Annotated in this window: 61 protein-coding genes (1 of these 61 running past the window's edge); 35 read left to right on the forward strand and 26 right to left on the reverse strand. The window is 61.9% G+C overall.

The features are described from left to right. Positions 1 to 10: 10 nt before the first annotated feature. Together QMA15_RS22885 and QMA15_RS22890 are read right to left on the reverse strand one after the other, a co-directional pair. Complete coding sequence (locus tag QMA15_RS22885) at positions 11 to 415, reverse strand: DUF4259 domain-containing protein (protein WP_029256654.1); 405 nt, start codon at positions 413 to 415, stop codon at positions 11 to 13. 109 nt (positions 416 to 524) lie between these two features. Then, entirely contained in the window at positions 525 to 1610 is a 1086-nt protein-coding gene (locus QMA15_RS22890) for a PQQ-dependent sugar dehydrogenase (RefSeq protein WP_290286658.1), read from the reverse strand. A gap of 178 nt (positions 1611 to 1788) precedes the next feature. On the opposite strand from QMA15_RS22890, the gene QMA15_RS22895 reads away from it, so the two are divergent. Continuing rightward, positions 1789 to 2997 (forward strand): MFS transporter, encoded by a 1209-nt coding sequence (locus QMA15_RS22895; protein WP_290286660.1) that lies wholly within the window; start codon positions 1789 to 1791, stop codon positions 2995 to 2997. Between the two features lie 27 nt (positions 2998 to 3024). Here the strand turns inward: QMA15_RS22895 and QMA15_RS22900 are convergent, their stop codons facing one another. After that, positions 3025 to 3921, reverse strand: a complete 897-nt coding sequence (locus QMA15_RS22900; RefSeq protein WP_019745983.1) for a helix-turn-helix transcriptional regulator — start codon at positions 3919 to 3921, stop codon at positions 3025 to 3027. A gap of 134 nt (positions 3922 to 4055) precedes the next feature. On the opposite strand from QMA15_RS22900, the gene QMA15_RS22905 reads away from it, so the two are divergent. The 4 genes from QMA15_RS22905 to QMA15_RS22920 all read left to right on the forward strand — a co-directional run bounded on the left by QMA15_RS22905 (position 4056) and on the right by QMA15_RS22920 (position 7810). Then, positions 4056 to 5078, forward strand: a complete 1023-nt coding sequence (locus tag QMA15_RS22905; protein WP_042953355.1) for a zinc-dependent alcohol dehydrogenase family protein — start codon at positions 4056 to 4058, stop codon at positions 5076 to 5078. 397 nt (positions 5079 to 5475) lie between these two features. Beyond that, positions 5476 to 7311, forward strand: coding sequence for an acyl-CoA dehydrogenase (locus QMA15_RS22910; protein ID WP_021333262.1), 1836 nt, complete (start codon positions 5476 to 5478; stop codon positions 7309 to 7311). A gap of 20 nt (positions 7312 to 7331) precedes the next feature. Next, the gene (locus tag QMA15_RS22915; protein WP_290286666.1) at positions 7332 to 7583 is read left to right on the forward strand and encodes a hypothetical protein; all 252 of its coding nucleotides are present in this window, start codon (positions 7332 to 7334) and stop codon (positions 7581 to 7583) included. 47 nt (positions 7584 to 7630) lie between these two features. Continuing rightward, positions 7631 to 7810 carry a hypothetical protein gene (locus QMA15_RS22920; RefSeq protein ID WP_290286668.1) on the forward strand — a complete coding sequence of 60 codons (180 nt, stop codon included), beginning with the start codon at positions 7631 to 7633 and terminating at the stop codon, positions 7808 to 7810. An 18-nt stretch (positions 7811 to 7828) separates the two neighbouring features. On the opposite strand, the gene QMA15_RS22925 is transcribed toward QMA15_RS22920, so the two are convergent. The 3 genes from QMA15_RS22925 to QMA15_RS22935 are packed head-to-tail and all read right to left on the reverse strand — an operon-like array spanning position 7829 to position 10806. Next, positions 7829 to 8533, reverse strand: a complete 705-nt coding sequence (locus tag QMA15_RS22925; protein ID WP_290286670.1) for a hypothetical protein — start codon at positions 8531 to 8533, stop codon at positions 7829 to 7831. Further along, positions 8530 to 9558: a nitronate monooxygenase gene (locus QMA15_RS22930; protein ID WP_290286672.1), complete on the reverse strand. Its 1029-nt coding sequence runs from the start codon at positions 9556 to 9558 to the stop codon at positions 8530 to 8532. The genes QMA15_RS22925 and QMA15_RS22930 overlap by 4 nt, the downstream gene beginning before the upstream one ends. Positions 9559 to 9603: 45 nt before the next feature. Then, entirely contained in the window at positions 9604 to 10806 is a 1203-nt protein-coding gene (locus tag QMA15_RS22935; RefSeq protein ID WP_290286674.1) for a YbfB/YjiJ family MFS transporter, read from the reverse strand. Between the two features lie 95 nt (positions 10807 to 10901). Here QMA15_RS22935 and QMA15_RS22940 point away from each other — a divergent pair, with 95 nt between their 5' ends. From QMA15_RS22940 to QMA15_RS22950, 3 genes are all read left to right on the forward strand, one after another. Beyond that, complete coding sequence (locus QMA15_RS22940) at positions 10902 to 11822, forward strand: LysR family transcriptional regulator (protein WP_029256662.1); 921 nt, start codon at positions 10902 to 10904, stop codon at positions 11820 to 11822. Further along, positions 11819 to 12508, forward strand: a complete 690-nt coding sequence (locus QMA15_RS22945) for a hypothetical protein (RefSeq protein ID WP_290286677.1) — start codon at positions 11819 to 11821, stop codon at positions 12506 to 12508. Before QMA15_RS22940 ends, QMA15_RS22945 begins: the two co-directional genes overlap by 4 nt. A 96-nt stretch (positions 12509 to 12604) precedes the next feature. Next, positions 12605 to 13042 carry an SRPBCC family protein gene (locus QMA15_RS22950; RefSeq protein WP_290286679.1) on the forward strand — a complete coding sequence of 146 codons (438 nt, stop codon included), beginning with the start codon at positions 12605 to 12607 and terminating at the stop codon, positions 13040 to 13042. 19 nt (positions 13043 to 13061) lie between these two features. Here QMA15_RS22950 and QMA15_RS22955 read toward each other — a convergent pair whose 3' ends face one another. Both QMA15_RS22955 and QMA15_RS22960 read right to left on the reverse strand, forming a co-directional pair. Further along, positions 13062 to 13529: a hypothetical protein gene (locus QMA15_RS22955; RefSeq protein WP_020971317.1), complete on the reverse strand. Its 468-nt coding sequence runs from the start codon at positions 13527 to 13529 to the stop codon at positions 13062 to 13064. A 115-nt stretch (positions 13530 to 13644) separates the two neighbouring features. Continuing rightward, entirely contained in the window at positions 13645 to 14271 is a 627-nt protein-coding gene (locus tag QMA15_RS22960) for a class I SAM-dependent methyltransferase (protein WP_021333254.1), read from the reverse strand. Between the two features lie 108 nt (positions 14272 to 14379). Here QMA15_RS22960 and QMA15_RS22965 point away from each other — a divergent pair, with 108 nt between their 5' ends. After that, positions 14380 to 14625 carry a DUF3253 domain-containing protein gene (locus QMA15_RS22965; RefSeq protein WP_019745995.1) on the forward strand — a complete coding sequence of 82 codons (246 nt, stop codon included), beginning with the start codon at positions 14380 to 14382 and terminating at the stop codon, positions 14623 to 14625. A 42-nt stretch (positions 14626 to 14667) separates the two neighbouring features. Here QMA15_RS22965 and QMA15_RS22970 read toward each other — a convergent pair whose 3' ends face one another. From QMA15_RS22970 to QMA15_RS22995, 6 genes are all read right to left on the reverse strand, one after another. Further along, positions 14668 to 15312: an NmrA family NAD(P)-binding protein gene (locus QMA15_RS22970; protein WP_290286683.1), complete on the reverse strand. Its 645-nt coding sequence runs from the start codon at positions 15310 to 15312 to the stop codon at positions 14668 to 14670. Next, positions 15270 to 15578: an NmrA family NAD(P)-binding protein gene (locus QMA15_RS22975; RefSeq protein WP_356702028.1), complete on the reverse strand. Its 309-nt coding sequence runs from the start codon at positions 15576 to 15578 to the stop codon at positions 15270 to 15272. The genes QMA15_RS22970 and QMA15_RS22975 overlap by 43 nt, the downstream gene beginning before the upstream one ends. 10 nt (positions 15579 to 15588) lie before the next feature. Then, positions 15589 to 16089 (reverse strand): hypothetical protein, encoded by a 501-nt coding sequence (locus tag QMA15_RS22980; protein WP_064689064.1) that lies wholly within the window; start codon positions 16087 to 16089, stop codon positions 15589 to 15591. A 121-nt stretch (positions 16090 to 16210) separates the two neighbouring features. Beyond that, entirely contained in the window at positions 16211 to 16729 is a 519-nt protein-coding gene (locus tag QMA15_RS22985) for a MarR family transcriptional regulator (protein ID WP_003943230.1), read from the reverse strand. A 54-nt stretch (positions 16730 to 16783) separates the two neighbouring features. Beyond that, the gene (locus QMA15_RS22990) at positions 16784 to 18244 is read right to left on the reverse strand and encodes an amidase (RefSeq protein ID WP_290286688.1); all 1461 of its coding nucleotides are present in this window, start codon (positions 18242 to 18244) and stop codon (positions 16784 to 16786) included. Positions 18245 to 18283: 39 nt separating this feature from the next. Beyond that, a complete protein-coding gene (locus QMA15_RS22995; RefSeq protein ID WP_290286689.1) occupies positions 18284 to 19510 on the reverse strand; it encodes an MFS transporter in 1227 nt (408 codons plus the stop codon). A 119-nt stretch (positions 19511 to 19629) separates the two neighbouring features. Between QMA15_RS22995 and QMA15_RS23000 the strand changes: the two genes are divergently transcribed. Then, complete coding sequence (locus QMA15_RS23000; protein ID WP_290286691.1) at positions 19630 to 20529, forward strand: LysR family transcriptional regulator; 900 nt, start codon at positions 19630 to 19632, stop codon at positions 20527 to 20529. A 68-nt stretch (positions 20530 to 20597) separates the two neighbouring features. Then, positions 20598 to 21086: a hypothetical protein gene (locus QMA15_RS23005; RefSeq protein ID WP_290286694.1), complete on the forward strand. Its 489-nt coding sequence runs from the start codon at positions 20598 to 20600 to the stop codon at positions 21084 to 21086. A 63-nt stretch (positions 21087 to 21149) separates the two neighbouring features. On the opposite strand, the gene QMA15_RS23010 is transcribed toward QMA15_RS23005, so the two are convergent. The 3 genes from QMA15_RS23010 to QMA15_RS23020 form a co-directional block, all read right to left on the reverse strand. Further along, positions 21150 to 22010, reverse strand: a complete 861-nt coding sequence (locus QMA15_RS23010; protein WP_290286696.1) for an acetylxylan esterase — start codon at positions 22008 to 22010, stop codon at positions 21150 to 21152. Positions 22011 to 22194: 184 nt separating this feature from the next. Further along, positions 22195 to 23121, reverse strand: a complete 927-nt coding sequence (locus QMA15_RS23015) for a LysR family transcriptional regulator (protein WP_290286698.1) — start codon at positions 23119 to 23121, stop codon at positions 22195 to 22197. Further along, positions 23118 to 24008 (reverse strand): LysR family transcriptional regulator, encoded by an 891-nt coding sequence (locus tag QMA15_RS23020; RefSeq protein WP_264613630.1) that lies wholly within the window; start codon positions 24006 to 24008, stop codon positions 23118 to 23120. The genes QMA15_RS23015 and QMA15_RS23020 overlap by 4 nt, the downstream gene beginning before the upstream one ends. 233 nt (positions 24009 to 24241) lie before the next feature. Here QMA15_RS23020 and QMA15_RS23025 point away from each other — a divergent pair, with 233 nt between their 5' ends. The 8 genes from QMA15_RS23025 to QMA15_RS23060 all read left to right on the forward strand — a co-directional run bounded on the left by QMA15_RS23025 (position 24242) and on the right by QMA15_RS23060 (position 34081). Further along, positions 24242 to 25114 (forward strand): ABC transporter permease, encoded by an 873-nt coding sequence (locus tag QMA15_RS23025; RefSeq protein WP_020909703.1) that lies wholly within the window; start codon positions 24242 to 24244, stop codon positions 25112 to 25114. 11 nt (positions 25115 to 25125) lie between these two features. After that, positions 25126 to 25899, forward strand: a complete 774-nt coding sequence (locus QMA15_RS23030; RefSeq protein WP_290286703.1) for an ABC transporter ATP-binding protein — start codon at positions 25126 to 25128, stop codon at positions 25897 to 25899. Between the two features lie 92 nt (positions 25900 to 25991). Beyond that, positions 25992 to 26948, forward strand: a complete 957-nt coding sequence (locus tag QMA15_RS23035; protein ID WP_029256684.1) for an ABC transporter substrate-binding protein — start codon at positions 25992 to 25994, stop codon at positions 26946 to 26948. 51 nt (positions 26949 to 26999) lie between these two features. Next, positions 27000 to 28097, forward strand: a complete 1098-nt coding sequence (locus QMA15_RS23040; protein ID WP_290286706.1) for a hypothetical protein — start codon at positions 27000 to 27002, stop codon at positions 28095 to 28097. After that, complete coding sequence (locus QMA15_RS23045) at positions 28094 to 29230, forward strand: CoA transferase (protein ID WP_290286708.1); 1137 nt, start codon at positions 28094 to 28096, stop codon at positions 29228 to 29230. Before QMA15_RS23040 ends, QMA15_RS23045 begins: the two co-directional genes overlap by 4 nt. A gap of 80 nt (positions 29231 to 29310) precedes the next feature. Continuing rightward, the gene (locus QMA15_RS23050; protein WP_290286710.1) at positions 29311 to 30294 is read left to right on the forward strand and encodes a nitronate monooxygenase family protein; all 984 of its coding nucleotides are present in this window, start codon (positions 29311 to 29313) and stop codon (positions 30292 to 30294) included. A gap of 598 nt (positions 30295 to 30892) precedes the next feature. After that, positions 30893 to 31909, forward strand: a complete 1017-nt coding sequence (locus tag QMA15_RS23055; RefSeq protein WP_290286712.1) for a hypothetical protein — start codon at positions 30893 to 30895, stop codon at positions 31907 to 31909. Positions 31910 to 32911: 1002 nt separating this feature from the next. Continuing rightward, positions 32912 to 34081, forward strand: a complete 1170-nt coding sequence (locus QMA15_RS23060; protein ID WP_134999346.1) for an iron-containing alcohol dehydrogenase — start codon at positions 32912 to 32914, stop codon at positions 34079 to 34081. A gap of 73 nt (positions 34082 to 34154) precedes the next feature. Here QMA15_RS23060 and QMA15_RS23065 read toward each other — a convergent pair whose 3' ends face one another. Further along, the gene (locus QMA15_RS23065; protein ID WP_037133561.1) at positions 34155 to 34841 is read right to left on the reverse strand and encodes a TetR/AcrR family transcriptional regulator; all 687 of its coding nucleotides are present in this window, start codon (positions 34839 to 34841) and stop codon (positions 34155 to 34157) included. Beyond that, entirely contained in the window at positions 34828 to 36435 is a 1608-nt protein-coding gene (locus QMA15_RS23070; RefSeq protein ID WP_029537252.1) for a class I adenylate-forming enzyme family protein, read from the reverse strand. Before QMA15_RS23070 ends, QMA15_RS23065 begins: the two co-directional genes overlap by 14 nt. A 192-nt stretch (positions 36436 to 36627) precedes the next feature. On the opposite strand from QMA15_RS23070, the gene QMA15_RS23075 reads away from it, so the two are divergent. The 10 genes from QMA15_RS23075 (at position 36628) to QMA15_RS23120 (ending at position 44834) form a co-directional block, all read left to right on the forward strand. Then, a complete protein-coding gene (locus QMA15_RS23075) occupies positions 36628 to 38577 on the forward strand; it encodes an NAD(P)/FAD-dependent oxidoreductase (RefSeq protein WP_019746024.1) in 1950 nt (649 codons plus the stop codon). A 2-nt stretch (positions 38578 to 38579) separates the two neighbouring features. After that, positions 38580 to 39770 (forward strand): CaiB/BaiF CoA-transferase family protein, encoded by a 1191-nt coding sequence (locus QMA15_RS23080; RefSeq protein ID WP_134999382.1) that lies wholly within the window; start codon positions 38580 to 38582, stop codon positions 39768 to 39770. 40 nt (positions 39771 to 39810) lie between these two features. Beyond that, on the forward strand, positions 39811 to 40464 hold the full coding sequence (locus tag QMA15_RS23085; protein ID WP_019746026.1) for a TetR/AcrR family transcriptional regulator: 654 nt from the start codon (positions 39811 to 39813) through the stop codon (positions 40462 to 40464). A gap of 78 nt (positions 40465 to 40542) precedes the next feature. Next, complete coding sequence (locus tag QMA15_RS23090) at positions 40543 to 41448, forward strand: metal-dependent hydrolase (RefSeq protein WP_020723622.1); 906 nt, start codon at positions 40543 to 40545, stop codon at positions 41446 to 41448. Then, the gene (locus QMA15_RS23095; RefSeq protein ID WP_290286719.1) at positions 41445 to 42581 is read left to right on the forward strand and encodes a PDR/VanB family oxidoreductase; all 1137 of its coding nucleotides are present in this window, start codon (positions 41445 to 41447) and stop codon (positions 42579 to 42581) included. The genes QMA15_RS23090 and QMA15_RS23095 overlap by 4 nt, the downstream gene beginning before the upstream one ends. Positions 42582 to 42625: 44 nt before the next feature. Then, positions 42626 to 43018 (forward strand): limonene-1,2-epoxide hydrolase family protein, encoded by a 393-nt coding sequence (locus tag QMA15_RS23100; protein WP_223257862.1) that lies wholly within the window; start codon positions 42626 to 42628, stop codon positions 43016 to 43018. Between the two features lie 191 nt (positions 43019 to 43209). Then, positions 43210 to 43389 carry a hypothetical protein gene (locus tag QMA15_RS23105; RefSeq protein WP_021333226.1) on the forward strand — a complete coding sequence of 60 codons (180 nt, stop codon included), beginning with the start codon at positions 43210 to 43212 and terminating at the stop codon, positions 43387 to 43389. A 54-nt stretch (positions 43390 to 43443) separates the two neighbouring features. Then, positions 43444 to 43872, forward strand: a complete 429-nt coding sequence (locus QMA15_RS23110) for a hypothetical protein (RefSeq protein ID WP_134771733.1) — start codon at positions 43444 to 43446, stop codon at positions 43870 to 43872. Positions 43873 to 43927: 55 nt separating this feature from the next. Next, the gene (locus QMA15_RS23115) at positions 43928 to 44440 is read left to right on the forward strand and encodes a helix-turn-helix transcriptional regulator (protein ID WP_021333224.1); all 513 of its coding nucleotides are present in this window, start codon (positions 43928 to 43930) and stop codon (positions 44438 to 44440) included. A 121-nt stretch (positions 44441 to 44561) separates the two neighbouring features. Beyond that, the gene (locus QMA15_RS23120; RefSeq protein ID WP_021333223.1) at positions 44562 to 44834 is read left to right on the forward strand and encodes a hypothetical protein; all 273 of its coding nucleotides are present in this window, start codon (positions 44562 to 44564) and stop codon (positions 44832 to 44834) included. Here the strand turns inward: QMA15_RS23120 and QMA15_RS23125 are convergent. Next, positions 44822 to 45109, reverse strand: coding sequence for a hypothetical protein (locus QMA15_RS23125; RefSeq protein ID WP_252858563.1), 288 nt, complete (start codon positions 45107 to 45109; stop codon positions 44822 to 44824). The genes QMA15_RS23120 and QMA15_RS23125 overlap by 13 nt on opposite strands. A 435-nt stretch (positions 45110 to 45544) precedes the next feature. Here QMA15_RS23125 and QMA15_RS23130 point away from each other — a divergent pair, with 435 nt between their 5' ends. The 3 genes from QMA15_RS23130 (at position 45545) to QMA15_RS23140 (ending at position 48132) form a co-directional block, all read left to right on the forward strand. Then, positions 45545 to 46510, forward strand: a complete 966-nt coding sequence (locus tag QMA15_RS23130; RefSeq protein ID WP_290286725.1) for a ferritin-like domain-containing protein — start codon at positions 45545 to 45547, stop codon at positions 46508 to 46510. A 629-nt stretch (positions 46511 to 47139) separates the two neighbouring features. Next, positions 47140 to 47601, forward strand: coding sequence for an Hsp20/alpha crystallin family protein (locus QMA15_RS23135; RefSeq protein WP_029256700.1), 462 nt, complete (start codon positions 47140 to 47142; stop codon positions 47599 to 47601). A gap of 180 nt (positions 47602 to 47781) precedes the next feature. After that, positions 47782 to 48132: a hypothetical protein gene (locus QMA15_RS23140; protein WP_290286728.1), complete on the forward strand. Its 351-nt coding sequence runs from the start codon at positions 47782 to 47784 to the stop codon at positions 48130 to 48132. Between the two features lie 98 nt (positions 48133 to 48230). Here QMA15_RS23140 and dnaB read toward each other — a convergent pair whose 3' ends face one another. From dnaB to rpsF, 5 genes are all read right to left on the reverse strand, one after another. Then, complete coding sequence (gene dnaB, locus QMA15_RS23145) at positions 48231 to 49637, reverse strand: replicative DNA helicase (protein WP_019746049.1); 1407 nt, start codon at positions 49635 to 49637, stop codon at positions 48231 to 48233. 508 nt (positions 49638 to 50145) lie between these two features. Further along, a complete protein-coding gene (gene rplI / locus QMA15_RS23150) occupies positions 50146 to 50601 on the reverse strand; it encodes a 50S ribosomal protein L9 (RefSeq protein WP_003941243.1) in 456 nt (151 codons plus the stop codon). An 18-nt stretch (positions 50602 to 50619) separates the two neighbouring features. Further along, the gene (rpsR, locus tag QMA15_RS23155) at positions 50620 to 50862 is read right to left on the reverse strand and encodes a 30S ribosomal protein S18 (protein ID WP_003941245.1); all 243 of its coding nucleotides are present in this window, start codon (positions 50860 to 50862) and stop codon (positions 50620 to 50622) included. A 39-nt stretch (positions 50863 to 50901) separates the two neighbouring features. After that, a complete protein-coding gene (locus tag QMA15_RS23160; RefSeq protein WP_003941248.1) occupies positions 50902 to 51426 on the reverse strand; it encodes a single-stranded DNA-binding protein in 525 nt (174 codons plus the stop codon). 64 nt (positions 51427 to 51490) lie between these two features. Next, positions 51491 to 51778: a 30S ribosomal protein S6 gene (gene rpsF / locus QMA15_RS23165; protein WP_003941237.1), complete on the reverse strand. Its 288-nt coding sequence runs from the start codon at positions 51776 to 51778 to the stop codon at positions 51491 to 51493. Between the two features lie 210 nt (positions 51779 to 51988). Between rpsF and QMA15_RS23170 the strand changes: the two genes are divergently transcribed. From QMA15_RS23170 to QMA15_RS23180, 3 genes are read left to right on the forward strand one after another with little or no spacing between them, the layout of a single operon-like run. Beyond that, positions 51989 to 53344, forward strand: coding sequence for a membrane protein (locus QMA15_RS23170; protein WP_029256727.1), 1356 nt, complete (start codon positions 51989 to 51991; stop codon positions 53342 to 53344). Next, a complete protein-coding gene (locus QMA15_RS23175; protein ID WP_029256728.1) occupies positions 53344 to 53928 on the forward strand; it encodes a GNAT family protein in 585 nt (194 codons plus the stop codon). Before QMA15_RS23170 ends, QMA15_RS23175 begins: the two co-directional genes overlap by 1 nt. A gap of 45 nt (positions 53929 to 53973) precedes the next feature. Continuing rightward, positions 53974 to 54753: a DUF4190 domain-containing protein gene (locus tag QMA15_RS23180; RefSeq protein WP_029256729.1), complete on the forward strand. Its 780-nt coding sequence runs from the start codon at positions 53974 to 53976 to the stop codon at positions 54751 to 54753. 6 nt (positions 54754 to 54759) lie between these two features. Here the strand turns inward: QMA15_RS23180 and QMA15_RS23185 are convergent, their stop codons facing one another. Beyond that, positions 54760 to 56235, reverse strand: the final stretch of a protein-coding gene (locus QMA15_RS23185) for a helix-turn-helix domain-containing protein (protein ID WP_290286735.1). 2367 nt of this gene lie beyond the right edge of the window; 1476 of the gene's 3843 nt are visible here — the last part of the coding sequence; the start codon falls outside the window, past its right edge; it ends in the stop codon at positions 54760 to 54762.

Raw genomic sequence — 56235 nt, forward strand, 5'->3', positions numbered from 1 at the left:
CGAGTGACACTCATCCCACCGTTTTGAGACTCGCCAATCTGCCCAGGATCGGTGCCCGCCAAGCCGCGAGGTCTTCCGGACCGTTTTCTTCCCACAACTCGTACAACTCCGACGTGTCGCTGTCTGCGACGGCACGCTCGAGTGCGGTGAGAACCCATGCCTTCTGCTCCGGACTCAAGCTTCCGGCGTACCCGGCGGCATCAATCTCGGCCAGCTGCACAGGCGCCGGCGCAACCCCGTGCGCAACCGCAAGGATCTCGGCGACGGCAATAGCTGTTTGAGCATCATCGGCATCGAGGTAGCCGTCGTCGGGGTGGCGTGCGTAATCGTCGATATCGTAGTCACCCGCCTGTACCGCGCTGAGCAGGTCGCCCGCTACGTCGTTGTCGAAAGGTCCTGAACCCCAAGTCCCCATGCTGTCTCTCCGATCCGTACCCGCGTCATCTGTCGTAACGATATTAGTGAATCACCGGCTTCGGCGAGGTTCCTCGGGCTGGAAGTACTGCGTTCGCCGGAAATCGACGTCAGCGCAACGGCACCCGAATGATGCGGTCATCACCGGGGTTGGGGTCGCCGCGTCCGTCGGTGTTGTTCGTCAGTATCCACAGCGACCCGTCCGATGCGACTACAACATCACGGAGGCGCCCGTATTCGTCGACGAATTGCTCGTCGGCGGTCGCGGGATCGGTCAAGGGCACCGTGCGGAGTCGCTCACCACGAAGATTGGCGATGTAGATCGTGCCGTCGTGGATGGCGATTCCGCTGGGGCTGGCATCGTCAGGTGACCATTGTTGGAGCGGGTCGATGAATCCGTCTTCACCCGCAATCCCTTCGACCTCGGGCCACCCGTAGTTTCCGCCTGCTTCGATCTTGTTGAGCTCGTCCCAGGTGTCCTGCCCGAACTCGCTGGCGTACATCGTGCCGTCCTCGGTCCAGGCAATGCCCTGGGAGTTGCGGTGGCCGTAGCTGTAGACAAACGAGTTCGGAAATGGATTATCCAGCGGCACATCGCCATCCGGAGTCATTCGAAGGATTTTCCCGGACATCGAGTCGAGGTCCTGAGCCCTGTCTCGACTACCGGCATCACCGACGGTCACGTACAGCATCCCGTCCGGGCCGAACGCGATGCGACCACCGTTGTGGTAGTTGGCCGAAGCGAGCCCGTCGAGAATCGTCTCGGCCGGCCCGAGCGCGAATTCCCCCGGAGCACCGATGATGTCGAAGCGTTCGATCCGGTTCTCCCCGTTCGCGGTGAAGTACGCGTACAGGCGGTTTTCACGTACTGCGATCCCTAGTAAACCGCCCTCACCTCTTGGGCTGACGCCGTCGACGACTCCCACCTCGCGGCTGTTCCCGCCGGCGTCGAGTTCGAGGATTCGCGCGCTGTCGCGCTCACTGACAAGTGGTGTGTCGCCGTGGAATGCGATCGACCAGGGCGCGTCCAAGCCGTCGGCGACGGTCTCGGGTTCACCGAAGGCCGCGGCGGGCGCCGATCGTGTTGTCGTGCTTGCCTGCGGACGGGGCCCTTCAGGATCCTCGCTACCGCAGGCCGTCAGGAAGGCCGAGACGAGCACGGCGGCGCCCAGTCCTCGGATCTGTCGTCGTGTCATGGGCGCGTCTCCCGGGTTCAGGCAGTCTTTGCGCCGACGGTAGCGCGCAATCGGCCACACCGGGAGTCCCTTCGAGTACCCCCAACGACCGGGACTCCCTCGCAGGCGACGGGCGTGATGCCCTGGACGGGTGCGCCACGACATGCGCGTCGTCAACAGAAAGAGAACTGACCACCCCATGATTTCCGCCCCGACCGTCGAAGAAACCGGCCGCCTGCCGCTCGTGATCTACGTGCTGGCCGTCGGAGTTTTCTTGATGGGCACAACCGAATTCGTCGTCGCCGGCATTCTTCCCGAAATCGCGGGTGACCTCGGTACGTCGATCGCGAACGTCGGCCTGATGATCACCGTCTTCGCGATCGGAATGATCGTCGGCACGCCGGCGATGGCGATCTTGACACTCAGGGTTCCCCGACGCGTGACCTTGAGCTCGGCTCTGATTGTTTTCGCGATCGGACACGTCATCGTCGCGCTCTCGTCCAACTTCGGACTCATTCTCGGCGCCCGCTTCCTCACAGCCGTGGCGACGGGCGCCTTCTGGGCAGTCGCCGCAGTGGTCGGAGCAAAAGCGGCCGGCCCGGCGTCTTCCTCGCGGGCGCTCGGCATCGTCTTGGGCGGAGGCATGCTCGCGAACGTCATCGGTGTTCCGCTCGGCGCTCTGGCTGGTCAGAGCATCGGGTGGCGTGGTCCTTTCTGGGCCCTCGCCGCCCTCGCACTCGTCGCCGCGGCCGTCGTCCACCGATTGGTACCCGCCGACACCGACTCCGGTGCGGTGCCGTCCTGGCGGGCGGAGATCGCGAGCCTACGGGACGGACGCATCTGGCTCGTTCTGTCCGGTTGCGCCGTCGTGTGCGGGTCGTCGCTGGCGGCGTACAGCTTCATCTCTCCGCTGTTGACCGAGAACACGGGACTTGCTGCGTCGGCAGTGCCGCTAGTGCTTGTCGGCTACGGACTCGGTGCGTTCGTCGGCTCCAATCTCGGCGGTCGACTCGGTGCGAAGCATCAGTACGGGGTCTTGTTCGTCTCGGCAGCGATGACGTTTCTCGTACTCGGGGCGCTCTGCCTCTTCTCGCACAACGTGATCGTGACGGTGATTCTCGTAGTCATGCTGGGACTATTCGGCATGTCGACCAATCCCATCCTGATCGGGATGGCTGTGCGTTATGCCGATCAGGCGCCGACGATGGCTTCTGCTCTCAGCACCTCGTCGTTCAATCTGGGCACGGCGGTCGGCTCCTGGATCGCCGGGTTCGTGTTGGCCTCGAGTCTCGGTGCCACTGGGCCGGTGTTGGTAGGCACCGGCGTTGCCGCTCTCTACTTTCTGCCGCTGATGATCCTGTTGCGCAAGGAACGCACGAAGCGCACCGCCGTCGAAGTGGTCAACTGACGACCCGATCAACCGTCGCGCAGTTCGTCAGCCGTCCGTCAGCGACCGCTCCGACACGTGAGGCGCAGAGTCCGCATTCTCACTGGCTGCCAACGAGGCGAGTAACTGCATCCGTTCCGCGGAGGGCGATCCCGGCTCTGCGGTGTAGATCGTGAGCGTCAACCCCGGCTCGGCGGCCATCTCCAAACCTTCGAAGGCAAGCGTCAGCTCGCCAACGGCGGAGTGGTGAAAAGTCTTGAATCCGGTGCCGTGATGGCGGACGTCGTGCGCGCCCCACCGACGCCGGAATTCCTCACTCCGAGTGCTGAGTTCACCGATCAGATCGTGCAATTCCTTGTTGTGAGGATCTCGCCCAGCCTCGGTTCGCAGAATCGAGACGGTCACCTCGGCAAACGCGTTCCAGTCCGGATAGAACTCGAAAGCCCTTTCGTCGAGGAACGTGAAGCGCGCGATGTTCGGGGGCTGCCCCGGCATGTCGTAGAGGTCCTTGTAAAACGCACGCGCGAGTGGGTTGACCGCAAGAAGATCCATGCGACCGTTCCGCACGAAAGCGGGTCCTGCGGTGACTGCGTCGAGCGCCCACTGCAGGCTCTGATGGGGCTTCCAGCCCTTCGTATTTCGCCGACGCGGGGGCCTGGCTACCGGGCTTGCCGCGTGCGCGAGATCAAAAAGGTGGGCGCGCTCGGCGTCGTCGAGTCGTAGGGCCTTCGCGATACTGTCGAGCACTCCCGGCGATGCGCCGCTGATCGCTCCGCGCTCTAGCCTCGTGTAGTACTCGACGCTCACGCCAGCGAGGGTTGCCACTTCACTTCGACGCAGACCTTCCACGCGGCGGTTCGATCCGGCCGGCAGTCCAACTTGTTCGGGCGTGACTCGGGCGCGCCGCGAGGTCAGGAATTCGCGTACTTGCGCTCGATCGTCCATGCCATCGAGCGTAAGTCAGTGACCGGTAGCGAGGGAGTCCCTCGCAGTACCACTATCGCGCGGGACTCCCGCACGCCGCCAAATCGTGATCAGGTTGAAGTGACACGAAGAAACCGATGGTGAGGAGCCACGTCATGCGCGCTGTCGTCATGCATGCCCCCGGCGATGTCCGGGTCGAAGAGATCGAAGCGCCGGTGATCGTCGAACCGACCGACGCGATCATTCGCGTTACAGCCACCTGCGTCTGCGGTTCCGACCTCTGGCCTTATCGCGGCATCGAAAAGCTGAATGGCCCGACGCCGATGGGACACGAATACGTGGGCGTCGTCGAACAGGTCGGCCCCGACGTCAACGACATCGAAGTTGGGGACTTCGTCGTGGGCTCGTTCGTTGCGTCGGACAACACCTGCGAAATCTGCGAGGCCGGCTTTCAGTCTCGCTGTATCCACCAGGTCATGATGGGCTCGGTCGGCACCCAATCCGAATACGCTCGCATCCCGCTCGCGGACGGCACCCTCGTCCCTGTCCGCGGAGAGCCGACCGAGCGGCAGGCTCGCAGCCTCCTTGCAGCCTCCGACGTACTCGGCACCGGTTGGTTCGCCGCCGTAGCTGCGGAAGCCGGACCTGGCAAAACAGTCGCCGTCGTCGGCGACGGCGCAGTCGGACTCCTGGCGATCCTCGCTGCCAGACAACTCGGCGCCGAGCGGATCATTGCCATGTCACGTCACGCCGACCGGCAGGCACTCGCCACACAATTCGGCGCCACCGACATCGTCGAAGAGCGGGGCGACGCGGGCATCGCGAAGATCAAGGAACTCACCGGCGGCTACGGCGCCCACTCGACCGTCGAAGCCGTAGGCACCCAAGAATCGATGATGCAGGCTATCGGAGCTACCCGCCCCGGCGGACATGTCGGCTACGTCGGGGTATCCCACGGCGTCGAACTCGACGGCATGAACCTGTTCTTCGCGACGGTGAGCCTGCTCGGCGGTCCCGCGCCGGTCAGGCGATTCCTACCCGAACTGATCGAGCTCATCATGACCGACCAGATCGACCCAGGCATCGTCTTCGACCTCACTCTCCCGTTGGAGGACGCCGCCGCCGGTTACCAGGCGATGGACGAGCGGCGCGCCACCAAAGTGCTACTCACCCTCTGACCGATACCAAAGGCTCACGAGACAGAACTAGGCTCTACACGCCGATCGAGGAACGTCTCGGCTACCAACGAGAGGCGCTCTTGGTTTACCGAGCAGCATGTTCACTGATCACAGCGAATGCGTTTGACGCCGAAGGTGAGGATGGGCACTTCGATTGGTGCGCAGCTGCTTTGATTCAAAAGGATGCTACGCGACTGATATGCACCCCCACCAGCGGAAACCGATTGTACGAGTGAATGTTTCAATGAGATCGACTCGGCGCTACTTTGCAGCAACGACACTCGTCTCTACCTACGGTTGCGTACTGAATTCCTTGTGGGGCAGGCTTTCTTGTGTACTGCTGACGAGCCGTATCTGCTGACGAATCGTATTGCTGACGAACCAAGGTCGGAGAACAATGGGTCACTACAAAAGCAACGTGCGTGATATCGAGTTCAATCTGTTCGAGGTGCTCGGGATCGGCGAACTGTTGGATGCCGGCGCATACGGGGACCTCGACACCGACACTGTGCGCAACATTCTTGCGGAAGTAGCGAGACTGGCAGAAGGCCCGGTCGCCGCGTCCTTCGCCGACGCGGATCGGAACCCTGTCGAATTCGACGCACCCAATCACGCAGTTGTGGTCCCGGAACCTCTACGCAAGACGGTCGAGGCGGTGAACGAGGCCGGTTGGTCGCGACTCGGCCTACCAGAAGGCATGGGTGGTGTTCCTGCTCCGGCGCCGTTGGTCTGGGCGATCGGCGAAATGTTGGTCGCGGCAAACGGATCCGCAAGCTTTTTCAACATGGGTCCACTGATGGCGAGCGTGCTCTACACCATCGGAAACGAACAGCAAAAACACTGGGCCAAAGAAGGATTCGAGCGCGGATGGGCCGGAACGATGGTGCTCACCGAACCAGACGCCGGATCCGATGTAGGCGCAGGCCGAACAAAGGCAATCGCGCAGGACGACGGCACCTGGCACATCGAGGGCGTCAAGCGGTTCATCTCCGGCGGCGACGTCGGAGACACGGCCGAGAACCTCTTCCACTTGGTGCTTGCCCGGCCCGAGGGCGCCGGTCCAGGAACCAAAGGTTTGAGCCTGTTCTACGTTCCGAAGTCCCATTTCAACTCGGACACACTTGAACTGGGAGAGCGCAACGGTGTCTACGTCACCGGCGTCGAGCACAAGATGGGCCTCAAGTCTTCCCCAACTTGCGAGCTCACCTTCGGAGCGACGGACGTTCCTGCCGTCGGCTGGCTCGTGGGTGATGTCCACAACGGTATCGCCCAGATGTTCCAGGTCATCGAGAATGCTCGAATGATGGTGGGCACCAAGGCGACCGGAACACTGTCCACCGGCTATCTCAACGCCCTCGAGTACGCAAAAGAACGAATTCAAGGCGCAGACCTCACCGAGCTGACAAACAAGACCGCGCCCCGTGTGGCCATTACGCACCACCCCGACGTCCGACGCAGCCTGGCGATGCAGAAGGCCTACGCCGAAGGCCTCCGAGCGGTCTACCTCTACACCGCTGCACACCAGAATGCCGATGTCGCCGAGTTGGTTTCGGGTGCGGATGCCGAATTGGCGGCGCGGGTCAACGATCTGCTGCTGCCGATCGTCAAGGGCGTCGGCTCCGAGAAGGCCTACGAACTGCTCACCGAGAGCCTGCAGACCCTGGGCGGCTCCGGTTATCTTCAGGACTACCCCATCGAGCAGTACATCCGCGATGCCAAGATCGACACCCTGTACGAGGGCACCACGGCGATCCAGGCGCAGGACTTCTTCTTTCGAAAGATCGCACGCGACCGCGGCGTTGCACTCGCTCACGTAGCCGGTCGCATACGAGAGTTCATCGACAGTGAGGCCGGGAACGGTCGTCTCAAGGCCGAGCGAGTCCTACTCGAGACCGCCTTGACCGACGTGCAGGAGATGGCCGGGACGCTCACCGGGTATCTGATGGCTTCCCAGGACCAACCCTCCGAGTTGTACAAGATAGGCCTCGGCTCGGTGCGCTTTCTGTACGCGGTAGGCGACCTGCTCATCGGATGGCGCCTGTTGGTGCAAGCGGAAGTCGCGTTGGCAGCCTTGGACCGTGACGCGTCGGCAAAGGACCGGTCGTTCTATCGGGGCAAGGTGGTCATCGCGTCGTACTTCGCCAAGAACATCCTGCCTATCCTGGCGTCGACGAAAGAAATCCTGGGTTCCCTCGACAACGAGATCATGGAACTCGAGGAAGACGCATTCTGACAACGTGCCATAGTGAAAGCATGTATATGCCCGACTTCGACTACGTGGGAGTCTGGAGCTTTCCGATCATGGGGCCGGATGCACCAGACGACGCTCCCGCCAACGTCGTCGAGGCGTGCCAGGCTGTCGGCAAGGATCTGCAATGCCGCTGGCACGGCCCTGATACGTACATGCAGAACTGCGTGTGGACGGTGTCGATGCTCGATGACGGTCAGTGCCACCTCGCGCTGGACCACGGCCAAAGGGCAAGAGTGCAGGAACCAGTCCCCTGATCGGCGTCAGGGTCGTCGGGCCGCACATAGAACAGCCTGTACAGGAGTTGACGGCCCTGATCGCCGGCGAAGTCCAGGACGAGCTGGCCGGCGGATTTCCCTTTGTGCACTGGCCCATCGAGAAGGACCGACTCTTGATGCCGACATTGCGTGGCGGACGCGCGGTATGGGTGGTTCGCAGCGCTGATCGCATTGTCTCCGAGATCGGCGAACTCTGCCCGAGATGAAAATGCTTGCTGCGTGATTCAAACGTGGTCGTGAACCGGCGACGGAACCTTGTTGGAACGATACGAGTCTCCGCTCCGGTTCGGCCGCCAGAGACGCCAGTGTTTCGCGGACAACCGGAACGGGAGATGGTCTTGTAGGTGACGAGCACCGGACGACAACCGTTCGTCTGCAGGCAGGTTGAGCCAAAGGGACAGTGAGGATGTCGCGTTGCCGAGGGTTGCGCGTATGCCTGACTCGCCGAGAATCCGGCCGTATCCATCCACGGCAAAACGGCCAAACGTGTCGGGGGTGATGTCGGGGTACGGCGCGCGGGTGTTGGGGTCGATCAGGCGTACGGGCGCGCTGCAGGTCAGCGCCGCCACAGAACGTCCGTGGGTTGTGACCGCATCGCAACCAACGAGGGCATCGAGCGCTTCGTTGACAGAACCAGGTGGGACGTTCCATTCGGTATGGGTTTGCGCTTTGTAGCGGGGCCCACCGAAGAGCTCGGTAGCGAACGATGACAACTGCGCGGTCGGCTCGGATGGCCCACTCTGGTAGATCTCGAACGTCCACGACGGCAACGACACTGGTTCGGTGCAGGATTCCAGGAACGTCTGCAGCCGCTGAAATGCAACATCGGGACGCTTGACTCGAAGCGAGTGTGCACCACCGGCGGACCCGGGCAACCCGTCGTATGTCACTACCTCGGGCAATCCGGCTTCCGGTGTCCGCGCCGTCACAGGTTAGCCAATCGCGAAAGCACTACCCCGGCTGGTTCCTCCGTCGCGTGGCGATAGCCAGTGCCGGCCCACAGGTGCATTCGCTCGGGATCTGCCTGCGCAACAGCGGCTTTACGCATCGGGTTGGTCAGGTGATGGATGGCCGGATACCCGATGGGCGCCCGTGCGTCGTAGCGATCGATGAACTCGTTCCGAAGTGCCCGTGCAGGACGTCCCGTGAAAGCTCTTGTAACGACCGTGTTCCCGCGTGACGTGCCGGCCAGAGCTGCCTTGTGCGGAGCCGAGGCACCACTCTCCTCGGTGCGCAGCAGTACGGTACCGACCACTGCCGCGTCCGCTCCGGCACGTAAGGCTGCAGCGACGTCGGCGGAGGTCGCCAGTCCACCGGCCGCCAATAGCGGAACAGAGGTGCGATGACGGATTTGTGCGATCAGTTCGGTGATCGGTGTTTCTGCCGGAACCTGCAGGGGAGTGAGCGTTCCGGAGTGGCCGCCGGCAGCCGACGATTGCACGACAAGCAGATCGGCACCGGCGTCGACGGCAAGGAGCGCCTCTGCCTCCGAAGTCACAGTGAGGACGACAAGTGAACCGGCAGCGCGCAGCGCCTTGATGACGCCGGGTGTGGGAAAGCCGAAGGTGAAGCTGACCACCGGAACCGGGCTGGCCAGGAGCAGATCGATCTTGTCCTCGAAGTAGTCGTCGTCTTCGACCGGCTCACCGTCAGCCAGCGTGATGCCGTAGCGATCCGCATCGACCTGGATCACCCTGGTATAGGCACGGTAGGCATCGACGTCGACAGGCACCGGGTTGGGCGCAAACACGTTGACACCGAACAACACTCCCTCGGCGCGCACGGTGTCGATCTGGTCGGACAGAGCCTGAGGCGTCTTGTACCCGGCGGCGAGGAAGCCGAGACCGCCTTCGCGAGAGGCAGCAGCAACAAGTGCCGGTGTGGAAGCGCCGCCGGCCATGGGGGCTGCGATGACAGGGACCTTCAGGTCGAGATCGGTTGTGAGTGCGCTCATTCGAACATCTCCAGTCCTACGTCGGATAGTGCTCCGGCGGTTTCGTCATCTGACATCAGAAACTACCTCCTCAGTCGAGGTGGCTGTCCGAGGGTCCGCATCGAGATCGGAAGGGAATCGGAACCGCAAAACCGCGGCGGCCACTGCTGCGCCCAGAACGACGGCCGCACCCAACAGCAGAGCGTCGCGATACCCGTCTCGCAGCAACGGAGTGACAACGAGTGGGCCGAGAATCTGACCGACGCTGTATCCAGCGGTCAGCAACGCCACGGCGCGTGGGAACTGCAGGTGCGCGCCGATTGCCAACACAATTGACCCGATACCAAGGAAGGTGACACCGAACAGGAAAGCTGAAATCAGTGCGGGGCCGACGCCTCCGATCACAGCAGGAAGCGCTATGCCCACCGCCTGAATCAACAGGGCAACGAGAAGCAGAGTCGGCCTCGACCAACGCAGGCTGAGCCAAGCCCACAGGGCGCACGAGGGAAATGCGGCCAGACCGACCACTATCCAAGCGCCGCTGCCGACCCATTCTGGAGCGGCGAGATCGATTGCGGCAACAAGGAACGTGCCCGCGATGATGTAGCCGATGCCTTCCAGGAAATAACTGATGAACAAGGCAGTGAACCCGCGTTGGGAACTGGGAGTTCCCGGCGCGTCCGGTGTGATGGTCGGACGCGGTTCCGGCGTCAATCCCCAGGCTGCGACCGCACACACCACTGCAAGGGCCGCAGATGCCAGCCAGGCTGTACTCCAGGTACCGATGAAGCGGACGACCAACACGAGGACCCCGGACAGGGCGATACCCAACCCAACTCCGCCGAATCCCCATCCGGCCAGAAATTGGGACTGCCCCCGAAGGTGCGCGTGCAAAGCGCTGACGGCGATCATGAAGACGAGGGCACTGGCAATGCCTGCGACGAGCCGCAGGGCGAACCAGATGGATCCGTCGTGGGTAGTGGGCATGAGCGCCAAAGTCGCGATGAGGACCACCAACGACGTACGCATCACCGCTGCCGAGCGCACCACGCCGGGAATGAGGATTCCCGCGAGCGCGCCGATCAGGTACCCGACGTAGTTGGCCGTCGCCAGGGTGGCGCCGAGCGAGGCGGACAGACCGGCCTGCGTGTGCATCAACGGCAGGATCGGTGTGTAGACGAATCGACCGATTCCCATGCTCGCCGCCAGCGCAGCGGCAGCTTGGACAGCGTGCGCTCGCGAGGAGACGCCGTTGTGGATTGTGGTCATGGTCTTATCGTGTGCCCCGGCCGCGCCGGACCGCCACGACCGCTTTACTCCTGACTGATAGGCACAACCTCCCACCGCACGTAGCATGAACGATCGTGGAGCTGCGTCAGCTGAGATATTTCGAGGTCGTCGCCGAGGAACTGCACTTCGGCCGAGCCGCGGCGCGGCTACTGATAGCCGGGCCGTCACTGTCGCAGCAGATCATGGCACTCGAGCGCGACCTCGGCGTCAAGCTGTTCGTCCGCGACCGCCGTTCCGTCGCTCTGACGCCAGCCGGCGCGGCCTTGCTCCCTGATGTTCGTGCGCTACTCGAGAGTGCCGAGAATCTGCGACGCCGCGCGGAGCGTCTGTCCGGAGCGGAGCCCGTCCGGATCGGCTACGTAAATTGGCTCCCCACGGATCTGATCGCGCGCACTTCAGGGGTCGCGCAACTGCACGTCGACGCCTGGGTGGTGCCTTCGCACGCGCAGGCCGCGCGGGTAGCGGACGGCAGCCTCGACCTGGCGATCGCCTGGGTGCGGAAAACCGATGTCGCCCAACATGCTCTGAGCGCGAAACTGCTCGGTGCGGATCGGCTCTACGCGGTCTCCACCGGAGAGGACACCACACCGGTGCGGGCACGCGACGTCGTCGTACTCGTCGACGACGACACCACCTCCTGGTATTCGTGGAACGTCTACGCCGAAGAATTCGCTCGCGATACCGGCGCACAGATCCTGCGCATCAACGACGGTGGTATCACCGGTCCGGCATTCTTCGATCACGTCCGTGCCGTCGGCCGTCCGGTCGTCAACTCGCCCAAAGGGCAGACCATCACGTTGCCAAGCGATCTCACTGCACGTCCGGTGATCGACCCCGCGGCGATCTGGACCTGGTCACTCCTGTGCCGCGAGAACGAAACGCGCCCTGCAGTTCTCGCGGCCGTCGACGCTCTCACCCGCGGCGTCACTGATCTCGAAATCCACGAAGACGGGATATGGCTACCCATGGACGATCCTTACCGGAGGACTCGATGACACGACGCGCTATTCGAGTTTTCTGGGGACGACGGCCGGAATCGGTGCAGGCCGTGGCCTCCCGGTGGCGTCGGACGTTGGAGCAAGTCGAATTCCTGTTGCCCGAGGTGGTCGGCGGGTCGTGGCAACAGATCCATTCCGCTGGACCTGCTACTGCCGTGACCGTCGACCAGTTGGCGCAGGTCCTCGAGAACGCGCAGGCCGCCGAAGACTGGTCGGATCGTCTGGGAATCGGATTGAGGCTCGCATCCAGTGGAGGGTCCGAATGGGGGCTCGAACTCTCCGGGTTGGCGGGCGGCGAACCTGAAATCGTCCTTCAGTCGATAATTCTTGCCGTCAGCGCGCCGGACACCGCCGAAGTTCCTGAGACAGACCTACTTCGGATGCTCGCCGCGGAGTGGGAACCGGACTTCGGAGACGTCACCGACGACAACATCCTCGACGCTCTCGAAGACGAGTCCGACTATCGCGTCGGTGATCCCGTGATCGGCCGAGTCGGCTACCTCTCGTCCGCTCGCGCTGACGCGATCCCGGATGACCTGGCAGCAGGCGTTGCCGCGTTACCGGGCGGCGGCGTGTTGCTACAGATCGGGGCCGTCTATGGGGTCGTTCGGGCGTACGAGCGCCTGCGCGAGACCGGCGCACTCGATCCGCTTCCGCGTCCACTGGACCGCGCAGTCCTCTGAAGACGGTTACCGTTCGTCGAGTTTGGGTAGCCCGGGCGTCGGAACGAACTCTCACCGCGGCACTACCGCCGAAAAATGAACCGAAAGGCCCACCGCATGGTTGACGTCACCCGCAAATTCACCGCCGAGGTACCGATCGAAAAGGCTGCGGCGTTTCTCCGCGACTTCGCCAATGCGCCGACGTGGGATCCGGGCACCGAGAGCTGCACGCAGATCTCCGACGGCGCTGTCGGCATCGGAACCCAGTGGCACAACGTGTCCAAGCTGTTCGGCGTCACCACGGAACTGACGTACACGCTGGTGACCGACGAGCTGAATCACGTTGTTCTCGAAGGAAAGAACAAGACTGCCACCAGTACCGACGACATCACCTTGACTTCGGTGGGTCCGAACTCGACCGAGATCGAATATCACGCGAACGTCGAGTTCAACGGTGCCGCCAAGATTGCGTCGCCTCTCCTGAAGGCGGGATTCGAAGCCAAAGTGGCACCAGAGACGGTGAAGAAGATGACGGAAGCCCTCGAAGCGCTCTGACAAGTCCGTCAGGTTCTTGTCACTGTGTGTTGCCGCCGCTCGCGCCACCGTTGCGAGCTTCGATGGCATCGATGGACTTCGTGAACGACTTTCCCAGCACTTGGGTGCCGACGAGTCCGAGTACCGACGCCAGGAGCTTTCCCTTGAGGTTCTTGCCGTCCCGGACCACGACGGCGTCGACATCGGTCAGACCCGTCGGCTGCCGGGTCAGCGTGTAGGTATGGCTCGACGCCCCGCCCCACAGGTTGGAGTCGGTGGTTGTCATCACGACGCGGTGCGGGTCGGTCCAGTCGTAGTGCAGACGCTCCCAGATACCACTGGAGCCCTCGGTGACATCAGCATCGTGGGGTCCTTGTTGGTGCACTTTCAGGTAGCTGTCCGCACTGCGGCCGAAGATTTCCTCACGGCCCGGGCCGAAGTCGGTCAGGCCGGCAAGGACCTGTTCGGGCGTCGCAGTGGTCGTCTTGTGAAGATGGATCGTGGTCATGGCGCCTTCTTTCAACTGTGGATGATCCGGTGCTGAAAAAGCCGGGGAGTGACTCATCCAGCACACCACTCACACGAAATGAATGAAAGAGAATTGCTCGCCCTGTCTCGATCCGCTATTCGACGCCGCGCCGGCTGGCAGTGATTGCGCCGTGCGGCCTGTAACCGCTTCCCGTCCGGGTATGGGTCTCGATCACGTCGAAACCCGCTGTGACCAGCACCTCGGCAAGTTCGGTCACCGGCCATCGATAACCAGTCGTCGCGGCATGATCAAAAGGCTCTACCGTTGTGCCTTCGAAGAAGCCCACCAGCAACCCACCACCTGGGCGGATCACGCGCGCGAATTCAGCGAGCGGTGCCTCGATATCTTGCGGGTGATGGTGAATGAGCGAGTACCAGGACAGCACGCCGCCCAGTGAATTCGTTTTCGCGTCCAATGCCTCGAAGCCCCCGACCTCGAAGGAAAGATCCGGGTATCGGGTGCGGGCTCGTTCGACGAACTCGGGCACGAGATCGATCCCGCTCACAGCCAGCCCGCTCTGGGCCAGGAAGTCTGTCCACTGCCCCGGCCCGCACCCGGCGTCGAGCACGGGGCCGGTCAAAGTGGCGGCCCAGCTGGTCACCAGGTCCCGATCAGATACGTGCGTCGAATCCATCGAGCCGAAGAGGTCCGTGTACTCCTGGGATCTGGCCGAATACGACTTTCGGACTACGTCGCGGCGCGTTGCACTCGAATTCTCCACGCCGTCAATAATTATCGATGTGCACCATTCCTTCGCCACAACTCGCCGAACCGAAGGTTCATACTCTGTCGAAGGCCTACGGTCACGTCCGGAAACTGAGGTCATACGGTGGAAGAGAAAGAACTGGCGGCGAAGATCCGCGAACTACTCAGTGCCCGATCGGCCGAGTCGAGCATCTGCCCCTCCGACGTGGCCCGCGCAGCGGCACCCGACAATTGGCGTCCGCTGATGGACCCCGTCCGAGAGGCTGCCCGCCACATGGTGGCCCACGGCGAAGTGCAGATCACCCAGGGCGGCGAAGTCGTCGACCCGGAATCCGTACGAGGTCCGATCAGGATTCGGTGGGCTCGTTGATCAACCGCGTGACTTCTGGCGGCACTGCTCTCGCAGCGTGAATCAGCGGAAACGGTCCAGATGCTCACGCAGGAACGCATCCAGGCTTCGTGGCTCACGCCCCAGGACACGTGCCACCGTGTCGGTGGGTGACTCCGGGCGCGAGACGGCAAGTTGCTGGATCTCCAGAATGTGCTCGGCCAGCCACGGCGGCATGTGGGCATGATCGACGAGGTTTTGCCGCAGTTCGTGCGGTGGCAGGTCGATATATTGGACGGGGCGATCGAGCATGCGGGTCAGAGAATCGGCGATGCCGCCGTAGCCGACTGCCTCGCTACCCGTCAGGACGTAGGTACCGCCGGCGAGGTCGGCGCGTGTGAGCACGGCCGCGGCGACGTCACCGATATCTCGGCAGTCGATCCAGTTGCACGGCGCGTCCCGCATCGCGCCCAGAATCACCCCTTGCGCAGCCACCGCCGGAGCCAGGAGCAACAGATTCTGCATGAACGCATAGGGGCGGAGCAGAGTGTGGCGGATCCCGGATGCGCGCAGGTGTTCGCCGACGGCATGGTGGCCACGGGAGAGAGCGATGGGGGAGTCGGTCGCGGCGGCGGGATCGGAGATCTTGACGATGTGTTCGACGCCGCTCTCGGCGGCGATGTCGATCACACGCGTTTCGAGCTCGACCTGTTCGAGTCCGTTGGCCATGGCAGGAAAAGTTGTTCAGCCCCTTCGAAAGCCGTGCGTAGCGAAGTTGAGTCTGCGGCATCGGCCGACACTACTTCGACCAAACCGTCGGCCAAATCGCCGAGGTGGGCGCGCAGCCTGTCCGGGTCGCGGGACAACGCTCGGCTCGGCACACCCGAGGATGCGAGACTGCGTAGCAACGCGCCGCCTGTGGTTCCGGACGCTCCCATGATGACGATCATCGTGTTCCTTTCGGTCTTCCCCGCGAAGCCGGGGATCTTTGACATGTGTTGTCTGTCAGGGATTCTGACGGCGCCATCGCCAGCTGACGATGACGGCAGCGACAGCGGCAGATATCGGTAGATCGAGTTGCAGGCGAGCAAGCCGAGCGGTGTCGACCACACTCGTGTGAGCTGGTAGCCAACGGGAGGCGAACCACCCGACGAGACCAGCAATTGCAGCGGCTCCGACGGCAAGAATTGCCGCCACCATGATGCGAGGCAGGGCCGTGGTCCACGGCCGTGACCTCCCGCGACGCTGCAGCCAGGAGCCGATCAGCAACGCCACCACTGCCGACGTGCCCGCGATGGACGTAAATGCCGCCATCGTGAGGCCCGATTGGCCGGATGCGACTCCGCCAGCACCCGCCATCAGCGCAGGGGCAAGGTAGGCGACCAGCACCTCTCTCCACAGGGTGAAAGGTCGTGCGGCGCGACGATCGGCAACCGGGACGCGTCGATTGGAATCGGTTATCTCCCTTTTGTTTTCGCGACGGATCGGCGGGGTGAGTCCGGACATGAAGGAGACCTACTTTCCGATTTTAATTAGGTGGCTAACTATTTGGGCATGGAGGGAGAAGCCTTTGTCGAGAATTGACGACGATTCGAATCGCTACACGAATGCCTGGAATCCCAGCCGACTACTCCGCAGTCAGCGCACCGATACCGCGAACGACCCGCGAGAGCAGGTCCAGAAAAACCGCACGCTCGTCGACAGTGAGCTCGTCGACCATTTCCTCGAGACGAGCAAAGTGTTCGGGCGCCATGTCACGTAAACGCTGAGCGCCGCGAGCAGTCAGGACGACCACCGCACCACGCCCGTCCTCGGCCGACGGACGCCGAGCGACCAAACCCTCCTGCTCGAGGCCGTCGACCAGCCCGGTCACCGTGGCTCGCGAGACGCCGAGATCAGCGGCCAGTCGCGAGGGAGATTTCTCCCCGTCGTGGTCTTCCAGATCCGCAAGCAATCGGTAACGGCCGGTCGACAGTCCATACCTCGCGAAGTGAACCTCGGTTGCTCGACCGAGCCGCGCGCCCGCCGAAATCAGCCGCACCGCAACCAGCACCGCCTGCGGATCGGACCCGAGGCCGTAATGCTCCAACTGCCGCCGCGCCTGATCCAACGTGGGTGAGTCGTGATCGGTTCCGTCCACTGCCATGCAACTAATATGGCACCTAACTACATTCTGGTCAACCCTTCACCAGAGCAAGTCTCAAACGCCGAGCGATTCCTGCGGGGTCGCGAAGCAGTCTGGATGCTCATTCGGATACGGCAGGACCTTCTCGAGGGCGAGCCCTATCGCAAAGGCCGTGTGGTCGTCGTACGGCCGCGTGACTATCTGTGTACCGGTGGGGATTCCGTTCCGAGCGAAACCGGTGGGGATTGTCAGCACCGGGCAGCTGCTCAGGATGTTGAAGGTGATGGCCGGGACAGCCTCGAGGTTGAACTCCAATTCTGTTCCAGCCACATTGATTCCGTGCCCGACGTAGTCGTCGCCGGCAAGAAAGGCCTCCGTCACCACTGCCGGAGTGATCAACGCGTCATACGTGTCGAACAGGGATCCGATCGACGAATACAGTTCGGCTTCGATCGCGAGCCCGTCGAGGAAAGTCGCGTCACCACGGGTGCGGCGTGCCCATCGCGCGAATTCCTTCGCGTACTCCGTGACCTTGTCGGGGTGCGCGGACGCTTCGGCGGAGATCGATGCACCGAACACGTGATCGTAGTGAATGGCGGCCGCACGCATGATTGCAGCGCGTGACAGGTCGACTTCGATGATCTCCGCGCGTGCGCCCAGCGCAGTGAGGGTGTCCACCAACTTGGCGGTGTTGGCGGCAACGTCCGGATCAACCGGCCAGTCACCCAACGCCGGGATCACGGCGATACGCATTCCTGTCAACGAATGCGTTGCGAGGCCGGGCAGCGGCGATGCCGGCACATGCGAGGCAATGTCAGTGGAAGTCGGTCCCGCGATGACCGACTGCATTGTGAGGCAATCACTTACGGTGCGAGCCATCGGACCGCAGTGGCAGTAGCGATCGAGATTGAAGGGCGGATCGACGGGGACACGGCCATGCGGTGGCTTGAACCCGACAATTCCGTTGAGAGACGACGGAGTTCGGATCGAACCTGCAACATCGGAACCGGTAGCCAAGTGCGTCATACCGGCGGCAAGTGCGACTGCCGATCCACCGGAAGACCCGCCGGAGGAGTATTTCGTGTTCCACGGATTGCGAGTGACGCCCCACAACTCGGACTGTGTGAACGCGGCCGAGGAGAATTCGGGTGCCGTCGATCGCGCGTGGACGATGGCACCGGCGTCGACGATCCGCTGCACGAAAGTCGAAGTGTGGGTGGCGATCAAGTCCTCATAGACCTTGGACCCTTGAGTCCACGGTTGGCCTTGTACCGGTTCATCCTCTTTCACCACAACGGGAACACCGGCGAGCGGAAGGCTGACATCCGAACCGCGGGCGTAGTGGCGTTCCGCTGACTTCGCTTGCGCCCGTGCCGCATCGAAGAAAGTGTGTCCCACTGCATTCAAGGTCGGGTTGAGCGCCTCGATACGTTCGATGGTGGACTCGAGTACCTCCACCGGAGACAGCGATTTGTCCCGGTAGCGTTCGAGCATCTCGGTCACATCCATGAAGGTTGAAACGGGTGTCTGGCGCATATCTGTTGTCCTGCCTCTATGAAGGTTTTGTGTAGGCGGCTAGGTTGTCAGTTCATGCTTTGCCACGACGGGATTTCGGAATGTGGCGAGCAGCATTGCGAGAGTGGCGATTCCCGCGGCTATCCAGAAGACCGTTTCGGAACCGGAGTGGTCATGAATGCGTCCACCCGCGAACGCGCCGAGGGCGATGCTTGCATTGAAGACTGCAACCCACAGAGCCGCAGCGGCCTCTCGGTGAACGGGAGCGGCTTGTGCGATCCATGTTTGAGTACTCACCGATACACCACCGTAGAAGAGGCCCCAAGCCGCCATGAGCAGAGCAGCTGTGATCAAGGTGGTAGCCGAGATCGGGAACAGGGCAAGGGTGATCGCTACTCCCGCGCTGAGGATGACGACCACAGTCTTCGGAGACTTGGTGGCAGATGGCCCGGCTATGAAGTTGCCGACAACGCCCAGAACCCCGTAGATCAAGAGCATCGTGCCGATCTGCGCAGGGTGCAATCCTGCGAAGAACTCCAGCCCCGGACGCACATAGGTGTACGCCGCGAAATGAGCGGTGACGATGAGCGCGGTAATCGCGATTCCGACCCGGACTCCCGGGTTCCGAAAAGCCACCACGAGACTGCCGAGCGACAAAGCTTGATCAGCTGGCATCACGGGTAGGACAGCGAACATGGCGAGCGCGATCAGCGTCGCGGCGCAGCTGAGAGTCCAGAATGCCACGCTCCACCCGGCCGCTGCTCCGATATACGTCCCCGCAGGGACACCGAGAACTGAGGCAACCGCGATTCCGCTGAAGATGATCGTGGTCGCCAACCCGACGGATCTGGAACCCACCAATTTGGGTGCCAGGCTAGCGGCGAGTGCCCAGACTCCGCCCATGCTCACACCGAGTAGGACGCGAGCAACAGCGAGGACAGCGAAGCTTGGTGCGAGAGCCGTGAGGGCGTTCGCCGCGGCGACTACAAGCATCAGAACGATAAGCGTCGACCGACGATCGAAGCGCCGGGTCACGATGGGCACGAACGGGGCAGTGGCCGCTGCCACCAATCCGGTAATGGCCAGGGAGAGCCCGATGGTCCCTTCGCTTTCCACCAGGTCAGCACCGATCGGGGTGAGTAGCCCGACCGGCATCATCTCTGCCGCGACAACGATGAAGGTGGACGCTGCGATCAGGGCGACCGCAGCCCAGTGGTTCTCGATGGTGTGTGCGTGGGTTGAGGACGTGGGCGCGGGGCTGTTCTGCCCGGGCGCGGAATGTGGCATGTAACCAGAGAAGCTCCCGCACGCCCAAGGATCAACGGCGAATCGCTCATCCAACCATTAGCTCAATTCATCGATGAGCCATGATGGAGTGGTCGAATGAGTCGAGGGTCGGAGTGAAAATGTCGGAGCCTCCGATGCGTGAGATCGAGTGTTTCCTCGTTCTCGCTGAAGAACTGCACTTCGGTCGCACCGGCGAACGACTGTTCATCTCCCAGAGCCGAGTCAGTCAGCTGATCAGCGGGTTGGAGCGCCGTATCGGCACCAGCCTGGTGGCGCGCACCAGTCGCCGCGTACACCTGACTGAATTCGGTGCCGATTTTCTTGCGTCGTTGGCTCCCGCGCATCGTGCGCTTGTCGGAGTAATCGAGGACGCTCAGTCAAGAGCACGGAACATGCCGACGCCGCTTCGGGTGGGTTTCCAAGGAGCAATTTACGATTCGATCGCGGCTGCTGTCTCTCGCTTCGAGATACAACATCCGCAAACTTGCGTGACCATCAAAGAATTACCCCTGGGTGATCCGTTCAGTGATGTACTCGCCGGGCGAATCGATGCGGCAGTGGCACTTCTCCCCGTAGATGAGCCCGAGCTGACAACCGGGCTCGTCTTTTCTCGACAGCCCCAGACCCTGGCCGTCTCAGTCCATCACCCGTTCAGTGAACTGGACGTGATCGACGCCGAGCAGTTGGCGCAGATCTGTCTCGTACCCATCACCGGCCCCGCCCCCGACTATTGGCAGCGTGTGAATTCCCCGAGCACGACGCCGGGCGGAGCCACGATTCCCACGCAGGGCGGGGCGAGCACCGTTCAGGAAGGCCTGTCGCAGGTCGCATTCAGTCAGGTCGGCCTCATCCTGTGCGCGGCAACCGCGGCATACAGCCAGCGCTCGGACATCACATTCGTACCGATCAACGGATTACCCGAATCTGCTTTGGGCCTCGTGTGGCGTACCGATCTCGAAAGCCCACGACTCCGCGCTTTCGCGAAAGCGATCGAGGAAGCACACACCTGTTCCGCCTGACGGCGATCAGTCAAGTCGCGGAAGGACTCCGGGACGTGGGGATGCATCGTGTGTGGGATGATCGCGCCATGTCTGCGATCACCGACTACTTCACCGCGCGCACGGATGAGCACGCCACCTCCGCCCTCGAGGGGCTCGTCGACTTGGAACCAGCGGTGATGGAGGCGAACGATGCCTCTCGCCCGCGGGTTCAGTTGGCTGCGGGTGGGACTCCAGTTCTGCAGGCGAAAGGCGTCGATCCGGTTGTCGCGCTCGGCCGACTGGAGGCAGCCCTCACCGCTCGCCCCTACGACGAGGTCGCAAAAGGTCCACGCTGCGGGAAACTCGTCGCAATGAGCGACGACGGCGACACCCTCGTGCTCACGGTTACCGACGAATTACGCGATGCACTAGCGGAATTGAACGCTGACGGTGTCGCCGCCGCTGCGGCGGCCTGGGCAATCGACGAGACGAGTGAACCGTCGGAGGACTCAGTGCCGTTCCTGACCGCCTTCGCCGAACTAGCGACCAGAGCTGTGGCTCAGGGCGAACGGATGTATGGCTACGTCGTCATTTGAGCTTCTCAATTCCGCCGATCTGAACGGACAGGCCGTTCGTCTTCGACAACTCCCGACTTACCGTCACCCCGGGATCTGCAGGGCCAGATCGTTGCGGTCGAAGTCGGAGAACTGCTGGGTGTCAGTGCAGTATCCGCAGCTCGCTCCGAAGAACTCGGTGCGGGCGTTCGGATCGTCGAGTAGCCAGTACCGCAGCCACGCCGTGCTCGGCCCGCGCATATCGCCGCCGTTGATCGCCGTACCGAAGTGCGTGGCGCCGCGCAGTTCCAGATACTCGGCCGGTACGTGGTCGGCGTCCTCGTACATCGCCCGCACGATCGCCGGCCAAACGATTGCGTCGGCCTGGCCGGCCAGATAGAGAACCGGCTCGTCGATGAGGTCGACATCATTGAGCGGGCCTGGCTGGATCGCGACGGCAGTGTCGACGCGGTCGTCGATCGCAGCATTGATCGCCGCAGACCCGCCCTGCGAGTGCCCCACCACACCAATGTGTTCCAGGTCGACTTTGCCGTAGAAGACGCTCGACGGGCTGGCCGCCTTGTCCGCGATGAGGTCGATTCCCGACCGCATGGTGATGGCGAAGTTACTTGCCGGGGTATTGGCGGCGACCACGATGAATCCGTGGCTGGCGTAGTGGCGCAACAAGGAGGTGTACGCACCGGGGAGCACCCCGGTCCCGTTCCCCCAGATCACAACAGGGTGCTTCTCGCCGCGCGCGCCGAGCTGGCGCGGGTAGTACAGAGTGTGCACCAGCCCGATCGAGACGTTCGGCGTGTACGGCCCTGCACTCGCCCAGTCGTGCCCGACGCTCGGAATACCGGGCGTATCGGCGGCGGCCGGTCCGGCCGGACCAGCGAGTCCGAGTGTCGCGCACAACGCCACCGTCGCTGCAGCATTCGCGAAATACTTCAGAGACTTTCGCATGAAGGTCAACCTTTCGAAGTTGATCCGGAGTGACGCGTATTACATATTTACGGCAGGGTGACCCGTCGGCTTTGTTCGAGGAAACGGACTATCCCAGAAGTGTTGTGTCTGTAGACAAAATAATCGTTCTCGGCGTATGAGCAGCCGCCGCGAATACGCAAAGTCCCAGAGAGATCGACTCCGCCTACAGCTTCCGCGCCGATTGCTCGGCACACAGCCGTAGGAAATGTTCGACGACCTGCGTGTTCTGGCCGTCCCTTGCCACGGCTGCGATCTTCCGTGGCGGCAGTTCGAGTATCTCACCCACAGTGCAGCCCCGTTCGGATGCTCGCTCGGCACTGGAGAGTTCGAGGATGACAGCACCGATCCCTTCGTATGCGAAATCCGCGAAGGCATCGCGATGCTGTGACCTCATCACGAAGGCGTGGTCGATTCGCGGTTCGATCGAACGCAGATGGCGATAGACATCGGAAGTTTCAAACCGCGGTGCGACGACCAAGCCGATGCGCATGAGGTCCTCGCCGATGAATACCCCGCCCACCGGTAGCGGGGTGCCGGGCGGGCAGACAAGGCGCAACTTGTGGTCCGGAAGGCGCACCATTCGAGTCCCGGGAACGCCGGTGGGCGGCGACTCCATTATTGCCACGTCAGCGGAGCCGGCCATGACCGGGTGAATCGCATCGGCCACAGATGACCCCGGCGGAACCGAGATGGTGATTCTCAGATTCGGCACCTCCGAGCGCAGCGCTCCGAGCAGCACCGCGGTGGGATCGTCCGCAAGGCTCGCTGTCGTGGCAACACTGAGGTGGGGGACTGCTGACAGTAAGAACTCGCGCTCGACCACTAATCGGTCGAGCGCGGCCAGCGCTTCGCGTGCTGGATCAATGAGATTCCGTCCGCGCGCAGTCAGCGTCGCGCCGGCCCGGCCCCGATTGAAAAGTCGTCCTCCGACGCGTCTTTCGAGTCGCGCAATTGATTGAGAGACGCTCGATGTTCCTGTGAACTGGTTTGCCGCTGCTGCCGTGATACTGCCGTGTTCGACGACCGCGAGGAAGTCTTGTAGCTGCCGCGGATCGATTCGCGGGGGCGCGGACTCTCCGAAGTTGCTCATCCGGCGTTCCCCATTCCACCTTCGTCACGTAATCGGCTGGTCGTCTCGATAAACGCTTGTGCCGCAGGCGATGGCGTCGAACCGTGGAACATCCAGATATCACGAGTGAGCGGGGGCCGAGTACGACACAGCACCACACCTTCTCCGACTGTATCGGCGACAGATTCGGGAAGGAAGGCGACGCCGACTCCCGCGCGTACAAGTGGGATCATCGAAGCCACAGAGATAGTCTCCGCAACCACCGCCCCGTCCACAGTGCCTTCGCCCAGGCGTTCCGCCAACAGTCGCCGAGTGACATCGTCACGCGGGCTGGTGATCAATCCGATTCGCAACAGATCCGTCAACGCCGCTACCCCCTCGCCTTCACTTCGTGCGGCGGGCACCAGCGCAACGATTTGTTGCCGGCCGAGAAGGATACGTTCAACACCCTCGTCGAACACCTCGTCCACCCCGAGGCCGATATCAGCCTGACCCGAGGCGACCACCGTTCCGATTCCGTCGGTGTCGTTGCTGAGCATCGTCACCGCAACATTGGGAAACTTGCTTTTGAACGCACCGAGGGCCGTGGCCGCCGGATCACGCGCCAATGTTCGCGGACATACGACCGTCAGCCGACCCCGCTGCACGACGTTCAATGGATGCAAAGCGTGATCCAAATCCCGGTATGCCCGAAGCACTTGGGCCGCCGGACCTGTGAGATCGCGTCCAGCGTCGGTCAGGGTGACTCCCCGCGAGCCACGGCGGACGAGCGTCAGGCCGCACTCTTTCTCCATTCTGGCGAGAGCCTCCGAGATTGTCGGCTGGCTGACCCCCAGTCCGCGAGCAGCAGCGGAAATGCTGCCCCGATCAGCAAGGGCGAGAAAGTATTCCAGATGACGCCGGTCCATTGGGATTCCCTTCTCATGGAAGTCCGCGTGCGCGCCCGATTCTGCGCCCGTCAGCCATAGGTAAACCCTATGGCATACCTCTCGAATGTGGCGTAGACGGGAAGAAGAATCCCGTGATCTGCTTCACATATGAACGCAGTGAGCAACAACCCGGGGAGCTTCGACCAGACGCACCCGTCTGCTTTTGTCGAGCTCCTATCGCCGCCTGTGAGCACTACGGAGAAGGCGCCGAAATGACCGAAACCATCACCGCCAGTTCGCCATCCGGCGCTACGTCACCCCGTTCCGCGAGGCGGGCACGCTCTGAGCCGAAGCCCGCTCGACAGCGTCGATCCGGTACACGACGCACCATCGGGGTACGACTGGCCCAGGCCGCACTACTTTTGGTCCTACTCGGAGCGTGGCAGCTCGTCGCATCGCAAGGTTGGATCGAGCCAGTTCTGGCCAAAACGCCAGGCGAAGCCTGGAACTACTTCACCGCAGCAGTGCAGTCGGGGGAGATTTCGACGAACTTGCGTGCCACGATGACTGCCGTCGTGATCGCGTGGATCCTCGCAAGCGCAGTCGGGGTGGCGGTAGGGCTCTCCCTCGGACTGCTTCCGACCCTCGAACGCATCATGAGTCCGTTTCTGGATGCGGCGAATGCCATGCCACGTCTTGCGCTGGCACCTCTGCTTATCGTCATCTTCGGGATCACGATGACGGCGAAGGTCGCTCTCGCGTTCACACTCGTATTCTTCATCGTCTGCTCGAGTGCACGAGCCGGTGTGAAGTCAGTGGACGACGAATGGCTCCGACTTTCCACTGTCCTGAATGCCAGTAAGACACAGGTGTTCTGGCACATTCTCCTCCCCGTCGCGACACCTGGCATTTTTGCCGGTCTTCGGTTGGGGCTGATCTATTCACTGCTTGGCGTCGTGGGTTCGGAACTGATCTCGTCACGGGACGGGCTGGGCCAGCTTGTGTCGATCTACTCGGCCCAGTTCCGGATGGAAGCGGTCTACGCGATCCTCATACTTCTCGCAATCGTCGCAGTCGTCCTCAACCAGGCCATGAACTTCGCCGAGCGCTACCTCCTTCGGTGGCAGCCACCGGCTCGACGATGACAGGAATCATCATGGATACCAACGTGATTAAACCCGCAGTCCAACTCGACGGACTGACGATATCCTTCCCCTCGCCCGACGGGTCGGCGAAAACTGTGGTCGATAATCTCGACCTCACAATCCCTCGCGGACAGTTCGTGAGCCTGGTCGGCAGGAGTGGTTGCGGCAAGACCACCCTGCTCAACGCGCTCGCTGGATTGGTAGACGCAACAGAAGGGAAGACCGAGGTCCTCGGCACAACGCCATTCGACGCTCGTACTCGGATGGGCTTCATGATGGCCCGAGATGCGCTGTTCCCGTGGCGAACAGCGCAGAAGAACGTGGAGTACGGTCTCGAATTGAGGGGAGTACCCAAGGCGGAGAGACGAACTCAATCCGCGCGCTGGCTTGCGGCCGTTCAAATGTCCGAGGCGTCACGGCTGTGGACTTGGCAACTCTCCCAAGGGATGCGCCAGCGTGTCGCGTTGGCCCGAACGTGGGCTCTGGATCCGGACATCTTGTTGATGGACGAACCGTTTGCCGCCCTCGATGCGCAGACCCGAGTCGAAGTACAGCGAGAATTCCTCGAGCTTTGGCAATCCCAGGTAGGCCGGACGGTCATCTTCGTAACCCACGACCTCGGCGAAGCCATCTGTCTCTCCGACCGCGTTCTGCTGCTCGGGGCCGGCCGGGTGATCGACGACGTCAGCATTGACATCGAGCGCCCCCGCGAACTCGAAACCCTCACCGCCGAACCTCGATACATCGAAATCTTCAACCGGCTACGTGGTCAGCTCGACCACTGATGTGCGGCCAGCCAACTCAGATTGATTTCTGATGCGCCCACCCAACTCAGCTTGATTTCTGATGCGCCCAGCCATCAAGGAACAGGAATCCCATGAAACTTCGACCTTTTGTCGGCACAGTCATTGCAGCGGCCCTACTGCTTTCCGCGTGTGGAGGGGGAGGGCGTCCGAACGACGGTAGCGTCGCCATCGGGGTCTACCCTGCGAGTGCTTTGTCCCTGCCTGTCTACGTCGCTGTCCAACAAGGAATGTTCGACAAGGAAGGCCTCCACGTCGAGCTCATCGACGGAAAGAACGGGCCCGAACTCATCAGCGGTCTCATCGGCGGCACAACCGATCTCGCGGTCGGTGCACCCGGAACCGTCGTGCCGGCCATAGAGCAAGGGCAGAGTCTGCGGCCACTGTCCCCGTACGGGTCGATCGATCTTGCCATCGCCGTGACGAAAGACAGCGGCATCACCACCATCGAGGATTTGCCCGGCAAGCGGATCGCCATACCGTCACGTGGCGGCGCGGCCGAGCAATTCGTCAATCAGCTTCTCGCAGAACGAAACATCGACGCATCCACGGTGCAATTCATCGCAGCGGCACCTACCGCGAGTCAGATACCACTCGCACGAAAGGGCGACATAGATGCCGCCGTTCTCACCGCTGCCAGCCAGGCCGTATTCGACGCTCAAGGAATACCGATGACGGCGATTACAGAAGTAGACCCGGTGGGCTCTGACGGCGTGAGTTCATACGGCCTGGGCACTGTGCTCGTCACGACAGCCACATTCGCTGAATCCGATGCTGCCGCCCCCGTGTGTGCGGCGCTCGAGGCCGCAGCAGGGTGGATAGCCGATCCTGCGAACGAGCAAGCAGGAGCTCAACTTCTCACCGAGCGAATGAATGTTCCTGCTGACAAAGCCAACCAGGTGTGGGCTTCGCAGAAGGCCCTCTGGCCGGTCGAGATTTCAGCCGACCGATGGACCCAGAACGTCGCATGGGTGAACAACCAGACCTCGGGCAAGTCCGACGCAGACGTCCCCTTCGACCCCCTCTGCTGACCAACGCCCCCACACACAATCCAGTTCGTCTACTACGAAAGAGAAGAAACGATGACACAACTCGCTGACCAGTCAACACAATCCGAGTCCCAGCACGATCGCCGGCAGCTCACCGAGGCTTGGTCTGCAGTCACCGACAGTCTTGCGACATTCGGTTCGACAGCTGCCGCCACAGGATCGCCGCTGGACAGCGCCGAAGGCGTACGGCACGCACTTCGTCTGTTCGGATACCTCGCCGAGATGAACATCGAGCGCCAAGACGTACTCCGGCCTGAACTCTTCACCCTGATGTCACCGATGCGAAAGTTCTGGGGAGACGGCATCGACGTCGACTACTGGACTGCGATGATCGACCCCAACGAGACATATCGCATTCACGGTAACCGTGGCACAGTGCCCTACGTCGCCGTCCTCGCCAATCGTGTGGGCGCGTCTGGGACCGACAGGGTCGCCGACAACATCGTCATCGACGACAAGGTGTGTGATGCGGACGGCAACTTCGAGATCTTCGTCGCACAAGAACTTGAGGGGCGCAGCGGCATTCGGCTGGATGAGCGCTGCTTCGACGTAGTAGTGCGTGTGTATCACAAGACGCGTAAGGCGGAGATCGATCCCGTTCTCCACATCGAGCGCCTCGGTCCGCCGCCTGGTGCACGCCCCGATCTCGACACGGCGTGGCTGGCCCAGCGCCTCACGAGACTTGCTCGTGGCATGGACGTGAGCCTTCGACGCAGTCTTCAGCTCATCGAAACACTCAGTCAGTCTCCCAACGAGATTCGCGTGACCTCGGAGCAGCGAGGGTGGGGAGACTTCTACGGCACCAGCTCCAACCAATACGTTGCCGGCTGGTGGTCACTGAAAGACGCTACTGCCGTAGACATTACGTTCACCATCCCCGACTGCACCTACTTCGGAGTGATGCTGTACAACCACTGGTTCGAGTCCTTCGAGTACCGCGACCACACCGTCAACCTCAACGACGCACACTTCGAGCGCAATGACGATGGAACCGTGACGATCCGAATCGGGGGAGTAGAAGGCGACAGAAACCGACTGAACCCCTGCAACCACACCGAAGGCATCTTGTTGGCGCGCTGCCTGGAGCCCGCTGAGGATGTCACTTCGCCTCATGTGGAGATCATTCGATGACCGACCAAGTAGACCTGCCGTTGGCAGGTGTCCGAGTAGTGGAGATCGGTCAACTGATCGCAATACCCAGCGCCGGGCAGCAGTTGTCCGATCTCGGCGCCGAGGTCATCAAGCTCGAGCCTCCAGGTGGTGAACCGGCCCGACAAATCGACGCCGACTACGCGCGCGGCATCTTCTACGGGTACAACCGTGGAAAGCGTTCAATCTGCCTCGACCTCAAAGACTCCGCCGATCTGCAGCGAGCTCGGGATCTGATCGCATCGAGCGACATCTTGCTGCACAATCTTCGCCCGGGAACCCTCGATCGATTGGGATTCTCCTCTGCCGAACTCCAACGCCTGCGACCGGAAATCATCGCCGTCTCGGTGAGCGGGTACGGGGCGGAAGGCCCGTCCGCTACCCGCGCCGGGCTCGACATCGCTGCGCAAGCAGAGAGCGGACTGATGTCGGTGACGGGTGAGGCGGATGGCCCGCCACAGCGTGTGGGCGCACCGGTCATAGATCATGCAACGAGCTACGTCGTCGCCCAAGCGGTACTGGCAGCGCTACTGCGGCGCGATCGCACCGGCAAGGGCTCCTCCGTCCGAGTTTCCCTGCTCGACGTCGCAATCCACTTGCAGACCGCCAACTGGATCGAGTGGCAAGTGTCTGGAAAGGCTATGAGCCGCAAAGGGAACGGACAACCTAGCGTCGCACCTGCCGCAGACGTCTTTCGTGCCGTCGATGGCGAGCTGGTGATCAGCGGCTACCAACCGCGAGCCTGGATCGAACTGTGCAAGGCGATCGACTTACCAGAGTTGGCCGACGACCCGCGGTTCTCTACCAACACACTGCGCGTGGAAAACCGTGCAGTCCTCGTCGCCACGATCGAGAAGCAGCTGTGCCACCGCAGCGCCGCTGAGGCGGTAGAGCATCTCACCGCAGCCGGAGTGGTTGCCGCGCTTGTGCGTGACTACGACCAGGTAATCTGCGCCGACGATGTGATTGCGAACCGTACCTTCATCCCCGGCACCAACGAACGTGGCGAGCAATATTTGACGCCTGCCATGCCCTATCGCGCCGAACCGCCGATGGCACGAACTGATCCCTCGCAGGTCCCGGCCTTGAACGAGTGGGCGTCGTCGATGGGCTGAATGCGTCACTCTGGCCGAAAATGGCTTGGCAACAACGTAACTGACAAACCGATATCCATGCATCATCGAGGAGATGTCCAGTGCTGACAACCGCATTTACCGAGACGTTCGGAGTTCGTCACCCCATCGTCCAGGGCGGCATGCAGTGGGTGGGGAGAGCAGAACTCGTAGCGGCAGTTGCAAACGCCGGCGCGCTCGGCATGCTCACTGCTCTGACACAGCCGACGCCTGACGATCTTGCCCGAGAAATTTCCCGCACGCGCGAGCTCACCGACCAACCGTTCGGAGTCAATCTCACAGTCCTCCCCACGATCACGCCCCCGCCCTACGATGAGTATCGCAACGTGATCATCGACTGCGGAGTGAAAGTCGTCGAGACAGCCGGCTCTTCTCCCGCGCCCCATCTGCCGCACTTTCACGCCGCCGGCATCAAGGTTCTCCACAAGTGCACCAGCGTCCGCCACGCGGTCAAAGCCCAGGCCCTCGGCGTCGACGGCATCAGCATCGACGGGTTCGAATGCGCCGGGCATCCAGGGGAAGACGACGTACCTGGTCTCGTTCTCATCGCTGCAGCAGCAGAGCGGATCAGCATTCCCATGATCGCGTCCGGTGGATTTGCCGATGCGCGGGGATTAGTGGCCGCCCTGGCGCTTGGCGCCGACGGCATCAACATGGGCACTCGGTTCATGTGTACCGAGGAGTCCCCGATTCACCGCAACATCAAAGAGGCGATAGTTGCTGCCTCCGAGGTGGACACCGAGCTGATTTTCAGGTCACTGCGCAATACCGCTCGCGTAGCACGCAACAGCATCAGCCATGAAGTGGTCGAAATCCTCTCCAGTGGTGGCAAATTCCAAGACGTTCGACATCTTGTTGCCGGTGCGCGGGGCAGAGCGGTGTTCGACAGCGGCGACCCGGAGGCTGGCATCTGGACGGCGGGGACTGTGCAAGGACTGATTCACGACGTCCCCACTGTGGGTGAATTGGTGGAACGTATTGTCGCAGAGTCCGAAGCACTGATTGCCGGACGGCTTACCGGCCTCCTGGATCCTGTCAGCGCCTGACTACGTCCGAACCCACTGGGCGCTACCGTCGGCCAGTTCTTCGCGAATGCCCCTGCCGTTGCGCTCGTCGACCCGCGTGCCGCCGATACCTCGTCCTCGATGCGTCGTGCGGTGACGGTGAGCTCTTCCAGATCGCCTCGCGGCGTGCCATCGCCGCTCGATCGTTTCGGATGCATCCCGACGATCATTGACGCCAGGACGAGGAAAGGAGGTGTACTCCGAATTGCTTGCGGTCATCAGAGTGACAACCGCAAGGATTTCGATCGGCACCGAACACGATCTACTCGATGTTGTGGCCATGGGGCTACCAAAACATCACCGTCGGCCCACAGCAGCTCCCCCCCATTACGTCCCCCGACATTTCTTGGCTTCGACTGCATACAGCAAGGACGAGAGCCCGGCGCGCCCGTCCCGACTGTGCGATCGTCGAAGTCGTCTCACAACCCTTTCAAGGCACCTAGTCCCTATGGCGCCACGATCCCCGCAACAATCTTGCGCTTGACCGAACACTGAAGTCCCACGAGCCCGATAGCGTTCGCGATAGAATCCGATATTTCGCTCGCATCGTCCCGGGGCACACCGAAGGGGAATCAAGAGCATGCATGCGGTAGCGACCCGGAGGGCGAAATTCGTTGCAGCGGGATTGATCATCGCTGTGGCTACTGCTGGTGCTATCGGTGTATCGAAGATCTTCGCTGCACGCCCATCCTCTGCGAACGTCGAAGAGACCATCACGAAAGCGGAACGTGGACGGCACAATCCAGCGTGTGAACCCATCCCGTCGAGGCCCGATGTAGCTGCGTTGCGTCGCTCTTCTGACGCGTCGGTTCGTTTGACGAACGTGGTACAGACTGCTGCGGAGCTCTTGCGAGTCAACGGAGCGGCTTGGGGGCCCCAAGTCGCTGTCGGTACTGAGCTATCCATTGATGAAGCTTTCGAGAACGCCGGTTCGATTCCCGGAGATGCGATAGTCGCAGAAGCGGAGTGGCTTCGTCAGGCGCAACGAGATGGACTCTACGACGACGCAGATCGTTCGCTCGATTCGCTTGTCCGACACATCGAGTCGACAACCATCACGGACGTCGACCTCGCCAGCCATCTGGGGCCGAATTGGCCCGCAGTAATCGATGTCGTCGGGACTGTCGCCGCGATCGGGTTCGAGGAGTACGCGAGCAAGGTGCGCGCGTCACCCCCGATGAGAGCAGCTGACGCGCTCGACCTTCGATCCGCGTTGCGGGGGAACACGGTAGCCCTCGGCCTGGAGGCGGAGTGGGACGGCGCTCAGGAGTTGGTCGCTCTCTACTTTCAAGGATGCACTTCGGCCGCGCTGAGCCGGCGAGAAGCGAACCTTTCGGTCGAGGATTACATCCATGATTGGGACCTGGCGGAGGCTCTGGCACGCGACGCCGTAGCTGCTGCTTTCGCAGCAGATCTCACGAGCAACGAGAACCGTGGACGAGTCGAGATCTTGGCACAAGGTCTTCAGATCATCCAGGCGCCAGACGAATTGGGTCCAAACGACCGGTTGACCCGATCCGTGGATCCGAACGAAAACTTGCATCCGGACGAGGTCGCGCTTCTCGAACTGGAAGATCCATTGATCGAGGGCGAGTGACACGACCAGGGCCTCCGGCGAGTGTGGCGCGGCAAGCAGAAGGGCGGTTGCCGATGTGGCACCGCGCTCTTAGAACCGAAGTGACGCAACATCATCGTGCTCTGCTCTTCGGTGCCCCCTTGCTCACGCAGACAACGCAGCACCTCCTTTCGATACGCACGTAATCGAACCCCGAAAATCATGTCCTCTAGCTGACGGTCCATCCAGTCGAAGAAACAGTTCGCGTCGTGCGACAGCAGCGGATTTACCGTGGGTATGCCCAGTCTCGAAGCCCCAGCAGAAGCCGAGGGTCTCGACTAACTTTGCCGGACCGACTGCAATGGTCAGCTTCGGCGGAGTGAATCTCGGAAGAAGAAACCTTCGTCCCCGATATGCCAAGTCCCTTTGCAGCCGGATCGACCCGCGGCACGCCTCGCGATAATTGTTCACCTCAGTGCCGCTGTTCCGACCAAGGAAAGTTCGAGGCGCTTCTCCACGGCGAAGTCGATGCATGTCGCGCCGTCGACACCATGCACCTGAGTGTTGGGAAGGGTGCCGCACTGGATTCGGCGTCCGTCACCAGAGTGTCAGTGATGGCTACATCATCCCAGTACTCAACCCTCGCGCCATCACGCAATTGGTTCCAGAAACAGACAATCGGCCGTTAGGCAGTTCGATAATTTGCGGATCGAATCCACCGTAACCGATCCTTGTCTGGCACTGGAGATGCAACAGCGCTCTTCATCTAAGCCGTGGGGATTGATAGATAGATGCAGATCAAGCCTGCAATGTCTCCCATGAACTCACCTCGCCCCATGGTTTCGCCAGCCAAGCACACAATCGATTGTGGCGTGCGCCACAGATCTCCTATAGGGTAACCATTGTTAGCCTGCGACGGGGTGCGAGACATTTCCCAGCGCCGGATCCACGCTCTATCCCACTCCCGAACAGACCGAGGGAGAGCTGAGCGCTCTTGACGACGTCGTGGTGGATTGAGGATCAAGAAAGAAAGATGGTATTGCCGTGCAGTCATCACTTGTCTCTCTGCCGTCCATGGAGAGAGTCCGCATTGGCGCTCCGGTCGCGGAGGCCGCAGCCCAGGAAGCAGAATTGCTCGGGGCGAACCGCGTCTTCGTCGTATGTAGCGGGACGCTCAACTCGCAGACAGACGAGATCGCTCGGGTGATCGAGGCACTGGGTGATCGATTCGTGGGACTGTTCGATGCGGTTCGACCCCACGTACCGCGCGAAGACGTCATTGCTGCCACCCGAGTTGCTGCCGACGCCGATCCGGACATGCTGTTGTGCGTGGGCGGCGGATCGGCGACGGACCTGGCGAAGATCCTTGCAATCACTCTGGAGCACGGAGTTCGCGAGGCATCGCAAATGGACGCCTACCACCTGCAGGTCAATCCCGACACATCGGTGACCGCCCCCACCTTCTCCGCCCCGAAGATCCCGGTAGTGGTGGCGCCCACGACCCTGGCGGGAGGTGAGTTCAACGCGTTGGCCGGGTCGACGGATGAGAAGAGCAACGTCAAAGAGGGTTACTTGCATCCGGCGATGACCCCGAAGGCTGTCATCCTCGATCCTGCACTCACGCTGCACACGCCGGAGTGGCTGTGGCTGTCGACCGGGGTTCGCGCACTGGACCACGCCTTCGAGACCTTGGGCTCGCTCGAATCGAACGGGTACTACGACGGGATGGCGATGAATGCCATACGACTGCTCTCCGAGGGACTCGTCCGAGTGAAGGAAGACACCGACGACGTGGATGCCCGTCTGATGTGCCAGGTCGGTGCGTGGTCGTCAATGGTCGCGATCGTCGCAGGCCTCGACATGGGCGTCAGCCATGCCGTCGGGCATGCACTCGGCGGTTCGTTCAACGTCCCACACGGGTACACCTCCTGCGTCATGGCGCCTTTCGCGCTTGAGTACAACCGCGAGGTCAACGAGCATCGCCAGGCGCTGATCAGTTCGTCCTTGGGTGCGCCGCAAACGCCGGCACACGAGTTGGCGGACTCGCTGATCCGGCGACTCGGCATGCCGAGATCGCTGGGAGAGGTCGGGCTGACCGACAACGACCTCCCCAGCCTGGCTACGTACACGTTCAAGGACATCTGGTGCGGGACCAACCCGAACCCCATCGCGAATCCTGACGCGTTGGTTCCTTTGTTGCGGCGGGCACTCTGATCGAGCCCGAAAACAGGTGATCCCCCTCCACGTCGGGTGGAGGGGGATCACCTGTTTTCGGGCTGAACGGGCGTCACCGTCGGCTGGACGTACCGCCGGTACCACTTTGCGTTCCGGGACGGTGACGGAGAATTCCGACGACGATGTAGTCCACGTAGGTTGCCACCAGCGCCTCGATATCGTGGTCGTCCCGGAGCCACCAGCTCACACCATTCATGAGGTCGAGCACCGCAACAGCCGCACGCTGTGGGTCGGCGATCTCGAACTCTCCGGCGCGGACCCCGGCAGCAATCACATCGCGCACACGCCTCTGGTAGTACTTGCGGTACTCGAGCACCCTCAGACGGTGTTCGTCGGTAAGCGCCGAGATCTCTCGAAGGCTGACCAGATGCTCGACCCTGTTCATCGCTAAATACCGTAGATGAACATCGATCAGCGAGGTGAGTCGCTCGGCCGGTGTTCCAGTCTCGTCGAGGACAAGTAGATGCTCCTCGACCGGGTCCCTGGTCATCTTGAGCGCGATCGCGTAGAGGATCTCCTCTTTCGAGCTGAAGTGGTTGTAGAGGCTCGCGCCCTTGATTCCTACCGAATCTGCGATGCCACGCATGCCTGCCGAGTGGTAGCCCTGATCAGCGAAGTATTCGGCCGCCGCGGCCAGTATGTCGTCACGTCTGCTTGGAAGACCTTCAAGCCGTGGTCGACCGGATCCGGGTGTCGCGCTGCTGGCAGGATCGATGTTCAGCGTTTCAGTCCTTTGCATACAGGCGGCGTAGTTCTCTCTTGAGCAGCTTCCCCTGAGGGTCTGTGGGCAGCTCATCCACAATCGTGATCGCCTTTGGAACCTTATAGCCTGCGAGCGCGGCCTTGCAGTGGTCTCGCAACTCCTGGCCGGTGAGATCGCTGCCGTCTACGACGATGACGAAGCCGGTGACCGCCTCGGACCAGTATTCGTCCGGAAGTCCCACGACGGCGGCGCGCGACACCTCGGGGTGGGCTTGTAGTACGCGCTCGACCTCCTGCGAGGACACGTTGTAGCCGCCCGTCTTGATCATGTCCTTGCTGCGATCGAGGAAGAACATGTTGCCCTCGGAGTCGCGACGTACGATGTCGCCGGTGTGGACCCAACCACCCTCGAGGACAGCTGCGGTTTTCTCGGGATCCTTGTAGTAACCCAGCATCACCGACGGCGTGCGACAGAGGAGTTCACCTCGCTCTGCTTCATTTCCGTCGGCATCGACCACCTTGACCTCGAGATGGCCTACAGGCTTGCCGATCCAGGTCGGATCCTGATCGGGAATGTCCTCGAGTCGCTTGAACCAGCCGACGGAGCCCAACTGCGTCAACTCGGACTGACCCCAGTAGGTGCCCCACACCGATGCGGGCGCCGCGTGGTGCCATGCGTCCACCGTTCGCGGCGAGACCTGACCTCCGTAGGTCAGGCAGCGCTGGATGGTCCCGACAGTCTCAGGACCGAAGTCAGGATGATCTGCGAGCGAGATGAAGAAGGTCGGGGTTTGAGCCAGGACGGTGATCTGCTCCGTTTTGATCATGTGCAAAGCGTCGGCAGGCGCGAGGCTGGCCGGGAGCACGAGCGTCGCTCCCAATAGCAGGAGCGAGGTCAGGGAGCCGATTCCGGCAATAGTGTGGAATGGCATGACGTAGAGCCAGACGTCATCGTCCAGGCATCGCAGTCCCCATGTGTACGCGGGTGCGGTGGAGACCAGGTAGTTGCGATGCGGCAGCATGACGCCCTTCGGAGCCGCCTCGGTTCCACTGGTGTACACGATCATTGCGAGATCGTGCTCGTCCACATCACAATCCGGCTCTGTCGGCGACGAGGACTCGAGGAGTTGATCGAAGCAGTGGCCGCCGAACTCGTCCGTGCTGTCGAGAACAACGATTTCGGGGCGGGTACCGAGTCCAGCCAGCGCTTCTTCCAGTACCGGCAGGAATTCCGCGGCCACGACCACAACCGCGGGCTCGAGGTGCCCGATCTGTTGAGCCACTTCGTTCGGTCCGAAAAGGACATTGATGCCGGAGTACACCGCCCCTATTTTGAGAGCACCGTAGTAGGCGACTATCGACTCCACGCGATTGCGGGCCATCACGGCGACCCGGTCACCGCGGGAAACACCGAGTCCGAGGAACATGTGGGATGCCCGGTTGGCATCCTGATTGAGCGCACCGTAGGTGGTCACGGTGCGTCGACCACCTGGGGCATACGACACGATCGCCGGCTTCGAGTATCGACTCTGCGAGTGGCGGCGTAGCTGGTCGCCTAACGTCGCTCGCCCTAGCGGTGACGACTGGGTCGCTGTGAGGGATCGGACAAGCGGACCTGAACTCCGTCGCATATCAGTGGCATCCGATTCGACACTTGTCGACAGATCCATGGTTCCTCAACTTCCTGAATGCTTACCGCGGTTAGTATGATGTGGCTCATACTGTCATCGGCATCCTCGCGGGTCAAGCGAAGTTTTCAAGCAATAACCGGAATATTAAGATCGCACTTGGTTGTGTCGCTAACGGCTGTTAGCCTGCATGGCATGACTATCGTCACTGACCTGGACCGTGACCACCTGCGTTCGGCGGTGTTACGGGGCAATGTTCCGACCATGCTCGCCGTGTTGCTGGAGCTGACCGCCGATGAGCGGTGGGTGGCACCCCGCTATCAACCCACGCGCAGTCGGGGCATGGATGACAATTCCACGGGAGGACTTCCGGAGGAGGTTCAGTCCGAAATCCGGAGCGCGTTGATCGACGCAGTGGAACGCTGGTGGACGCTGGACGAGCCGTCCCGGCGGACGCTGGACAGCTCGGAAGTAGAGCGAATCCTCAACTTCACCTGCAGCGAGACCGTACCGCCGGACTTCGCGCCGATGATGGCGGAGATAGTCAATGGTCCGCAGATCAAGCCTGCCACCGCCAAGTGCGACGAGCGACTCCACGCCATCGTGATCGGCGCCGGCATCGCGGGGATGCTGGCCTCCGTCGAGCTCAGCCGCGCTGGGATCCCTCACGTGATCCTGGAGAAGAACGACGACGTCGGCGGATCATGGTGGGAGAACCGCTATCCGGGCGCCGGAGTTGATACACCGAGCCACCTTTACTCGATCTCGTCGTTCCCTCGTAACTGGTCGACCCACTTCGGCAAGCGCGACGAGGTTCAGGGATATCTCGAGGACTTTGCGGAGGCCAACGACATCCGGCGCAATGTCCGCTTCCGTCATGAGGTGACGCGCGCCGAGTTCGAGGAGTCGAAACAGAGTTGGCGTGTGTCCGTCCAGCGACCAGGTGAGGCGTCGGAGACCCTCGAGGCTCCCATCCTGATCAGCGCGGTCGGTCTGCTCAATCGTCCGAAGATCCCGCATCTACCGGGAATCGAGACCTTCCGTGGTCGCCTCTTCCACTCCGCCGAGTGGCCGAGCGAGCTCGACGATCCCGAGTCGCTCCGCGGAAAGCGAGTGGGCATCGTCGGTACCGGAGCCAGTGCTATGCAGATCGGCCCGGCCATCGCGGATCGTGTCGGATCGCTGACGATCTTCCAGCGCTCACCACAGTGGATCGCACCGAACGACGACTACTTCACGACCATCGACGACGGCGTCCACTGGCTGATGGACAACATCCCAGGCTATCGCGAGTGGTACCGGGCGCGTCTGTCGTGGATCTTCAACGACAAGGTGTACTCGTCCCTCCAGGTCGACCCCGACTGGCCAGAGCCGAGCGCCTCGATCAATGCGACCAACCATGGTCATCGCAAGTTCTACGAACGCTATCTCCGCGATCAGCTGGGTGATCGAACAGATCTGATCGAGGCATCTCTTCCGGACTATCCGCCCTTTGGTAAGCGAATGCTGCTGGACAATGGCTGGTTCACGATGCTTCGTAAGCCCGACGTCACACTGGTGCCCCACGGAGTCGACGCCCTGACACCTTCTGGACTCGTCGACACGAACGGCGTCGAGCACCAGCTGGACGTCATTGTCATGGCGACGGGTTTCCACAGTGTGCGCGTTCTTTACCCGATGGACATCGTCGGTCGATCCGGCCGGTCCACCGGAGAAATCTGGGGCGAGCACGACGCGCGCGCCTACCTGGGGATCACAGTTCCTGACTTCCCCAATTTCTTCGTCATGACCGGACCGAACACCGGCCTGGGACATGGGGGGAGCTTCATCACGATCCTGGAATGTCAGGTCCGCTACATCATGGATGCCTTGAAGTTGATGCAATCGGAAAACCTCGGCGCGATGGAGTGCCGGGCCGAGGTCAACGATCGATACAACGAGGCCGTCGACCGACAGCACGCACAGATGGTCTGGACCCATCCGGCAATGGAGAACTGGTACCGAAACCCGGACGGTCGCGTCGTGTCGGTCCTTCCGTGGCGGATCAACGACTACTGGGCCATGACCTACCGAGTCGACCCGTCAGATTTTCGTACCGAGCCGGCACGCTCCGAGTCGGTCCCGACTCCGACCGCGCGAGGGTGATCATGCAGGACGAAGCCACCGGCGGAGTGCACGGCGGGCCGCTGTCGGGTATCCGGGTCATTGAAATGGAGGCCATAGGGCCGCTACTGCACGCCGGTCTGATGTTGGCAGATCTTGGCGCCGATGTCGTGCGCATCGTGCGCCCCATCTCGATGGGAGCAGATGACGGAATCGACGATGCGAATGCGGGGATGCTCCGAGGGCGGACCGAAATCACTGCAGATCTGACCAAGACCGAAGATCTCGCCAAGGTGCGCAGGCTGATCGGCCGAGCGGACGTCCTGATGGAGGGCTCTCGGCCCGGCACGATGGAGAAGCTCGGCCTGGGCTCCGAGATCTGCCTGCAGGGCAATCCGGGGCTGATCTACGGCCGAATGAGTGGCTGGGGCCAGAAGGGACCGATGGCCCGAGAAGCCGGGCACGACCTGAACTACCTTGCGCTTTCGGGCGCGCTCGAACAGCTCGGACCGGCTTCCGGGCCGCCGTCACCGCCGCTGAACTACGTCGGGAACTTCGGCGGCGGATCGATGTTCCTGCTCGTAGGAGTACTTGCCGCGCTGCACGAAAGAGAACGCACTGGCCGAGGCCAGGTGGTGGATACAGCGATGGTCGACGGCGCCAGTTCGTTGACTGCGCTCGTCCGATCGTGGCAGCATGCCGGCCGCTGGTCAGCCCGTCGTGGAACCAACCTCCTCGACGGATCTGCCCCGTTCTACCGCGCGTACGAGTGCGCAGACCACAGGTACATGGCGGTAGGGGCCCTCGAAGACGTGTACTACGACCGCTTCGTGTTCGGACTCGGATTGGATCCCGCCTCGTTGCCGAATCGCTGGGACCAATCGAACTGGGACGACTTGTCCGAACGCTTCGGCAGAACCTTCGCCACACACGATCGCGACGCCTGGGTCGAGGTCTTCGACGGCCTGAACGCTTGTGTCACACCCGTGCTCACACTCCACGAGGCAACACTCCACGACCATGCAATACAGCGGACGGCCTTCGTCGATGCAGGAGGCTTTTCGATGCCCTCCGCCGCACCACGGCTGGACTCGTCACAGGGAGCAGCCCCACCACGGAGAAACGACGAACTGGACGCAACCGTGTCGCGATGGGAGATTGCCTCAGAGCACCTCGGGGGCAATTCCACTCGACATCGGTCCACTCGCATGGCTGTTGGTCCACAGACGTGGTGAGCGAGAGAACCGATGGCGCCAGGCGGGCTACGATTTCGGTATGCGCAGGCTGGCTGGATCGTTCGATCGTGACCTCCCCGGGTTGCCGCGTGGCCGCGGCCGACTGGCTGTGGACGAGGTCCAAGACGCGCAACGCGATCGCATTCTGCGTGCGGTGATCTCGTCGACTGCGGAGAAGGGGATCGCCTCGACCACGATCGCCGACGTCGTCGGGCGTGCCAGGGTATCTCGCCAAGCTTTCTACAAGCAGTTCGAGAGCAAAGAAGCGTGCTTGGTCGCAGCGATCGACGCAGGCATCGAGGTGATCGTCTCCAACATCACCTCGACACAAAGCTCGACCACCAATTTGTCTCTACACGAACAGCTTTCGGCTGTAATCGAGAAGTATCTCGAGACGTGTTCGTCCGAACCGGAGTTCGTGCGAGCTTGGGTGGTGGACCTACCTGTGGCCGGCCCGGCAGGGGTGGCGAAGCGCAACGAGTACGTGGAACTGCTCGCCGATGCATTGCTCGTCGGCTACTCGTCCAAGTCTTCAGAAGCCCCGGGGCGTGAAGTGTTTCTCGCGGCGATCGGCGGTTGCAACGAGTTGTTCTACCGCCAGGTGGTTGACGGGTCGAATTCGTACATGAATCTTCATGCGCCGATCATGTCCTTCCTTGAACGGGTACTGGATCTCTCGTCCGACCCTTCGTAGTCCGGTGTTGACAAGCCACGGGTAGATCGCCATGCTCATTCATAAGTACTGCTGCGTACTTATGAGTGAGGAGTGGTCATGCGAATTACGAGTGGACTGACACAGCGTCCGATCGCACCGCCCGGCCGGGTAGCGATCCGTCCGCGGCGAGTCGATTTCGACTGGGAGAAAGCGCCTTTGGTGTGGTTGCCGAACGAGCCGATCGCCTCATACCTCCTCGGCTCGATGAACCTCGTCATCCCGGAGGGCGAACGGATGATGATCCAGGCCTTCGAGCAGGCTCTCCCGGACGTGCACGACGAGAAGCTTCGCGAGGACATGCTCGGTTTCATGGGCCAAGAATTGCTGCACGCAGAGGCGCATGACGAGGTCATGAATCAGGTGTTCACACGGCACGGGATCGACCCGGCCCCGTTCAACCGCCAGATGCAGTATTTCTTCCGTAGAACTTTGGGCGTCGGTGACGACTCCGATCCGCGGGCCATCCGGCAGCGTCTGATCGAGCGTCTCGGGATTTGCGCGTCTTCGGAGCATATGTTCGCGTTCGTGGGCGACTGGGCGTTGAACGCGGACTTGGAGAAATTCGGCGCGGATCCGCAGATGCTTGACCTCTATCGGTGGCATGGGGCCGAAGAGGTCGAGCATCGTGCCGTGGCACACGAGGTCGCCACGTACTTCGGAGTCGGCTACTTTCGCCGCTGTATCTCCATGATCATCACGTGGCCAATCTTTTTGGGGTGGTTGCTCCGTGCTGCGATGTATCTGAGTCGCAACGACCCCAACACGCCGAACATCGGTTATCCACGATTGCTACTGGAATTCGTCCGCGCCGGACGCCGCGGACTGGTGCCTGGTGTATCGAAATGGTTCTGGAGCGGTGTGTCGACGTTCGTGCCGGGATTTCACCCCGACAGTGTGGGGTCCACCGCCCAGGCCCTCGCCTACGTCGCGCAATCGCCAGCGGCCAAGCGGGTCAACACATGACACCCAACGCGCCCGAACTCACACAGCGGTGGCCGGCCCCCCGCGAGATCCCGGTCGACCTACGTCGCGGCAAGCGCCGCGACTCGATTCTGCGCATTCTGGACGTCCTGGTCTCCACGCAGGTCAAGTTGGCGGTCTTGATTCATCGCGACGAGCCACCGGAAAACCGGATCGACGAGTACAAGACAACGCTCACGGTGTCGGAGCGCACGACGGTGGCCACCGACAACGACGTGGTCAGTCTCGAACTGCGAGCACCTGACGGCAGCGACCTCGAACGGTGGTATCCCGGGGCACACCTCGACCTGTACCTGCCCTCGGGACGGATACGTCAGTACTCGCTGTGCGGCGATCCCGCCGATCGACGCTGCTACCGGATCGCGGTACGCCGGATTCCTGATGGTGGCGGCGGATCGAACGAGGTGCACGACGAGTTGCCAGTCGGTACCGTCGTCGGCGTTCGCGGTCCACGCAACGCGTTCGGGTTCGTCGAACCCGGGCGAATCGAGCGCGCGAAGCGCGTTCACTTCGTGGCGGGTGGCATCGGCATCACACCGATACTGCCGATGGTCCGCGAGGCGGAGCGCATGGGCCTGGATTGGTCGCTGATGTACGTCGGTCGCGAGCGCCGCACACTACCGTTCCTCGAGGAATTGTCGCCGTTTGGTGATCGGGTCACCATCCGCACCGACGACGAATACGGCCTACCCGCAGCGAACGATCTTCTCCCGCCGAATGTCCGCAGCGGCGACGCGATCTACTGTTGCGGTCCGGTCCCGATGATGGACCTGATCACAGCTTGTGTGCGCAACGAGCCCGGTGTGGAAGTGCACGCCGAACGCTTCTCCGCCGCACCGGTCGTCGATGGACGACCCTTCCGCATCCAACTGGCTCGCACCGGTCAGGTCATCGATGTCGCCGCCGACCAGACCGCACTGGACGCGGTCCTGCGTGTGAACCCGAAAGCCCCCTATTCATGTCGTCAGGGCTTCTGCGGCACCTGCATGGTCCACGTCAGCGACGGCGACGTCGATCATCGTGACAATTCGTTGAGCTCAGCCGAGCGCGCCGCCGGCAAGATGCTCCTGTGCGTTTCGCGGAGCAACAGTCCCTGCCTGACGGTCACCACATGAATCCACCGATGAGAAAACACAATTCCAGACGACCGGAGTACCTGTTGAACGACGATCAACTGACATCGCGGGTGGTGGACCTGCTGATCGCACTGGAGGAAATGGACGCCGATGCCGTGCGCGCACTCGTCGATCCCGACATCGAATGGCGCAACACCGGCCTGCCCAGCGTGCGTGGAAGCAAACGCGTCGAACGGGCGCTCACGATCGTCTCTCGCCTGATCACCAGGTACGAGGTCGTGGAAGTGCTCACGATGACCACCGACCACAACACCGTGTCCTCCCGGCGAAGAGAGATCATCCGCATCGGATGGTTTGCCATGCACCTCGACGTAGACGGCCACTACACATTCGCAAACGGCCTGCTTCGCATTTGGGACGACCGCTTCTCCTACCGCCGACTGCTCCGCGGATTGCGATTCGGCCCAACCACCTGAAGTAGCGACGTTTTGTGTCGCATTTTGCCGGGGAGTCCTCACCAGATGCTGAAATCTCCCCCTGCAGCTTCTCGACTGCATCCTCGGTTCAGGAGTTCGGCCGCTGGTGCGGAGAACTCTCGCCGAGTTCACGGTCGCGTATGTGACCTGCTCGTTGTGCCGTTGGACCGCAACGGGATTGGATACCGCTGATGGATGCACGACAATTGTTCGCCCTCGGCGCGCTCGGTACCGGGATGTTGTCGCTGGCCTTGCAGCTGACCGCGCTGTGTCTCGGCGCCGAGGATGTGGAGCGGTACGTCTTTGTTCGCGCCGCCAATGCCACCGCGGTCCTCAGCCTTGCTCTGCTGTCCGCCGCGTTCGTCTTCTGACCGACGGCTGGATGACTTTCCGGGCGCAACATGTTCACGAATGAAGGAGTTTCGGTGAATCCACCCATAAACCACTACCGCCGGCGATCGGTGAAATCGATCCTCCTCGGCGGTGTCGTTGCAGCACTGCTGCTCTCGGGATGCACGATCAGTTCAGCAGACCCCACTACCGAAGGCAGGCAGTCGTCGAAGATGCCCACCGACTCCGAGCAGATCACCACGGTGATCCGATCTCACCTCGATGCCCTCCGTACCGGCTCGACCGAGAGCGCTGCTGCCACCGTCTGCGCCGAGAAGCAGGTATCAACCACCACCACTGGAAAGGTCTTGCCGGCAACCACACTCGATGCAGTCGCGTACGTCACCCTCCAAGGATCGACAGCCACAGCGACCGTACGCGGACATCTGGATGACGCTCCGGAGACCTCGATCGGCAAGGTCGTGTCGTTGACCTCCACCAGTGGCCACTGGCTCATCTGCTAAGCCTGCACCGCTTCGGCAAGCACAGGATAGGAACGAGAGAATTGAGGTAGCGGTGATGGTAGGCCGTGCGACGGACGAGAACGTCTTTCAACTCCGGTTGAACGAGCTTTTCTCCGGCTCCGATCGGCGCCTGACGAACGTCGCTGTGGCTAACGGCCTTCTCGCACGGGGCTACCGAATCTCGACACCGTATCTCTCCCAGCTTCGACACGGCGTCCGCTCGAGCCCATCGGATGAGGTGGTGTCGGCGTTGGCCGACTACTTCGATGTCCCTCCCGGCTATTTCTTCACCATCCCCTGGTCCGGCGATCGCGCGCGCGTTCACGACGAGGACGCGGAGATAGTCGATCATCTCGCCGACCAGGAACTGAGACAGTTGCTCCGGGCCGCGAACGGACTCTCGGCAACCTCACTTGAACTGTTGTCGAATCTGGCGGCCGCACTACGTATCTCCGAAAGCAGCCGGAAGACGCCCACACGGACTCAAGGTCCTACACCCGGTCGACCGAAAACCGGCACCCCGACCGCGGCGAAACAATCCCACCGATGTGATCTGACTCCCAAGTAAACCCATAGGGTTGCCGATTATTTGCCAAATGGCGTTCACTGGCACGCCCCCTCCACCTATTTTGGTTTCGAGACACCGGATTCGGCTCCTGACTAGATCCGAACGAAGAAAGGCCCTTTCGATGACACGTGCACTCAAGTTCGTTGCCGCTCTGGCCATCCCAGCGGCTGCTGGAGCTGTGGCGGTTGCCGGCGCAGGATCTGCCTCGGCGGCGACTCCGGTATCGGGAAACGGTTACGTCGGAGTCATTCTCGACCACCACGAGACGGTCGTCGCGAGCCAGATCAAGGCGGGCAATCTGATCAACGCCGCATTCGGCGACGCCTGGACTGTCGGGTTTCCGCACGATTCCATCTGGCACACCGGAGCATGGACCCCGGGTCAGTCCTCATGATGCTTGTCGTCAGCACGAGCCTGGAATTCCGAGAACTGTTCGTCGAGGTTTTCGACCTTCTCGTCCGACATCTCCGTGACGTGGTCGGCGAAAGCTGTCCCGGCGACTGTGCCGCCGGTCCCGGGCACCGTGACCGTCTCTCTTGATCCAGGCTCGTATCTTTTGTCCATCTCGTCCGCGAGTTCTTTCGCCCCGTCAGCGGTGTCCGGACTCGCTCCGGATCCAGTCGTACCCTCTTGGCCGGCATCAACGTGCCCGGAACTTTCCACGTTCACTGGTATCCCACTCTCTGCATCGACACCGACCGGTCGTCGCTTCAGGCAACCTGCCGACACTCGAACGGGTTGCTCGGCAGCCTGTTTCGCCGACATATCAGTTGCGGGGTCACGACGCATTGGAGGTACCCCGTCCGCCGCACGGCGAATCCGGAATGTTGGTCCGCGGTATCCAACGACCTACACACGCGGTGGTACAGGGACTGCGAGATCCTCGCGGACGAATCAGGCCGCCCCACCATGAAATCGGCCCCGACACCCTTGCCCCAATTACTCGTCGATGCGGTTCGACATCCGCAGCGAAGTTGCGGTGGTTATTAGGAGGTAGGTCGGGGTAGCCCGCGTATCGGCGGTGGATCCGCGGTCCGCGGAGCACTCGTCGAGCACAAGCTGAACATCATGTAAAGCACGCACCGACGAAGGGACGACCCCGATATGAGCAACTCCGAAACCACGTCCACCTTGATCAACCAGCTGCGCATCATCCTCGGTCTGACACATGCCGAGATCCAGGTCGCCGAAACACGCGTCGCTCAGGCCAGAACCGAAGCGGTTCGACGCGAACTCACGGAAAACGCAGAGAACGGTCGAGAAAGGGCCAGTTCCATCGAGTCCACGATTCGCGATCTGGGTGGCGTTCCGGAATCGGTCGGTCCGTTCCTCGGACGAGCGACAGCAGGAGTGAAAGCGATGGTCGAACAGGCCCAGCCCTTCGACGAAGCTGTATTGGGAGACCTTGCGCTCGAACATCAACTCCTCGACCGCTCCCGCTACCTCAAGGCCCTGGCCACTGCCGGCGGCGATCAGACCGTCGCGGCGTTGGCCGACCGCCTCATCACTGCACACTCCGCGACTGTGGACTGGCTGACCACCGTCCTTGCCGAGGAGGCACTCGGCGGGCCGGCAGCTTTGCGTCGCACTCCCTTCCAAGCGGCCACCGGAGCAGCCATTCGACTGGTCAACGTTCCGGTCTCCTGGTCCACCCGCAGTCTCGACCGTGCCATTGACGCTGTTCGCACGTCGCCGCCGGTATTGGGTGAGCTGATCAGCTGGGGCGCATATGCCGGTGACGTGACTGTGAAAACACTGTCGGCCAGTAGAGATGCGGCCATCGCCACGGCTGAGAAAGTCACTCGCCGAGAAGGTGCTGACGGTGCCGCGGATGTCTTCCGTTCGGTACGGAAGTCGAGTGGGTTACTCGACCCCGCTGAACTTCCCATCGAAGACTTCGACGAACTCAACGTCACCCAGGCCGTCTCCGCGGTCAAGGAACTGACCGACGCCGCACAGGTACGAGACATCGTTGCGTACGAGGAAGCGCACAAGAACCGACACGGCGTCGTATCCGCTGCACAGGCAAGACTTGCGGCGATCGCCCAGGAAGTCGTCGGAATTAACTGACCTTCGTATCCGCCTGAGGAGGGCGAGAGAAAACAGCCTCTGCATTGCTTCGTGTCCCGAAGAACCGAGCAGAGCCAGACCGCTCCGAACACAACTGCGAAGCACTCACGAAATCGGCGATACGCGTTCATCAAGACAGGTTCCGGGTCAAACGGGGCGGTGGCTGACCACGCATCAAAGTCAGCCCCCGCCGCCGTTTCTGCAGTTTAGGGCTGTCAGCGCAAGCTCACCATGGAAGAACGCACCTGTCTGCTCGAAATCCACGAGACGCGGCAGTTTCAGAATCGAAACACATTGCAAGAATACGGGTTTGAAGCAATCGCCGTTGTACGCGAACCTCGATCTTGCTGGGCGCAGCGGCAGTCGTAAGCCCGCACGAACTCGACCGGCAGCTGACAGCATCTCGACACCGGCAATTCCCGTTCCGCCCCAACCACATGGGGTTGGCAACCGTCGTTGTTCCTGCCCCGATGCTGCGTTGTTCGCGACAGAGACACTCCTCGAAAAAATCTGGCACTCTCAGTTGCAGAGTGCTAATTCGTGTGGTTATCATGTTCTCGCACAGTGAGTTCGGTCGACCGCCACAGTGGCGGGGACCTTTCGTTTCACGACATGGGAGGTGTGTTGCTGTGCTTCGTTTCGATCCTTTCACCGACATCGATGCGATCACCAAGTCCGTCCTCGCCGCGGGAACCGGCAACGGACGCAGTCCACGGTTCATGCCGATGGACCTCTACAAGGTCGAGGACCAGTACGTCCTGCACGCCGATCTTCCCGGCGTCGATCCAGGCTCGGTGGACGTTCACATCGACGGCTCGACTCTGACGTTGACCGCACATCGCACGGCCCTCTCCGAAGAGGGTGTGAGCTGGCTGGCGAGTGAGCGTTTCGCCGGAACATACAGACGGCAACTGTCCATCAGCGACGACATCGACGCCGAACAGATCGTCGCCTCATACGACAACGGCGTATTGACGGTGACCTTGCCGATCGCGGAGAAGGCGAAACCGCGGCGGATCGAGGTCTCCTCCGGACCGCCCTCACGTACCGAAACCATCGAAGCGACAAAGCAGGTGCAGGTCGAAGCCTGATCCTGCTGGCCCGGACGAGCGTTCCCACGGTGGGGTGAGTTCCGAAGACACGCGATGCGTGCACGGGACTCACCCCACCGCCCGTTCGATCCCCACCGCCGTTCGATCCCCTCTGCACCCGTATGGCCGATCGGCCCATCCACCACACGAAAGAATCAGCACGAGAACCCTTTAGCCGTCATGACTGCATCAACCTTCCCCCCGCACGAGCAATCCGACAACACAGGCAACACCGAATCCCGCCCGCACACCTCGCCCGATTGGTGGGATCACCACCGCCCGATCAACAGCGACGAATACAGCGACATGGCGTTGATGCTCGGTGCCCTCTCGATACTGACGTTCTGGATGTTCGGCCTCGGCATCCTCCTCGGTGCCGCCGCCATCGGAACCGCACTGGCAGCGCGCCGACCCGACACCCCCGGACACGATCTGGGCGACAACACCGCCGGCGTGGTCGGGATCCTCACCGGCATTGCCGGAATCGCCTTCGGCGCCGTCTTCCTCACCGCAGCACTACCCCACCTGTAGACAAACCGAATTTTGCACTAGTGGAATCGGATTGGTGCTTGTCGCCGAATCCCACAAGATCTGAAATCCGTCCCACCTTCAGGCGATGGCGGCAGCAGCTATCCCCGCGCCATATCGACGAACTTCGAGAGGTGAAGCTGGTGCGCCACAGTGATTGTGGCGGTCGGACCGTTACGGTGCTTACCCAGAATCAGGTCGGCTTCACCGCCACGGGGATCGTCTCGCTCGGTCGCGTCGGGGCGGTACAGCAGGATCACCATGTCGGCGTCCTGCTCGAGTGAACCGGACTCACGAAGGTCGGCGACCTGAGGACGTTTGTCGGTTCGCTGCTCGGGACCACGGTTGAGCTGACAGATCGCGACAACCGGAACTTCGAGCTCCTTCGCCAAAAGCTTTAGGCTACGAGAGAATTCGGAGACTTCCTGCTGACGGGACTCGACCTTTTTACCTGAGCTCATCAGCTGGAGGTAGTCGATGACGATCAGGCGAATGTCGTGTTTCTGCTTGAGCCGCCGCGCTTTTGCGCGAATTTCCATCATGGTGAGGTTGGGGGAGTCGTCGATGAATAGCGGCGCCTCACTGATCTCACTCATGCGACGCGCGAGCTTGGTCCAGTCGTCGTCGGTCATCTTGCCGGAACGCATGTCACCGAGCTTGATCTTTGCCTCTGCGGACAACAGACGCATGACGATCTCGGTTTTGCTCATTTCCAACGAGAACATGACGCTGGCCATGCCGTGCGTGATGGAGCAGGAACGCAAAAAATCCATTCCAAGGGTCGATTTGCCCACACCAGGTCTAGCCGCGACGATAATCATCTGACCAGCGTGAAGGCCGTTGGTGATCTCGTCGAGATCCTTGAATCCGGTGGGCACACCGAGGGAAATTCCGCCGCGGCTGGCGATGGAGTCGATCTCGTCCATCGTGGGCTGGAGGAGCTCGGTGAGGGGTACGAAGTCCTCGGTGGTTCGACGCTCGGTGACCTCGAAGATCTCGGCCTGCGCGCGGTCGACAACCTCGGCCACGTCCTGGCCCTCGGTGCCGGCGTAGCCGTACTGGACGATGCGAGTACCGGCGTCGACCAGACGACGCAGCACGGACTTCTCGGCCACGATCTCGGCATAGAAGGCGGCGTTGGCGGCTGTGGGCACTGTCTGGGTCAGCGTCACCAGGTAGGCCGCACCGCCGATACGGCGGAGCTCACCTCGACGGTCGAGCTCGGCGGAGACCGTCACCGGGTCGGCGGGCTCGCCACGGCTGTAGAGGTCCAGGATCACGTCGTAGACGGACTGGTGGGCGGGCCGGTAGAAGTCACCCGGACGCAGTACCTCGAGGACGTCAGCGATGGCGTCCTTGCTCAGCAGCATGCCGCCGAGCACCGACTGCTCGGCAGTCATGTCCTGAGGTGGCTGGCGTCCGAACTCCTGGTCGGGCTCGGCCTCGGGAGGGCCCGGGTAGTCCGGCCCTGAGAAGTCGGAAGGTCCTCGATCATCTACAACAGCCACAAGCGAGACCTTCCCGTAAAACACTCGACGACACTGCCAGAAACCGCAGCGCCCTCATCATTTGTACCTGCCCCCACCGACATCCCCTAGCCGCATTCGGCCGGGCTGTAGATAGACGCCGAGATGACGTTAGGGACTAGTAGGTCCGCATACAAACCGGACTGTGGATAAAGCTGTGGATGCTTTGTGGAAACTCCCGCCCCACGGTGTGCACCGCCTGTGGAGCATTTGGGGACTACTTTGCCTAGCAACCACAAAAGACCAGGTAGATGGCTATCCACAATTTCACAGGCCTGTTGATGAAAATAGTTTTTCCACAGTCGGCGCGTCGGCGTGTCGGGCGTGTTGCCTCGCCCGATTCGTCACTGATCACCAAGTCGAACATCACAGTGTGAGAGTTATCCCCAGGTCCGATTCGGGACGCTGTCAGGCGGCACACCGCACCCCGAAACAAAACGTCGGGCCCCGCACACCGAAGTGTGCGGGGCCCGACGAGACGAACAGTCGACTATGCGCCGACGACGTTCAGGTTGAACTTGGCAACCACATCGGGGTGCAGGTTCACGACCACGGCGTGCTTGCCCGTGTTCTTGATGTGAGCCTTCGGCAACACGATGGAGCGCTTGTCGACAATCGGTCCACCGGCAGCCTTGATCGCAGCAGCGACGTCAGCGACGGTAACCGAACCGAAGAGCTTGCCCGAGCCACCGGCGGTCTTGACCGTCAGCGTTACGGACTCGAGGCCCTCGATAGCTGCCTTGAGCTCCTTGGCGTGATCCAGGCCGCGCACAGCGCGCGCTTCCTGTGCACGACGGATGCCCTCGACCTGCTTCTCGGCGCCACGGGTGGCGACGATTGCCAGTCCGCGGGGGAGCAGGTAGTTACGGCCGTAGCCGTCCTTGACCTCCACGGTGTCGCCAGGCGCACCGAGGTTGTCCACGTCAGCGGTGAGGATGAGCTTCATGTTCTTTCCTCCCTTTCCTTAGCGAGCCACGGTGGCGTAAGGCAGCAGTGCTACCTCACGTGAGTTCTTGACGGCAATGGCAACGTCGCGCTGGTGCTGGACGCAATTGCCGGTGACACGGCGAGCACGGATCTTTCCGCGATCGCTGACGTACTTACGAAGCAACGTCGTGTCCTTGTAGTTGATCTGCGTGTTCTTCTCTTTGCAGAAGGTGCAGACCTTCTTCTTCATAACCTTGTCGCGCAAGGGCGGCTTCGGCATGTCTTTGCTCTTTTCTGGATGTTCCTGATCAGGTACGGATCAGAAGGGCGGTTCGTCGCTGCCCGCACCACCGAAGGAGCCCGAAGCCTGAGGCGCACTGCCCCAAGGATCGTCTCCACCCGAAGGTGCAGCGCTCGGACGTCCGCCACCCGATCCGCCGGAGGAACCGCCGAAGTTGCCGCCTCCACCGCCGCCACCACGGTTGGCCTTGTTGACCTTTGCCGTGGCGTACTTCAGTGAAGGACCGATTTCATCGACTTCGAGCTCGACGACAGTTCGCTTTTCGCCCTCGCGAGTTTCGTACGAACGCTGCTTGAGCCGGCCGCTCACGATTACTCGTGAACCACGGGTCAAGCTCTCCGCGACGTTCTCGGCTGCTTCGCGCCAGATGTTGCAACGCATGAACAGCGCATCGCCGTCTTTCCATTCATTGGAATTACGGTCGAAGGTGCGGGGCGTGGAAGCAACCGTGAAGTTTGCAACCGCGGCACCCGCCGGGGTGAAACGAAGTTCAGGATCAGCCGTCAGGTTTCCGATGACGGTGATGATGGTGTCGCCAGCCATGTGGTTCCTCCTGCATTGATGTAAGACCGTTGGGCGCGAGAGTAGAGCTCGCTACCGACAGTAATTACTTGTTGTGGCGCAGAACCTTCGTGCGCAGAACCGACTCGTTCAGACCGAGCTGACGATCGAGCTCAGCGACGGTGGCGGGAGTGGCGTTGATGTCGATCACCGCGTAGATACCTTCAGCATGCTTCAGGATCTCGTAGGCGAGACGACGCTTACCCCAGACATCGACCTTGTCGATCGTGCCGCCGTGCTGGCGCACAACATTGAGGAACGTATCCAGTGAAGGAGCGACAGTGCGCTCGTCCAGGCTGGGGTCAAGGATGACCATCAATTCGTAATGACGCATAAGACCTCATCACCTCCTGTGGACTAAGTGAAAACGGCCACGGACTATCCGTGGCAGGAGGGTCGTTGCGTCAGCAACCCTCGTAGGTTACACGAGGGGCCTTGACCAGGGAAATCGTCCCGGCCCTCCAGGAAGACCACCAGATCGATGCGCGACGCGTGGCGCAGACGCATCACCCCGCGAGCCACTGCGCCCCCTAGGGTGAGAATCATGCGAACAGACCGCAAGACCCCGGCGTCGATCCTGGCGTTGGTCGTCGGATTGTGCGGGCTGACGATGGCGCTGGGCTATTTCAACAAGGCCAGATGCGGCGGTGCACCGTTCGCGCCCGACGGCCGAAGCCTGAACTTCGACGTCAACAAGAACATCGACGTCTGCTACTCCGATATCCAGTTGCTCTGGCTCGGACGAGGAATCGATCAACATCTGTTCCCCTTCGTCACCGGAGGGATAACGCCCGAAGGATTCCTGACCGGCGGAACCGTCGAATACCCGGTGCTCAGCGGAATTCTGATGTGGCTGGGCGGTATCGGCTCACACACCGACACCGATTTCCTTCTGCACTCGGCACTGATCCTGGCTCCTTTCGGACTGCTCACGGCGTGGATGCTCGGCAAGATGAGCGGCGCGTACGCGCTCGTGTGGTCGGCGACTCCGCCCCTGGTTCTGTACGCATTCCACAACTGGGAGCTCCCGGTGGTGGCCACCAGCGTCGGCGCGATCTTCCTGATGACGTTCGAGCGGATTCCACTGCGAACTCGCGCGGTTCTGGCGGCCGTCATCCTGGCGATCGGTTTCTGTTTGAAGCTGTACCCGGGAATGTTCGTGCTGCCGCTCATGGCCTATGTGCTCCTACGCGGCACCGAAGGCAAGCGCTACGACGTTCGTGGGGCGCTGATGACGGCGGGCGCGGCGATCGTCACCGTCGTCCTCGTCAACCTGCCGTTCGCCCTCATTTCCTACGAAGGCTGGCGCGCGTCGTTCAGCTTCCAGGAGAAGCGAAGCGCCGACATCACCACCAACTCGGTGTGGTTCTGGGGGTTGCGCCCGTTCTACGGTTTCGGAGTTCGCGAACTCAACGCCGACTACGACGCACTGGTGAGCATCCTGTCTCCGGTCATGATCCTGTTGTCGTTCGCGCTCGCGATGTATCTGGGTTGGCGACGATACGTCCGCGACGGCTACTTTCCGTGGATTGCAGTCAGTGCCGCGATGTTGTGCGGATTCGTGTTGCTGCACAAGGTCAATTCACCGCAGTACACACTGTGGATCCTGCCGTTCCTCGTACTGTTCAAGATCCGGTGGTTCTGGATCGTCGCCTATCTGATCGCCGACGCGGCGTTGGGTATCGGCATCTTCCGGTACTTCTACCAACTGGACATGAATCTCGATCCGAGCAAGTACGAAGCCGTCGTCCAGGCGAGTGTGTGGGGCCACGTCGTCCTGCTCGCCGTGTTCTTCTTCTTGTTCCTGCGAGTCCCACTGCGGTATCCGCTTGCCGGTGGGACCGATCAGATTGCGAACTCCGACAACAACCTTCCGACTCACTCACGGGAGCACGCCTGATGACTGCATCATGGTTCGAATCACCGACGCTGACCGGTGATCGTGTCCGACTCGAACCCCTGGGCGTCGCGCACACCGACGCTCTGCTCGCGGCGGCCGACGACCCGGCGATCTTTCGTTGGACCGCATCGCCCATCACCGATCGGGAACAGGCACAGACGTACATCGCTGCAGCAACCGACGACCCGAATCGGATCGCCTTCGCGCAGGTGAACATCGCGACGAACGCCGTGGTCGGCACTACGTCCATGTACCAGATCGACCCGGTAAACCGCAGTCTTGCAATCGGATACACGTGGTTGTCGCGATCTGTTCAGGGAACCGGGATCAATCCCGAATCGAAACTGCTCCTGCTTCGTCACGCCTTCGACCAGCTCGAAGCCGTACGCGTCGAGTGGCACACGGACGAGTTCAACGAACAGTCCAGGGCAGCGATCGCAAAGCTCGGCGCTCAGTTCGAGGGCCTGCTGCGCAAGCACCGACGCCGCGTCGACGGCAGTTGGCGTACAACAGCGCTGTTCGCGATGACCGACGACGACTGGCCGACCATCGCACCTCAGCTCGAGACACGTACCCGAAACTAGCGATCACCTGCACTCTTCGGCCAAGTCCATGCCAAGATTCACCTCATGAGCGATCAGGGTGGGTACGGGTACCAGGGCAATCAGAATTGGCAACCGGCTCCGTACGGGCAGCCCGATCCGTACGGCAGGCGCCCGACGAACACACTCGCGGTACTCGCCCTCGTCTTCGCGTTCCTCATCGCGCCGTTGGGGATCGTCTTCGGGCACATCGCTCGCGGCCAGATCAAACGGACCGGCGAAGAAGGCGACGGACTCGCCCTTGCCGGACTGATCATCGGCTACATCTTCACCGCACTCGGCATCCTGGCCGTGATCGTGTGGATCGCGTTCTTCGGGCTGCTCGCCGCCGCTTTCGGCAACGCCGCCGATGAAGCGAGTTCGCGGAGTTTCACCTACACGACGCCGTACTCGTACTCCACGACCACGACTCGGGCACCGAGTGCACCCACCACAGCGCCGAAAACGACGACGCCACCACGCGTCACAACCTCGATCGGTCCGGCGCCGACCGTCTCTGGCACCGACCGTCAGGGTTTCATCTCCGGCGGCCCCAGTTGCAACTCCACCAATCCTGCCGTCGCCATCGCCGTCACGACCGGATCACGAATCGTCATCTGCGAAACGGGAGTCGGCCGCTACTACTACAAGGGTCAACGGCTGAGCGACGGCGCCACCATCGAACTCGACGATCCGACGCCCACCGGCAACGGATTCACCGTCACCAACAAGGACGTGACATACAAGCTCACCTCCGCCGGACTGGTGATCACCGGCAGCGGAGGCGAGCTGGGTCGGGAACCGGCGCTCGAGTTCTGGATGAACTGACCCACGTCAGCCGGCACACGGATCCTGATAGGGAACACCGGGCAGGTAACGCTCCCATTCGGCTTCCGTGATGGGAGATCCTGCGGTGCGGCACAATCGATCAACGACGCTGTCGGGGTCGATTCCCCACAAGCGAACGGTCTTGTCCGACCCGCTGCCCGCGATCATGTCACTCGCGCCGGCGAACTGAGCGTCGTTGACGCGACCCGGGTAGGCGGACAGCGTCGCAAATCGTGTTGACCGCGAGGGCGTCTCGATATCCCAGAGCCAGACGGTTCCGTCGCCGACACCGGCAGCGAGCCGATCACCGGCGCGGTTGAACGAGATCGAATAGATTGCGCCCTCGGGACCGAGAAGACGAGCGAGCTCCTCGGGTGCCGACGGTGTGCGTACGTCCCACACGGCGACACTGTGATCCGCACTTCCGGCGGCCAACAACGTCCCGTCGGCACTGAAAGACACTGCTAGTGCGTAACTTTCGAATCCACCCACCGTCGCCGCTACCCGGGGCGACGCTGGGTTCGACACATCCCACAGATCCACTTCGTTCTTGGCGTTCGCGATCGCCAGTATGTCGGCGCCCGGTTGAAAGGCCATCATCTGCGGGTAAGAGCCGACATCGGTCGACGACAGCAGCTTCGGTTCCGATGGATCGGAAACGTCGACCAACGCAATGCTGTTGTCGTCCTGCGAGGACACCGCCAGCAGATCTCCGGCGGGATTCAACGCGACGACCGCCACGATGCCCTTCACGTACACTGCGGGTTCGCTGTAGATCCGTGGCGACGCCGGATCACTCAGGTCCCAAAGATATGCACCGCCGCCGCCGGTGCCGCTCACAGCCAGGTTCCCGTCTGCCGACACCGCCGATGCACCGCTGAAAGAGTCGGCCCCTTGCGGTTTCAACTCCGGCATCACCGCGGGGCGATCGAGATCCTCGGTGTTCCACGCCAACATCGCGCCACCCCTGGCGCCGACGCCGGCCACCAGACGCGAACCGTCCGCGGCAAAGGGACTGGTGAAAATCGTGTCCCGAGCTCCCGCCCAGACCGGACCCGGCAGAGCCCACACGCGAGTCACACCGTTGAGTCCTCCGGTGACCAGGTTGCGGCCGTCGTCGCTGTAGTCGACGGTGGTCACCGCCCCACTGTCCGGAAGTGTTTCGATCAATGCCCCGGTTCGTGGGTCCCACACGCGCACGGAGTTGTCGGAACTTCCTGCGGCAAGACGTGTTCCGTCTTTGCCGTAGTTGAGTTCGTTGACGTAGCTGGAAAATCCCGTCAGTGCTGGCAGGGGAGTGGGGCGCACCGGATCTCTCATGTCCCACCGAACCACCTCCCTGCCAGTGGTTCCCGCCGCAAGCTCGCGTCCGTCCGGACTGAAGGCGACGCCGAGGTAGTGGACGGTGGTGCCGTTCGGCTCGGTCGCGAAGATCGGCGCCGATTCCTCACCCCACTTTGCGACGTCCCACACACGAAGTGT

The sequence above is a fragment of the Rhodococcus sp. APC 3903 genome (genome assembly GCF_030407755.1).
GTDB lineage: Bacteria > Actinomycetota > Actinomycetes > Mycobacteriales > Mycobacteriaceae > Rhodococcus_F > Rhodococcus_F erythropolis.

Coding starts and splice junctions, on each gene's coding strand:
- QMA15_RS22885 (WP_029256654.1), bottom strand. CDS start 415: ATGGGGACTTGGGGTTCAGGACCTTTCGACAACGACGTAGCGGGCGAC.
- QMA15_RS22890 (WP_290286658.1), bottom strand. CDS start 1,610: ATGACACGACGACAGATCCGAGGACTGGGCGCCGCCGTGCTCGTCTCG.
- QMA15_RS22895 (WP_290286660.1), top strand. CDS start 1,789: ATGATTTCCGCCCCGACCGTCGAAGAAACCGGCCGCCTGCCGCTCGTG.
- QMA15_RS22900 (WP_019745983.1), bottom strand. CDS start 3,921: ATGGACGATCGAGCGCAAGTACGCGAATTCCTGACCTCGCGGCGCGCC.
- QMA15_RS22905 (WP_042953355.1), top strand. CDS start 4,056: ATGCGCGCTGTCGTCATGCATGCCCCCGGCGATGTCCGGGTCGAAGAG.
- QMA15_RS22910 (WP_021333262.1), top strand. CDS start 5,476: ATGGGTCACTACAAAAGCAACGTGCGTGATATCGAGTTCAATCTGTTC.
- QMA15_RS22915 (WP_290286666.1), top strand. CDS start 7,332: ATGTATATGCCCGACTTCGACTACGTGGGAGTCTGGAGCTTTCCGATC.
- QMA15_RS22930 (WP_290286672.1), bottom strand. CDS start 9,558: ATGAGCGCACTCACAACCGATCTCGACCTGAAGGTCCCTGTCATCGCA.
- QMA15_RS22935 (WP_290286674.1), bottom strand. CDS start 10,806: ATGACCACAATCCACAACGGCGTCTCCTCGCGAGCGCACGCTGTCCAA.
- QMA15_RS22945 (WP_290286677.1), top strand. CDS start 11,819: ATGACACGACGCGCTATTCGAGTTTTCTGGGGACGACGGCCGGAATCG.
- QMA15_RS22950 (WP_290286679.1), top strand. CDS start 12,605: ATGGTTGACGTCACCCGCAAATTCACCGCCGAGGTACCGATCGAAAAG.
- QMA15_RS22955 (WP_020971317.1), bottom strand. CDS start 13,529: ATGACCACGATCCATCTTCACAAGACGACCACTGCGACGCCCGAACAG.
- QMA15_RS22970 (WP_290286683.1), bottom strand. CDS start 15,312: ATGGCCAACGGACTCGAACAGGTCGAGCTCGAAACGCGTGTGATCGAC.
- QMA15_RS22975 (WP_356702028.1), bottom strand. CDS start 15,578: ATGTCAAAGATCCCCGGCTTCGCGGGGAAGACCGAAAGGAACACGATG.
- QMA15_RS22980 (WP_064689064.1), bottom strand. CDS start 16,089: ATGTCCGGACTCACCCCGCCGATCCGTCGCGAAAACAAAAGGGAGATA.
- QMA15_RS22985 (WP_003943230.1), bottom strand. CDS start 16,729: ATGGCAGTGGACGGAACCGATCACGACTCACCCACGTTGGATCAGGCG.
- QMA15_RS22990 (WP_290286688.1), bottom strand. CDS start 18,244: ATGCGCCAGACACCCGTTTCAACCTTCATGGATGTGACCGAGATGCTC.
- QMA15_RS22995 (WP_290286689.1), bottom strand. CDS start 19,510: ATGCCACATTCCGCGCCCGGGCAGAACAGCCCCGCGCCCACGTCCTCA.
- QMA15_RS23000 (WP_290286691.1), top strand. CDS start 19,630: ATGTCGGAGCCTCCGATGCGTGAGATCGAGTGTTTCCTCGTTCTCGCT.
- QMA15_RS23005 (WP_290286694.1), top strand. CDS start 20,598: ATGTCTGCGATCACCGACTACTTCACCGCGCGCACGGATGAGCACGCC.
- QMA15_RS23010 (WP_290286696.1), bottom strand. CDS start 22,010: ATGCGAAAGTCTCTGAAGTATTTCGCGAATGCTGCAGCGACGGTGGCG.
- QMA15_RS23015 (WP_290286698.1), bottom strand. CDS start 23,121: ATGAGCAACTTCGGAGAGTCCGCGCCCCCGCGAATCGATCCGCGGCAG.
- QMA15_RS23020 (WP_264613630.1), bottom strand. CDS start 24,008: ATGGACCGGCGTCATCTGGAATACTTTCTCGCCCTTGCTGATCGGGGC.
- QMA15_RS23025 (WP_020909703.1), top strand. CDS start 24,242: ATGACCGAAACCATCACCGCCAGTTCGCCATCCGGCGCTACGTCACCC.
- QMA15_RS23030 (WP_290286703.1), top strand. CDS start 25,126: ATGGATACCAACGTGATTAAACCCGCAGTCCAACTCGACGGACTGACG.
- QMA15_RS23035 (WP_029256684.1), top strand. CDS start 25,992: ATGAAACTTCGACCTTTTGTCGGCACAGTCATTGCAGCGGCCCTACTG.
- QMA15_RS23040 (WP_290286706.1), top strand. CDS start 27,000: ATGACACAACTCGCTGACCAGTCAACACAATCCGAGTCCCAGCACGAT.
- QMA15_RS23045 (WP_290286708.1), top strand. CDS start 28,094: ATGACCGACCAAGTAGACCTGCCGTTGGCAGGTGTCCGAGTAGTGGAG.
- QMA15_RS23055 (WP_290286712.1), top strand. CDS start 30,893: ATGCATGCGGTAGCGACCCGGAGGGCGAAATTCGTTGCAGCGGGATTG.
- QMA15_RS23065 (WP_037133561.1), bottom strand. CDS start 34,841: ATGCAAAGGACTGAAACGCTGAACATCGATCCTGCCAGCAGCGCGACA.
- QMA15_RS23070 (WP_029537252.1), bottom strand. CDS start 36,435: ATGCGACGGAGTTCAGGTCCGCTTGTCCGATCCCTCACAGCGACCCAG.
- QMA15_RS23075 (WP_019746024.1), top strand. CDS start 36,628: ATGACTATCGTCACTGACCTGGACCGTGACCACCTGCGTTCGGCGGTG.
- QMA15_RS23080 (WP_134999382.1), top strand. CDS start 38,580: ATGCAGGACGAAGCCACCGGCGGAGTGCACGGCGGGCCGCTGTCGGGT.
- QMA15_RS23085 (WP_019746026.1), top strand. CDS start 39,811: ATGCGCAGGCTGGCTGGATCGTTCGATCGTGACCTCCCCGGGTTGCCG.
- QMA15_RS23090 (WP_020723622.1), top strand. CDS start 40,543: ATGCGAATTACGAGTGGACTGACACAGCGTCCGATCGCACCGCCCGGC.
- QMA15_RS23095 (WP_290286719.1), top strand. CDS start 41,445: ATGACACCCAACGCGCCCGAACTCACACAGCGGTGGCCGGCCCCCCGC.
- QMA15_RS23105 (WP_021333226.1), top strand. CDS start 43,210: ATGGATGCACGACAATTGTTCGCCCTCGGCGCGCTCGGTACCGGGATG.
- QMA15_RS23115 (WP_021333224.1), top strand. CDS start 43,928: ATGGTAGGCCGTGCGACGGACGAGAACGTCTTTCAACTCCGGTTGAAC.
- QMA15_RS23120 (WP_021333223.1), top strand. CDS start 44,562: ATGACACGTGCACTCAAGTTCGTTGCCGCTCTGGCCATCCCAGCGGCT.
- QMA15_RS23130 (WP_290286725.1), top strand. CDS start 45,545: ATGAGCAACTCCGAAACCACGTCCACCTTGATCAACCAGCTGCGCATC.
- QMA15_RS23140 (WP_290286728.1), top strand. CDS start 47,782: ATGACTGCATCAACCTTCCCCCCGCACGAGCAATCCGACAACACAGGC.
- rplI (WP_003941243.1), bottom strand. CDS start 50,601: ATGAAGCTCATCCTCACCGCTGACGTGGACAACCTCGGTGCGCCTGGC.
- rpsR (WP_003941245.1), bottom strand. CDS start 50,862: ATGCCGAAGCCGCCCTTGCGCGACAAGGTTATGAAGAAGAAGGTCTGC.
- QMA15_RS23160 (WP_003941248.1), bottom strand. CDS start 51,426: ATGGCTGGCGACACCATCATCACCGTCATCGGAAACCTGACGGCTGAT.
- rpsF (WP_003941237.1), bottom strand. CDS start 51,778: ATGCGTCATTACGAATTGATGGTCATCCTTGACCCCAGCCTGGACGAG.
- QMA15_RS23170 (WP_029256727.1), top strand. CDS start 51,989: ATGCGAACAGACCGCAAGACCCCGGCGTCGATCCTGGCGTTGGTCGTC.
- QMA15_RS23175 (WP_029256728.1), top strand. CDS start 53,344: ATGACTGCATCATGGTTCGAATCACCGACGCTGACCGGTGATCGTGTC.
- QMA15_RS23180 (WP_029256729.1), top strand. CDS start 53,974: ATGAGCGATCAGGGTGGGTACGGGTACCAGGGCAATCAGAATTGGCAA.